41 protein-coding genes, 3 tRNA genes and 3 pseudogenes are annotated in these 45,859 nt (G+C 36.4%); 26 read left to right on the top strand and 21 right to left on the bottom strand.

Annotation, left to right across the window (positions count from 1 at the left end):
* The 4 genes and pseudogenes from ACFIKO_RS07385 to ACFIKO_RS07370 form a co-directional block, all read right to left on the bottom strand.
* Nucleotides 1-302: major capsid protein (locus tag ACFIKO_RS07385; RefSeq protein WP_375673627.1), on the bottom strand; the 302-nt coding region annotated here is incomplete at its 3' end.
* A gap of 64 nt (nucleotides 303-366) precedes the next feature.
* Nucleotides 367-609, bottom strand: coding sequence for a hypothetical protein (locus ACFIKO_RS07380; protein WP_375620210.1), 243 nt, complete (start codon nucleotides 607-609; stop codon nucleotides 367-369).
* A gap of 32 nt (nucleotides 610-641) precedes the next feature.
* Nucleotides 642-1,374, bottom strand: a pseudogene (locus ACFIKO_RS07375) (antA/AntB antirepressor family protein).
* Nucleotides 1,375-1,953: 579 nt separating this feature from the next.
* Nucleotides 1,954-2,321 (bottom strand): annotated as a pseudogene (locus ACFIKO_RS07370) (hypothetical protein); the annotation flags it as partial.
* On the opposite strand from ACFIKO_RS07370, the gene ACFIKO_RS07365 reads away from it, so the two are divergent.
* The 4 genes from ACFIKO_RS07365 to ACFIKO_RS07350 all read left to right on the top strand — a co-directional run bounded on the left by ACFIKO_RS07365 (nucleotide 2,271) and on the right by ACFIKO_RS07350 (nucleotide 4,114).
* The gene (locus ACFIKO_RS07365; protein ID WP_375620215.1) at nucleotides 2,271-2,498 is read left to right on the top strand and encodes a hypothetical protein; all 228 of its coding nucleotides are present in this window, start codon (nucleotides 2,271-2,273) and stop codon (nucleotides 2,496-2,498) included. The pseudogene ACFIKO_RS07370 and the gene ACFIKO_RS07365 overlap by 51 nt on opposite strands.
* 116 nt (nucleotides 2,499-2,614) lie before the next feature.
* A complete protein-coding gene (locus tag ACFIKO_RS07360) occupies nucleotides 2,615-2,845 on the top strand; it encodes a hypothetical protein (RefSeq protein ID WP_375620209.1) in 231 nt (76 codons plus the stop codon).
* A 25-nt stretch (nucleotides 2,846-2,870) separates the two neighbouring features.
* A complete protein-coding gene (locus ACFIKO_RS07355) occupies nucleotides 2,871-3,653 on the top strand; it encodes a DNA adenine methylase (protein ID WP_375673624.1) in 783 nt (260 codons plus the stop codon).
* 182 nt (nucleotides 3,654-3,835) lie between these two features.
* A complete protein-coding gene (locus tag ACFIKO_RS07350) occupies nucleotides 3,836-4,114 on the top strand; it encodes an XRE family transcriptional regulator (RefSeq protein WP_375673630.1) in 279 nt (92 codons plus the stop codon).
* A gap of 89 nt (nucleotides 4,115-4,203) precedes the next feature.
* Here the strand turns inward: ACFIKO_RS07350 and ACFIKO_RS07345 are convergent.
* From ACFIKO_RS07345 to ACFIKO_RS07335, 3 genes are all read right to left on the bottom strand, one after another.
* Nucleotides 4,204-4,278: transfer RNA gene (locus tag ACFIKO_RS07345), tRNA-Val, on the bottom strand.
* Between the two features lie 97 nt (nucleotides 4,279-4,375).
* On the bottom strand, nucleotides 4,376-4,738 hold the full coding sequence (gene cpdR / locus ACFIKO_RS07340) for a cell cycle two-component system response regulator CpdR (protein ID WP_005773448.1): 363 nt from the start codon (nucleotides 4,736-4,738) through the stop codon (nucleotides 4,376-4,378).
* A gap of 850 nt (nucleotides 4,739-5,588) precedes the next feature.
* Nucleotides 5,589-6,506 (bottom strand): alpha/beta hydrolase, encoded by a 918-nt coding sequence (locus tag ACFIKO_RS07335; protein WP_375673622.1) that lies wholly within the window; start codon nucleotides 6,504-6,506, stop codon nucleotides 5,589-5,591.
* 279 nt (nucleotides 6,507-6,785) lie between these two features.
* On the opposite strand from ACFIKO_RS07335, the gene ACFIKO_RS07330 reads away from it, so the two are divergent.
* Entirely contained in the window at nucleotides 6,786-7,253 is a 468-nt protein-coding gene (locus tag ACFIKO_RS07330; protein ID WP_273788169.1) for an Hsp20 family protein, read from the top strand.
* Between the two features lie 259 nt (nucleotides 7,254-7,512).
* Here ACFIKO_RS07330 and ACFIKO_RS07325 read toward each other — a convergent pair.
* Nucleotides 7,513-7,589, bottom strand: a tRNA-Pro gene (locus ACFIKO_RS07325).
* A gap of 568 nt (nucleotides 7,590-8,157) precedes the next feature.
* Between ACFIKO_RS07325 and ACFIKO_RS07320 the strand changes: the two genes are divergently transcribed.
* Nucleotides 8,158-8,523, top strand: a complete 366-nt coding sequence (locus ACFIKO_RS07320) for an iron-sulfur cluster assembly accessory protein (protein WP_015856470.1) — start codon at nucleotides 8,158-8,160, stop codon at nucleotides 8,521-8,523.
* Between the two features lie 69 nt (nucleotides 8,524-8,592).
* Here the strand turns inward: ACFIKO_RS07320 and mazG are convergent, their stop codons facing one another.
* The 8 genes from mazG to ACFIKO_RS07280 form a co-directional block, all read right to left on the bottom strand.
* Nucleotides 8,593-9,345, bottom strand: coding sequence for a nucleoside triphosphate pyrophosphohydrolase (gene mazG, locus ACFIKO_RS07315; protein ID WP_375673620.1), 753 nt, complete (start codon nucleotides 9,343-9,345; stop codon nucleotides 8,593-8,595).
* 33 nt (nucleotides 9,346-9,378) lie between these two features.
* Nucleotides 9,379-10,308, bottom strand: coding sequence for a lipid A biosynthesis lauroyl acyltransferase (locus ACFIKO_RS07310; protein ID WP_375620213.1), 930 nt, complete (start codon nucleotides 10,306-10,308; stop codon nucleotides 9,379-9,381).
* 6 nt (nucleotides 10,309-10,314) lie between these two features.
* On the bottom strand, nucleotides 10,315-11,343 hold the full coding sequence (locus ACFIKO_RS07305) for a zinc-binding dehydrogenase (RefSeq protein ID WP_375673619.1): 1,029 nt from the start codon (nucleotides 11,341-11,343) through the stop codon (nucleotides 10,315-10,317).
* A gap of 58 nt (nucleotides 11,344-11,401) precedes the next feature.
* Entirely contained in the window at nucleotides 11,402-12,676 is a 1,275-nt protein-coding gene (locus ACFIKO_RS07300; protein ID WP_375673617.1) for a beta-ketoacyl-ACP synthase, read from the bottom strand.
* A 15-nt stretch (nucleotides 12,677-12,691) separates the two neighbouring features.
* A complete protein-coding gene (locus tag ACFIKO_RS07295) occupies nucleotides 12,692-13,867 on the bottom strand; it encodes a beta-ketoacyl-ACP synthase (protein WP_375620203.1) in 1,176 nt (391 codons plus the stop codon).
* Nucleotides 13,868-13,877: 10 nt separating this feature from the next.
* On the bottom strand, nucleotides 13,878-14,162 hold the full coding sequence (locus ACFIKO_RS07290) for an acyl carrier protein (protein WP_375620202.1): 285 nt from the start codon (nucleotides 14,160-14,162) through the stop codon (nucleotides 13,878-13,880).
* A 189-nt stretch (nucleotides 14,163-14,351) separates the two neighbouring features.
* Entirely contained in the window at nucleotides 14,352-16,670 is a 2,319-nt protein-coding gene (locus ACFIKO_RS07285; protein ID WP_375620201.1) for an NADP-dependent malic enzyme, read from the bottom strand.
* Nucleotides 16,671-17,693: 1,023 nt separating this feature from the next.
* Nucleotides 17,694-22,253, bottom strand: a complete 4,560-nt coding sequence (locus tag ACFIKO_RS07280; protein WP_375673614.1) for a hypothetical protein — start codon at nucleotides 22,251-22,253, stop codon at nucleotides 17,694-17,696.
* A gap of 654 nt (nucleotides 22,254-22,907) precedes the next feature.
* Here ACFIKO_RS07280 and hfq point away from each other — a divergent pair.
* From hfq to ACFIKO_RS07260, 4 genes are all read left to right on the top strand, one after another.
* Entirely contained in the window at nucleotides 22,908-23,147 is a 240-nt protein-coding gene (gene hfq / locus ACFIKO_RS07275; RefSeq protein WP_005773461.1) for an RNA chaperone Hfq, read from the top strand.
* Between the two features lie 54 nt (nucleotides 23,148-23,201).
* Nucleotides 23,202-24,545 carry a GTPase HflX gene (hflX, locus tag ACFIKO_RS07270; protein WP_375673612.1) on the top strand — a complete coding sequence of 448 codons (1,344 nt, stop codon included), beginning with the start codon at nucleotides 23,202-23,204 and terminating at the stop codon, nucleotides 24,543-24,545.
* Nucleotides 24,546-24,689: 144 nt separating this feature from the next.
* Nucleotides 24,690-26,516 (top strand): hypothetical protein, encoded by a 1,827-nt coding sequence (locus tag ACFIKO_RS07265; RefSeq protein WP_375673611.1) that lies wholly within the window; start codon nucleotides 24,690-24,692, stop codon nucleotides 26,514-26,516.
* Between the two features lie 146 nt (nucleotides 26,517-26,662).
* Nucleotides 26,663-27,739, top strand: a complete 1,077-nt coding sequence (locus ACFIKO_RS07260; RefSeq protein WP_375673609.1) for a COX15/CtaA family protein — start codon at nucleotides 26,663-26,665, stop codon at nucleotides 27,737-27,739.
* A gap of 20 nt (nucleotides 27,740-27,759) precedes the next feature.
* Here ACFIKO_RS07260 and argC read toward each other — a convergent pair whose 3' ends face one another.
* Nucleotides 27,760-28,692, bottom strand: coding sequence for an N-acetyl-gamma-glutamyl-phosphate reductase (gene argC / locus ACFIKO_RS07255; protein ID WP_375673607.1), 933 nt, complete (start codon nucleotides 28,690-28,692; stop codon nucleotides 27,760-27,762).
* Nucleotides 28,693-29,013: 321 nt separating this feature from the next.
* Here argC and glyA point away from each other — a divergent pair, with 321 nt between their 5' ends.
* From glyA to nusB, 6 genes are all read left to right on the top strand, one after another.
* Complete coding sequence (gene glyA, locus ACFIKO_RS07250) at nucleotides 29,014-30,327, top strand: serine hydroxymethyltransferase (protein ID WP_375620195.1); 1,314 nt, start codon at nucleotides 29,014-29,016, stop codon at nucleotides 30,325-30,327.
* Between the two features lie 11 nt (nucleotides 30,328-30,338).
* A complete protein-coding gene (nrdR, locus tag ACFIKO_RS07245) occupies nucleotides 30,339-30,821 on the top strand; it encodes a transcriptional regulator NrdR (RefSeq protein WP_375620194.1) in 483 nt (160 codons plus the stop codon).
* Entirely contained in the window at nucleotides 30,814-31,941 is a 1,128-nt protein-coding gene (ribD, locus tag ACFIKO_RS07240) for a bifunctional diaminohydroxyphosphoribosylaminopyrimidine deaminase/5-amino-6-(5-phosphoribosylamino)uracil reductase RibD (RefSeq protein WP_375673605.1), read from the top strand. Before nrdR ends, ribD begins: the two co-directional genes overlap by 8 nt.
* Nucleotides 31,923-32,540, top strand: coding sequence for a riboflavin synthase (locus tag ACFIKO_RS07235; protein WP_375620192.1), 618 nt, complete (start codon nucleotides 31,923-31,925; stop codon nucleotides 32,538-32,540). Before ribD ends, ACFIKO_RS07235 begins: the two co-directional genes overlap by 19 nt.
* An 81-nt stretch (nucleotides 32,541-32,621) precedes the next feature.
* Complete coding sequence (locus ACFIKO_RS07230) at nucleotides 32,622-33,077, top strand: 6,7-dimethyl-8-ribityllumazine synthase (protein ID WP_375673603.1); 456 nt, start codon at nucleotides 32,622-32,624, stop codon at nucleotides 33,075-33,077.
* A 2-nt stretch (nucleotides 33,078-33,079) separates the two neighbouring features.
* Nucleotides 33,080-33,550 carry a transcription antitermination factor NusB gene (gene nusB, locus ACFIKO_RS07225; protein ID WP_375620190.1) on the top strand — a complete coding sequence of 157 codons (471 nt, stop codon included), beginning with the start codon at nucleotides 33,080-33,082 and terminating at the stop codon, nucleotides 33,548-33,550.
* Between the two features lie 77 nt (nucleotides 33,551-33,627).
* Here the strand turns inward: nusB and ACFIKO_RS07220 are convergent, their stop codons facing one another.
* The gene (locus ACFIKO_RS07220; RefSeq protein ID WP_375673628.1) at nucleotides 33,628-34,107 is read right to left on the bottom strand and encodes an outer membrane protein assembly factor BamE; all 480 of its coding nucleotides are present in this window, start codon (nucleotides 34,105-34,107) and stop codon (nucleotides 33,628-33,630) included.
* 221 nt (nucleotides 34,108-34,328) lie between these two features.
* On the opposite strand from ACFIKO_RS07220, the gene ACFIKO_RS07215 reads away from it, so the two are divergent.
* The 5 genes from ACFIKO_RS07215 to ACFIKO_RS07195 all read left to right on the top strand — a co-directional run bounded on the left by ACFIKO_RS07215 (nucleotide 34,329) and on the right by ACFIKO_RS07195 (nucleotide 38,219).
* Entirely contained in the window at nucleotides 34,329-34,886 is a 558-nt protein-coding gene (locus ACFIKO_RS07215; protein WP_375620189.1) for a DUF177 domain-containing protein, read from the top strand.
* Between the two features lie 147 nt (nucleotides 34,887-35,033).
* Nucleotides 35,034-36,104: a phosphate acyltransferase PlsX gene (gene plsX, locus ACFIKO_RS07210; RefSeq protein ID WP_375620188.1), complete on the top strand. Its 1,071-nt coding sequence runs from the start codon at nucleotides 35,034-35,036 to the stop codon at nucleotides 36,102-36,104.
* 49 nt (nucleotides 36,105-36,153) lie between these two features.
* Nucleotides 36,154-37,128: a beta-ketoacyl-ACP synthase III gene (locus ACFIKO_RS07205; protein ID WP_375620187.1), complete on the top strand. Its 975-nt coding sequence runs from the start codon at nucleotides 36,154-36,156 to the stop codon at nucleotides 37,126-37,128.
* A 77-nt stretch (nucleotides 37,129-37,205) separates the two neighbouring features.
* Nucleotides 37,206-37,520: an integration host factor subunit alpha gene (locus tag ACFIKO_RS07200; RefSeq protein ID WP_375673600.1), complete on the top strand. Its 315-nt coding sequence runs from the start codon at nucleotides 37,206-37,208 to the stop codon at nucleotides 37,518-37,520.
* A gap of 195 nt (nucleotides 37,521-37,715) precedes the next feature.
* Complete coding sequence (locus tag ACFIKO_RS07195) at nucleotides 37,716-38,219, top strand: MerR family transcriptional regulator (RefSeq protein WP_375620186.1); 504 nt, start codon at nucleotides 37,716-37,718, stop codon at nucleotides 38,217-38,219.
* 1,122 nt (nucleotides 38,220-39,341) lie between these two features.
* Here the strand turns inward: ACFIKO_RS07195 and thrS are convergent.
* The 3 genes from thrS to ACFIKO_RS07180 form a co-directional block, all read right to left on the bottom strand.
* Nucleotides 39,342-41,318 carry a threonine--tRNA ligase gene (gene thrS / locus ACFIKO_RS07190; protein ID WP_375620185.1) on the bottom strand — a complete coding sequence of 659 codons (1,977 nt, stop codon included), beginning with the start codon at nucleotides 41,316-41,318 and terminating at the stop codon, nucleotides 39,342-39,344.
* A gap of 111 nt (nucleotides 41,319-41,429) precedes the next feature.
* Entirely contained in the window at nucleotides 41,430-41,780 is a 351-nt protein-coding gene (yidD, locus tag ACFIKO_RS07185; protein ID WP_375620184.1) for a membrane protein insertion efficiency factor YidD, read from the bottom strand.
* Nucleotides 41,781-42,209 (bottom strand): iron-sulfur cluster assembly scaffold protein, encoded by a 429-nt coding sequence (locus ACFIKO_RS07180; RefSeq protein ID WP_375620183.1) that lies wholly within the window; start codon nucleotides 42,207-42,209, stop codon nucleotides 41,781-41,783.
* A gap of 125 nt (nucleotides 42,210-42,334) precedes the next feature.
* On the opposite strand from ACFIKO_RS07180, the gene folE reads away from it, so the two are divergent.
* The 5 genes and pseudogenes from folE to ACFIKO_RS07155 all read left to right on the top strand — a co-directional run.
* Nucleotides 42,335-42,955 carry a GTP cyclohydrolase I FolE gene (gene folE, locus ACFIKO_RS07175; protein ID WP_375620182.1) on the top strand — a complete coding sequence of 207 codons (621 nt, stop codon included), beginning with the start codon at nucleotides 42,335-42,337 and terminating at the stop codon, nucleotides 42,953-42,955.
* A gap of 138 nt (nucleotides 42,956-43,093) precedes the next feature.
* Nucleotides 43,094-43,178: transfer RNA gene (locus ACFIKO_RS07170), tRNA-Leu, on the top strand.
* Nucleotides 43,179-43,369: 191 nt separating this feature from the next.
* Nucleotides 43,370-44,542, top strand: a complete 1,173-nt coding sequence (locus ACFIKO_RS07165; protein WP_375673597.1) for an alpha/beta hydrolase — start codon at nucleotides 43,370-43,372, stop codon at nucleotides 44,540-44,542.
* A 135-nt stretch (nucleotides 44,543-44,677) separates the two neighbouring features.
* Nucleotides 44,678-45,184 (top strand): hypothetical protein, encoded by a 507-nt coding sequence (locus ACFIKO_RS07160; RefSeq protein ID WP_375673596.1) that lies wholly within the window; start codon nucleotides 44,678-44,680, stop codon nucleotides 45,182-45,184.
* 604 nt (nucleotides 45,185-45,788) lie between these two features.
* Nucleotides 45,789-45,859 (top strand): annotated as a pseudogene (locus tag ACFIKO_RS07155) (DUF4102 domain-containing protein); the annotation flags it as partial.

The following is a 45,859-nucleotide window of genomic DNA, read 5'->3' as shown; positions in this document are numbered from 1 at the left end:
CTGGCAATATATTTCATTGCTGTTTCTAACTGATCTTCTGCGCCAAATTCACGCCGGTTTTGGATTTCTTCTGATTTCACCGTATCACTTTTGGCAATCCGTGTTGTTTTGAAAAACCGAAGATTACGACCCTCTCTATCACCTTCTGCCAAATGTGCGCCACGTTCACTGGTTTGAATAAGCGAAAATGTATTATCACGCCGTTCAATCCCAACCACTGTGGTACTCGTTTCAACTTCCTCAAAAAGATTAAGAGAGTTTATAAGACCAGGTTGAAACTCATAGTTTTCAATGGCTCCCATTCAAAACTTGATCTTTAAACTACCTCCCCATTTTTGAGAATGGAGAGGGGAGTTATGTTTTTAGCTAAGCAGCTTCCATAACAGGGCTCTCCAAAGTAGGAGCATAAGCTTGCAATAACGAATTCATGCTATGCGGGAGTTCTGAAGTTCCAAAGCCTTTAAGAACTGCTAGAATCTTTGTAATATTCGGTACCTCATCTTGAGGTTTTAAAATCAAAGCTTTTTCTACCACACCCATAATGTCAACCAGAGTACTACAATTTTTGTTATCTACATATTCACAATTGACAAACTGAAACAAAGCCATTCACACATTACATAAAAAGTTGGTATCTACCTTCATTGCACCCCCCCAAAGATTTGTTCTCTCAAACATGCCAATCCTTTTGGTGTAATTTTTGTTGAAGGCAGTATCTTTTCTGTAGCATCAGGTCCTTGAATAGTGATAGCAGGATAATCCATAAATCCTTTCTTGATTTTATCCTGATAGGGTAATAATGGACCACTTGGAACACGGCGATACACCCAATCATGTTTATGCAAGTAATCTGTTAAGTCCTTTGGTCGTACTTCAAGAGTTTTTTCCGCTTCAATAGGACCGAACAAACCATCAGAAGGCTTTAAATCCTCAAGCGCGTCTGCTTTGGCTGCTATTCTGCAATGATGCTATCTTTCTGTTCGATTTGATTTTGTAGATGATTCAAGACGCCAAGTAATGCTTCGGGCTTGGAGTAATCGATTTGCGGTGTCGCTACTTGTTTTGCAAGCTTTTCACATTCGATAAAATACTCTTTTGCTTGATGACCTTTATCATTACGCTCGATCATTGAAAGGTGTTTTTCCATGTCTAAGGTGAGGTGATATTCCATGCTTGGACGCTCCCCTTTTTCTAAATTTTTAGAAAAAACTATAAGTCTATATTTTCTCGAAATTTGCATTCTTTTATACGATTTTTAATCCAGTTTGCAAATTTTGATGTAATTTCCAAAAATGCATGCAAATAACGAGCATTGATGGTTTGAACAGCTTCTCTATCAATAACCCGTTCTTTAATTTCTATAAGAGTGTTCATAGTGAACTCCTATCGATTAGAGGTTTCTTATTGATATTCCAGAAGAATGCTGGGCGCTAAGAAAGACGGTCGATAGTCCGTCGTTACGCTTTCCCCATAAAGAGTATTGTATAGCGTAACTACACCCGACAAACCCATTATATGCATGCAGCATATAATGAGTCAAAGTCTCTAATGTGCGGAGAAGAGATTGTGTCGGTAATTTATCCGCTATCGATTTAAGGTGTTTCTTAGGCACCTGATTCGAAAATATACATTGACGCAATAATGTCGAGAATAAAAATAATTTCCATCTCAAAATAATTATATACTGTACAGTGTACATATTGAAATCATTATTTATCAATGAGTTAAGTGTACAATGTACAGTTAATTTGAAAATTCTGTCGCTAGCGATAGTTTGCGCAGCCTGCCCCGTAACGAAGCTAACTCGCTGGGAAGTATCTTTTATATTGATTTTATTGACTTTTTTATAAAAAAAACAAAGCATAAGTGATAATTCGTTTTTAAAATTGCAATCAAAGTGTGTAATGCATAAACTTATAAGGATATGGGATAGGTAGATAAAGCTTGAGAACATTATTTAGCTTTCTTATTAGCAGCGTATTCTTGACGTTCAAGTTGTCTCTGTATGTTTTTAGTTAATCTTTTACTGGCATATTGTGCGATAGAATTTGTGATTTCTGGCTTGGACATTACTCCAGCAATTGATGATCCTTCTTGTTTTGCAATGGGGAATTTACTTCCGTCTACCCTTTGAAAAACATTATTCTTCATCTTTTTAAAATCAACACGCTTTGGAAAACTTCTACCCTTGATAAAACCATGAGGCAAGATTTCTTTTTTCCAAACATTGTGTAAGTTACGCCGCGTTTTGTTTTTTTTTGCTTGAAAAAATTAAGAGGTATCGGTGTTCCAGAACCAATGATATCTGTCTTGAGAAGTTTTGTTTTATAGCGGCTTTAGCCAAGGCGTTTCACCTTGGCAAGCAAAGCGAACGGCAAAAGCAAACAGAGAATGCTTTAAAGACAGCAACAATACGTCTTGAGGTAGAAAATGAAGTTAATCAAAAAAGTGATGCTGGTGTGCGTTCTGAACTTTCTCGTTTGGTGCGCGGCAAATAGGTCTGTTTCTTGTGGTGGCTGCTTGCCCATTTATTTGGATAATCAGTATGTTGCGGTCATCATTTCAAACCTTGCAAGAGATATTTTGAAGCATAACAAGCAGGGAGCCCATTTATGTGGTTGGAAAGATGGTCAAGAAACAAAGCACCAAAGATAAAGGTCTTACAGAAAAAGAACAACAGCTCCTTCACGAGATGATAGAGACCTACCAAGGCTTAAAGATGATGTCACGCATCATGAAATTGATTGCCTTCATCCTCTTTATATTTGTAATAGATTTTTCCCGTTTCGTGGACGCCGTAGAGAATAGCTTCTCACACCTCAAAAAGTGGATAACAAAAAGTTAGAACGTCCAATCTCTCCTTTAAAGATATGATGAAACAAGAATTTACACAAACATTGTTTGCGTGGATGGGGGGTAAACACTATCTGCGTAAGAAAATTATACCGATTTTAAATAGTATTGATCATGAAACCTATGTTGAACCGTTTTTAGGCTCTGGTGTTATTTTCCTAAACAAAAGACCAGCAAAATATTCCGTGATTAATGATTTGAATGGTGAGATCACGAATCTGTTTCAATGTGTTCAAAATGACTTTGATGATTTGGCTAAACAACTAGGGTGGTTTGTTTGTTCAAGACAGTTGTTTTTTGAACTTGCGGCGATTGATCCAGAAAGCCTTTCCAAAGTTGAAAGAGCCGCACGTTTTTTGTTTCTCCAACGTTGTGTCATGTATGGGAAAAAAGAATATGTCTCTTTTGGTTTTGGAAGGAAAAAGCCTACAGTATTTAATCCCGATAAGCTGTTAGCAAGGATGCGGCGTGTTAGACAGAAGCTTCTTGATACGACGATCTTAAATTTATCGTGGGAGCGGGTTGTCGAACTTTTTGATGCATCCGACAGTTTATTTTACTTAGACCCGCCTTATCTTGTAGAGAGGAGGTATTACAGCTCTGGGAATTTTGTTGAAGATGATTTTGTGAGTATGGCAAAAGTTCTCAAAAGCATCCAAGGAAAATTTGTCTTGAGTCTGAATGATAGTGATGAGGTTCGAGAGATCTTTAGGGATTTTGACTTTTTAGAATTAGAGACCCTTTGGACCTCTGGTTTTGCTAAAAAAAACTCTTCGAAAAGAACTCTTGATTCGCAATAATTGAGGAAAATCATAAAAAGATTTGTTAGAATCAGAAGAAATATTTTTTCTCTAACAGGACGTTTTTGATGCTTACATCCTTTGGTAAAATTTTACGGAAACTTTCTCTTGATCACTCAGAACGCCTTTTAGATATGGCTAAGAAATTAGACATATCTGTAGCATTTTTCTCTTTTGTATAGATCAGCAAAAAATCTGTTCCTGTAGGACTGGAGGAAAAGATAATTGAACTCTATGCTTTAGATCAAGGGGTAGCAGAAATTTTGAGAAGAGAATCGGATGCTTGTCGCACAAGTTTTACAATCAAGACTTCTGATCCGTTGAGGCGTGAAATTGTTGGCATGTTTTCTAGATTTATAGATATTTTTACACAAGAGGATTTAGAAAAATTCAAACAAATACCAGAAGTAATTCGCGAATCAAAAAGAGAGAAAAATGCTACCTTTGTAGAGAAATGTTAAAAAATCCTATTCCTCTAACTTTATTCAGACATCCCTAACAGTAAAAAAGATGTATAAATACAGCAAGTTATAGAATAAGAAAAAGAATCTGGTGGGCGTGACAGGGATTGAACCTGTGACCCCTACGATGTCAACGTAGTGCTCTCCCGCTGAGCTACACGCCCATTCATTGATGTTGCATACACCATATAGAATGACAAACGTCAATGCCTAATTTCGTTTTCTCTTTCAACAGATGCAAATAACTTAAAAAAATACTTTTTAAGCAGCGATAAGGATCTTTTCAACCTCATTGACGAGTTCACGTAAGTGAAATGGCTTAGAGAGAACCTTTGCATCAGGAGGGGCATCACTATTTGAATTGAGTGCTACCGCTGCAAAACCTGTAATGAACATTACTCGTAAATCGGGGTCAATCTCAGTAGCACGTCGTGCGAGTTCGATTCCATCCATCTCTGGCATCACAATATCAGTCAGGAGAAGGGAAAATGGCTCTTCTTGTAAACGTTCATACGCGCTAATACCATTATCGAAATCGGCGACTTCGTAGCCTGCACGTTCTAAGGCTTTTACGAGAAAGCGACGCATATCGTTATCATCTTCTGCGAGCAGGATTCGTTTCATGATTATGTTCCAATGGCTCCATTTGTCAGAGTTTTGCCGCATCAATTATACAATATAGAGTATTTATAAAAAAGACGGTAAAATGCTCATAATTGAAATGAATGGCAAAATGGTTAATTCTTACATTCTTATTCAGAATACAGCATATTCGTTGTGAGTTGGTTAAATTCAAAATATATGTGATTTTGAAAAAAGAAGGGGTTCTCTAAAACTTTTAAGATGATTCATTGCTATCTTTTCTTTTAAATTCGCTGATTATTATCAGAATTTCATTAAAAAAACTTATGAAAACCGTTACTGTAGGGACTTGCTATATAGAGAAATTAGAAGAATATTATGTTAATTTATTGTTTTTTAAAAGTTCTCTTAAGAAATAGAAATTTCATAGTTATTTGTTTTTATAGAGATTTGTAATAAATATTATAAGTGCGCTTTATTTTCAGTTTTTTCCTTAAATAGATGAAAACTATTATTTTTCTAGATATAATATTAAATTAACACTTAATAATAGATCAAAAATAGTATTTTGATGTTTTATTTATAAATATCTATCATGTTATATTAAGTAGATTTATTATATTCATTTTTATTAATTATACAAAATATTTTTTTATTAAGTTATTTTTTATGATGTAAAATAATTTTGTTTAATGTAACGATATACTTTGTATATTAGTTTTTTATTAGAATGCGTGGTAAATATTTAGGTCATGGCTTGCCTGTAGAGGCTAGAAAACGAATCATATGAGTGGTTGGAAAGTAAAATCCATTATATTAAAAAGTGTTTGTAGATCCAACGCTCGTAGAAATTTTCTTTTTTTATGGGCGGTGCGGAAATTAAGATTTAGTGTTATTTTACAAATACATTATCGGGAATAAATGCATCAAATGCAGCCCAAAATTGCTTTTTATAATTTTCGTTAACCATAATTGTATCCAGTTTAGCGCCTGTAATAGTAATACTTTCTGTCAGGCGTGTGTGTTGGCATAATTGCCGCACTTCAATGTTGTTTGCAATATTGTTTTGATTGGCAAGAATAAAGAGTGTTGGAATTCGTAAATCTCCGTGGAGTACATTTCTCTTCATAGAATCGATCGCATTAAATACCGATGCCATCCATTGGGATGTTGGGGGCTTAATGGAATGGAACGGCACTTTATGCATGTGTCCCAATTGTATTTTGTTTTGTTTTGTTTTGTTTAATTTTTTCCCATCTTTCGCTGGTATAAAGCCAAGACCTATATCAGAAAGAAATTGTGTTAACTTATGTTGAAAACCATTCGTTTTATTACCGAATGGAGCAAAAAGAGGAGAAACACAGAGCAATTTATTAAACCGATGATTAATGAGATCTAATCCGCTAAGTGCTATCAATCCACCTATACCATAGGCGAGCATAGAGTAAGGAGGCGGACAATTAGGATAAACAATATTTTTAAGAAATTTATATAAGTCATTAATATCATTATTTATATCAAAACAATTATGTCGGCTTTGTTTTCTTATCTTGAAGGATTTTTTTTCTTGATCAAACCAGTCAAATATTGCTGTATGAAAACCGCGTTTAGAAATTTCATTTATTAATAAAAAATATTTTTCTAAAGTACTTGCGTAGCTTTTGAGAATAACAATTGTTCCCTTAGATTTTTCCACCTCAGGATATGTTATCGCAAAACGAATTTCGTGATCTATTGCTATTTTAAGAGTACCATGATGGATATTAGGAGGAGTGGAAGCCCAGTCTATGGGATAAATAGGTGTTTCCAATTGAAATCCTTTACAGTGTATTTGCCGCTTAGTGCAACGTGAGATAATGAGAGGACTTTGACATTTATGTAATGAAGAAAAAGGATTTAAAAAGGGGTATATTGCTTTTTAGATAGTTTTTATCAATTTAGATTCCAAAGAGTTGAAATAAAGAAAAACAATTACCAGATAATATAGTGTGGTTGCCATGATGGGGCCGCAGGTTCACAAGTAAGTTTGCCATTTGGGAACTTTGTGAATTAATTATAAATTATAGTCGCTCTAGAGGAGGGCAATATTATGCGTCAAGTAGATTTTTCACCATTTTATCGTTCCACAGTAGGTTTTGATCATCTTTTTAACTGGTTTGATTCTAGAAGACAACCAGATGAAGTTTCTTCTTATCCCCCTTATAATATCGAGCGTTTAACTGAAGATTCTTATAGAATTTCTATGGCTGTTGCTGGTTTTTCTCAAGATGAAATTGATATTGAAACGCATTGTAACCAGCTGATCGTTAAGGGAAACAGAAAGTCTGAAAATGATGATGAAGAGCGAGAATTCCTTTATCGAGGCATTGCTTCGCGTGCTTTTGAACGGCGTTTTCATTTGGCTGATCATGTTAAGGTTATTGGAGCAGAACTTGGAGATGGGCTTCTTCATATTCAGCTTAAAAGGGAAATGCCAGCTGAATTAAAACCCAAAAAGATAACCGTACAGATGTCACCATCCATTACAAAAAATGATAATAGCGACATTGTCGTGTAGGAAAATTTAGAAAATATGAGATCGAATAATTATAAATTTTTCTGAAGAATAAAAAACGCGAGGCAAAAGGTCTCGCGTTTCGTGTGTGTTCTCCTAAGAACGAAGCTTATTTTAATAAAACAGCTTATTTCGAGTTTATGATAAAATGTTATTGCACATTATTCTACGTTGAAGAAAAAATTCATGTATGTCCTAATTGAAATGCATAATAATTCACTTTTTAAGTAAGCTTATTTTTTATTTTATAGCATTTTAAAAATGGTCGGAGCGGCGGGATTTGAACCCACGACCCCTTGACCCCCAGTCAAGTGCGCTACCAAGCTGCGCTACGCTCCGAGTTTGTGTAAAACGATTAAATGACTGTTTCTTTAAAGGCAAGAGAAAAAATAAACAGAATAAAATCTAAAATGCTTTTGCACTTAGAGCTTTTGAAAGTAAAAATTTTGGACATCAATATCTTGTTATCAATTCAAGATACGTAACAAATCTGTAAAATTCTTTGTAATCATTTTGTGAAGGGGTAAGATTGGTGGCTTTAGGGGTATGAATTGGAGAAGGAGGGGAGAAAATGAGTACGGGGGGTATATTTTTTCCTTATCTAATCGTTACTTTTCTAAAAAGATAAAGATTTTCAAAAGGAGAGGAGTGAATGTATGGTATTGAAACGTTTTCCTTTGTTTAGAGTTTTTATAGACGAAGTATTTTGTGTTTTATGTGGACAAAAAATTGTAAGTTCTGGATTGTATAATCATAAATCTCATTTTATGGGTACGCGTTTTTATCCAAATAAACAAGGTTAGAATACTTTAATTTAGGTTTTGTTGTTTTTTTTCTAAAATACCAGATACAATATTATAGAGAAAAAACTTTCAAAGTGTTTATTGAACTAAGAAAAGAGTAAACCATGAGCCGTTTTTCGGTAATAAATTTGACGGAAGCAGCAGTGGATCGTGTTAAAGCGATTATGGACGCAAAAGATGCACAGGGTATTCTTGTTGGTATCAAAAAAGGTGGTTGTGCAGGGATGGAGTATACAATTACTCTTGTCAAAGAAAAGGGGATAGATGCGGATGTTGTTGAAGTGAATGGTGCCCGTGTTTTCGTAGCACATGATGCGGTATTATTTTTATTAGGGACGCAGATGGATTATGAAGTGACAACGCTTCGTTCTGGTTTTGTCTTTAAAAATCCTAATCAAGTTTCAGCATGTGGGTGTGGCGAATCGGTGGAACTTCGTCCTGCTACGCAGGATCAATATAAAACAAATTGAGTTGAGCTGAATTATAATTCAGTAATTTTAGAGGGACTTGTTCTTTGAGGTAGAAAAAATCTAATATTTTTATTGTTCATTTTTAGCTTGTTTCCAAAGTGCTTCCATTTCATTCAAGGATGCGTCAGTGAGTGTTTTAGATTGAGTGGATAGCTTTTCTTCAATATAGGCAAAACGGTTTCGAAATTTTATATTCGTTTTTTTTAATGCTTTTTGTGAATCAATCGCTAAGTGGCGTGCGAGATTAAGGAGAATAAAGTAGAGATCTCCAAACTCTGCTTCTATCTCTGAATTTTGTTTATTTTTGATGGCTTCTTTGAGCTCTTCGAGTTCTTCTTCTATTTTTTCAAAAACTTTATCACTTTTTTTCCAATCAAAACCTACTTTAGCTGCTGCTTCTTGTAAAGCAAGTGCCTCTTGGTTTGCTGGCTGGATTTGTTTTACTTGTGCGAGTATGCTTGTGGAGGAATTGTTGTTTTTTTCTTCGCGCAATTTTTTTTGCTCGGCATTTCCAAAAACGTGAGGATGGCGTCGAATCATTTTTGCCGTGATTGCATAAACAACATCTTCAAAAGTAAAGCTGCCTTCTTCTTGTGCAATGGTAGCATGATAGATAACTTGTAAAAGAAGATCTCCAAGTTCTTCACAGAGATCCTTTCGGTTTTTTCGTTCAATGGCATCGATGACTTCGTAAATTTCTTCGAGCATATAGGGTATGAGGGATTCAAAAGTTTGTTTTTTATGCCAGATACAACCGCTATCAGAATTTCGTAATGCAGTGATAATTGCAATGAGATCTTTGATGTCTTTTGAGGCTAACATTTGCACTTCCTTTGTAAGCAATAGAGCTTTATGTTAGATGTCCCAACGTCTATGTAACCACATCCATTGTCCAGGGTATTCACGGACCCAAGATTCAACAATATCATTTAATTTTTGCGTAGAAGCAGCTATATCAATATCATTTTTTTCATCACGTGGAAGTTCTATATGTTCATATAACTCTAAACGATGGCGTCCATTAGGCAAACGAATACAACGTGCTGGATAAATATCACAGTCATATTGTCGAGCGAGTTTTATAATTAAGGGATTTGTTTTAAGAGGTCTATTAAAAAATGTTCCCATGATACCGCGGCGAAATTTTTGATCAACGAGCATACCAACATTTTCACCTTTTTCTAATTTGGCTGCTAATGCCCATGCTGCACCGGCCTTGGAGGGAATAAGATGCCCCATAGAAGTTTGTCGTGCTTTAAGGACTCGTTTGGCAACATAGGGATTATTGGGTGGTCTAAATAATACCGTAACGTTAAGATCAAAACTTTGTGCACAAATAGGTAGAAGTTCAAAATTTCCAGTATGTGCGGTGAAAAAAATATGTGGTTTTTTTTCATTTTTTAATCGCTCAAATATTTCAACGCCTTTAACCTCAATGAAACCTGGCTCGTCCGCATGAGGATCAAAATCAAAAATTTTATCAAGAAAAATATATTCGGCTAGGAAACATCCTATATTTTCCCACATTTCTATTGCAATTGCATGGAGTTCTTGCTCTGTTTTTTCTGGATATGCACCTCTAAGATTTGTAAGTGTGATTTGATGACGATGTAAAAGGGGACCAATTTTTTTTACCAACCAAGAAAAAAAAGAGACTCCCATTTTGGCAGGAAAGCATTTTAGAATAAATAAAGAACCAAAGAGCAGATATGCCCATAACAAGTAGGATATTTTTTTAGCTATAATTTTAATAAGATATATGATCTTTTTAAGAGAAAGCTTCATCATGATTTAATCGATTTTAAGGATAATTTTACCAAAAACATTACGGCTCTCCATTCGTTTTAAAGCTGTATTAATTTCATCAAGCCCAACAATTGTATCAATGACAGGGTGTATAGTTTTTTCTGCCATTTTTTGCATAGCATTTTTCATATTTTCTATACGGCAGCCAAATGAACCGAATATCTTAAGTTGTTGTTGGAATAATTGCATGAGATTTATTGGTGCTGAAACACCAGAGGTAGAACCGCAAGTCACTAAGCGTGCTCCTTTTTTCATACATAACAAAGAACCGTTCCATGTATCTACACCAACATGCTCAAAAACAACGTCAACACCTTTTTTTTGGGTTAATTTACGCACTACACCTTCAAAACGATCTTTACGATAATTAATCACATGATCTGCTCCAAGAGAGTGTGCTTTTGCAATTTTTTCATCTGAGCCTACAGTTGTGATAACTGTACAGCCCATGTGTTTTGCAAGTTGAATGGCTGCAGAGCCAATACCTGAACCACCAGCCTGTATCAGGATTGTTTCTCCTGCTTGTAGTTTTGCGTTATCGAAAAGCATATGTTCTACGGTACCAAAAGTAATTGGAGCAACCGCTGCCTGCAATTCATCACATTGGGGAGGTGATGGAACTAATAAACGTGCTGGCAAATTGACAAGCTCACACGCAAATCCATCAAGGTGAAAACCATAGACTCCCTTTACATGACTGCAAAGATTATCCCGTCCTTCATGACAAGCTTGGCATACTCCGCAGGTTTGTGCACCATAAATTGAGACAATCTGTCCAAGTTTAAGATGTTCAACGCCATCTCCTATTTGTATAACCTCACCAGAGGCTTCTGCACCAATGATGAGTGGCATTTTTCTTTTCGCAAAAGCCATGCCACGCCATCCCCATACATCAATATGATTAAGAGCAACAGCTTTTATCCGCACAGTTACTTCACCTAGACTAGGTGAAGATGGCGGGGAAATATTAGTGATTTCAAGCCGACGATCATCGAAGAGTTGCAGTGCACGCATTACCATTCCCCTTAAATATGTTATTAGGTTAGCGTTATAAAATTTTATTATTAAAGGATTATCCTTTATATGCAGTGATGACAAGACTCATATTTTGACCACCAAATCCAAATGAGTTGGACAAAACCGCATTGACACAGGCTTTACGGCTATGATGAGGAACAACATCTAAAGGGATAGCAGGGTCAGGATTATCATAATTTATTGTAGGTGGAAGTATCCCCGATTGAATGGTTAAAAGCGAAAAAACCGCTTCTATTGCACCAGCAGCAGTTAATGTATGCCCAATCATTGATTTATTAGAAGAGACAGGAATATGCTCTAAAAGATCACCGAATACTGTTGATAATGCAAGATACTCCATTTTCTCATTTTCAGGTGTTGAAGTTCCATGTGCATTAATATAATCAATTTCATTGATGGTTATTTTTGCATCGTCTAAAGCTTTGCGAACGGATTCAATTGCTGGTGATGCATCGGGTTTTGAACGTGTACGGTGAAAATCATCGGCTGTTTCTCCACAGCCAGCTAAAATTCCTAAAACTGTAGCATTACGGTTTAATGCGCTTTGAAGAGATTCAAGAACAAAAGCACCTGAGCCTTCTGCCATAACAAATCCATCCCGATCACGGCTAAAGGGTTTTGCTGCTTTTTCTGGAGGCTCATTCTGAGTTGAAAGAGCAGATAGTAGCGAAAAACGAATAAGAGATTCTGCTGAAACTGATCCATCTGTCGCAATTATGAGAGCTCTATTTGTCTCTTTCCGTCTAATAGACTCAACACCTAATTGAATTGCTGTTGCACCAGATGCACAGGCAGTGGAAAGTGTAACAGGAAGTCCTTTTGTGCCAAATGTTTTTTGAAGTTTTTCTGCAATTGCACCAAATTGTGTGGATTCAAAAAGCGTCTCATGGAGTTTATCTTTACAGACTTTAAGAAGATGTGCATAAGAAGGCTCATTATTGAATTCTTCCTCTTGATCAAGACTAAAACGTGCTTTCCATTCAAGTTCAACAGGAGGAGAAGCTAGAAAGAGTGGTCCATTAAAATTTTTTTTATCAACAGCAGCTTGTTCCAAAGCTTCTTCAGCAGAAAGAAGTGCAAGCTTCTCAGAAAGAGCTGAAGCACCAAGTGTACTTTCTTTGAGAAAATCAATTGTTCCAGCAATATATGTATTTAATCCCTCAACGGGAAAACGTGTTATTTTGTGGATACCGCTTACACCGCTTGTTAATTTTTGCCAATTTTCATGTTTGCCTTGTCCCAGTGATGTGACAATGCCTGCCCCAGTTATTGCTACAAGTGGACGCCCAAAATGATCATGATATTTCACTATAGAAATTCCCCTTCAAACAGCTGTAAGACGTACGACACCTTCAGCTCTTTTTATACCAATAGTTGTAACAAATATTTCACGTACTTCTTTAGAAAAAGGTTTTTCATGAGGACTTAACGCTGGAAAACAGTGTTTTTTTTCAATTGAAAGTGCTGCAAGAGCTAGAGCTAGAGGAAATTGCGCTTCCCGCATATAACCAAATAATGTTGCAATGCCACGGTAAGATAGATCAGCGTTATCAAGAGCATTTTGTTCTGCTTTTGTTGCTTCGTGAGCTCCCGAGGCAGCTGAAATGGCTAGGGCAGATTTAGCGCCCGCAGTTTTTAACATTGTTGCAATTGATTCTCTAAGTGGAATTTTGGTTCTATCTGTTTGGTCTGTAATAATTTGGCTAATTTCAGCATAAGCACGTGCGTTGCGCTTTTTTGCATGTTCTCCACTTTCAAGAACTATGAAGATACCACCAGAACCGGCTATAATACCGCCGCCGGGGTGGATTTCACGATCCCACACTGAACTCCATCCATTATGGGTTAAAAGACCACCAAGTTCATGCGCCAACAACATATCATAACTTTGTGCATTATAGGAACCTCCTACAAGAGCATGGGTACTTTGACCTGATTTAATACGAGCTACAGCAATTTTAAGTGCAGAAAGTCCACTGCCTTCTTCTCCCATAAATGTACGAGATGATCCAGTGACTTTATGAACAATTGAAATGTTTCCTGCCAAAAGGTTTGAAAGTTGTGCTAAAAATAATGTTGGACGAAGTTCGGTTGAAAGAGCAACATTTAACATAGAGGCATGATCGGCAACTGTGCGCGCTTTAGAAAGAATCTGTGTATCAACAGTAATATCACGCTCTCCTCCACTTGCTGCTACGATCATATCCATTGTCGAAGTGAGTTGTACATTATTTTTCATGCCAGCATCATCAAGAGCAAGACCAGCCGCATAGGTACCAAGACGCTGCCATGTTCCCATTTGCCGTTGATCACTTTTTTTAGGAATTTGTAAACTCCAATCAATTTCGGGCAATTTATGAACCGTGTAGGGTGAAAAAGTTGTACAATCTAGGTTTGGTGTACGGATTGGATCATTTAAGAGATTCCAATGTTGATCAGTTCCTTCCCCTAGAGAGCTTATGAGGCCTATACCAGTGATGAATACAGATTGATCATGCATGGTGAAAAAACTACTCCGCCTGTTTTAAGGCAACGAGATTATCAATTTTTGCACAAAGGTTTTTAAGAACAAAGTATTCTTCTGTTGCAACGGTACCTTCGTTGACTTCTTGTGTCCATTGTTCTAGAGGTACTTTTATTCCGAAAGCTTTATCAATAGCGAAAACAATATCAAGAAAATCAAGACTGTCGATTCCTAGATCGTCAATTGTATGACTTTCAGGTGTAATCGTATTGCGATCAATTTCACTGATTTCTGCAATGATATCAGCAACTTTATCAAACGTGGAAGGCAATGTACGGATTCCTTATTATAGAGTTAGTAAATTCAAAATACATTTAATATTGTTCTTCTAGCCTTTTTTTTCTTTAAAAAAAAGACTTAATCCAGAATATAGCTGTCTTTATCTATAGAGAAAAGAGGTTTACAGTACATGAAATACTGTATCTCAATATTTAAAAAACTTTGAAATTTTATTGCGCATTTATTTTACGAGACTATTTTTTCTATTGGCTGCAAGGACAGCAAGGGCTGTTATATTAACAACTCCCCGTGAAGTTACTGAAGGCGTTAATATATGGGCGGGACGTGCTGCCCCGATTAGAATAGGACCAACATGGAGTGCATTTGTGAGGCTTTTAACAGTGTTGAGCGTGATATTGGCTGCATCAAGTGTTGGAAAGACGAGCAAATTAGCTTCACTTTTAAGACGAGAATCAGGAAAGACACGATCACGAAAAACTTTGGAAAGGGCAGCATCACCATGCATTTCACCATCTGCTTCTAAATCAGGGTGTAATTTGGCAAGAATTTCTGTTGCACGTCGCATTTTACGCGCACTTTCTGTGTTTTTAGAACCAAAGTTTGAGTGTGATAATAAGGCTGCTTTTGGTGTTATTCCAAATGCTTCAACTTCTTGAGCTGCCAATACAGTCATTTCAGCGATTTCTTCTGCAGAAGGATTTTCATTGACGTAAGTATCTGTGAGGAAAAGAGTACGTTGTTGAGAGATAAGCAAACTCATAGCAGAAAAACGGTGAACATTAGGATCAAGTCCTATAATTTGTTCAATCAATTCAAGTTGACGTTCAAAACGTCCTTCTAATCCGCAAATCATTGCATCTGCTTCTTCACGCATGACAGCAAGGGCAGCAATAGCAGTTGTTGATGTTCTCACTACTGTTTTTGCCATTTCAGGCGTAACACCACGCCTTCCTGTATAATGAAAAAATAAATTAACATAATCACGAAAACGTGGATCATCTTCAGGGTTTGTTAATTCAAAATCTATACCAGGACGAATTTTTAAACCAAAGCGTTTTAATCTCGCTTCTACGACATGTGGACGGCCGATAAGGAGAGGCGTTGCTGTTTGTTCTTCAATGACAACTTGTGCTGCACGAAGGACGCGTTCATCTTCACCATTGGCATAGATGACCCGTTTACGTTTTGCTGTTTTTGCTGCAGCAAAAACAGGTTTCATTGTTAAACCAGAAAGAAAGACAAATCGATTGAGGGTATCATAGTAGGCTTCCATATCTTCAATGGGACGAATGGCGACACCAGTTGCCATTGCTGCTTTAGCAACAGCGGGAGCAATACGTAGTATTAAACGCGGATCAAAAGGAGAGGGGATCAGATAGTCTGGTCCAAAATTGGGTGGTTCTTTTGAGTATGCACGTGCTACAACATCTGAAGTTTCTTCTCGTGCAAGGGCAGCAATCGCATGAACAGCGGCCATTTTCATTTCTTCATTAATTGCACTAGCACCTACGTCTAATGCACCACGGAAGATATAGGGAAAACAAAGGACATTATTAACTTGATTGGGATAATCAGAGCGTCCTGTACAGATCATTGCATCTGGTCGTATAGAGCGTGCTTCTTCAGGCATAATTTCTGGTACTGGATTAGCTAGCGCTAAAATAAGTGGATTTTGAGCCATTCTTTTAAGATATTCAGGCTTTAAAACACCACCCGCAGATAGGCCTAGAAAGATATCCGCATCATCAATAATATCAGATAAAGTTCGTGCGTCCGTTTTTTGTGCGTAATTGATTTTCCAACGATCCATAAGGGTCTTGCGACCTTCATAAACAACACCCTCTAAGTCGCTAAGCCAAATATTTTCAACTTTCGCCCCAAGACGAACCAAAAGATTAAGACAAGCTAGGGCAGCAGCACCTGCACCTGAGGTAACTATTTTTGCATTTTCAATTTTTTTTCTTGAAAGATTTAAGGCATTTAATACAGCCGCAGAAACAATAATGGCAGTTCCATGTTGGTCATCATGAAAAACTGGAATATTCATTTTAGCACGAAGCTTTTCTTCGATGTCAAAACATTCCGGCGCCTTAATGTCTTCAAGATTAATACCACCGAATGTAGGTTCTAAGGTCGATATTGTTTGTACCATTTGTTCTATATCGGATGCATCAATTTCAATATCAAAAACATCAATATTCGCAAATTTTTTAAATAAAACGGCTTTGCCTTCCATAACTGGCTTTGAAGCGAGTGGACCAATGTTTCCTAAACCAAGAACAGCAGTTCCATTGGATATAACAGCAACTAAATTAGCACGGGAGGTATATTGAGCAGCAAGATTGGGATCTTCATGAATCGCAAGACATGGCGCTGCAACGCCTGGAGAATAAGCAAGAGCTAAATCACGTTGATTATCAAGAGGTTTTGTTGCTTGTATTTCCAATTTTCCAGGTTTTGGGTGTTGGTGATAAAAAAGTGCGGCACTGTCAAGTTCAGCTTTTGGTGAACTGAAATCACTATTTCGTTCTCTAGACATTTTTATGATATCCAAGTTAGCGTATGTGTATATGAGATGTTCCATCTACGATAAGGTTTTGTCCACTAATAGATCCTCATTTCTCTGAATATCAAAATGCATGAGCATGAGAAAATTCTTCTGGATCGTAAAACCAGTTTGATGATTCTTTTTGTTTGTCTGCATGAATAATTTCATTGATAGCAGCACATTTGTTTTTCTCTCCTTAATAAAACTCGTAAAATTGATTAGTTTACAAAAAAATAAAATATTTTCTAACGATTACATTATCAAGCCATTATTTTTGGCAATGTTTACAAAATAAGGAAAGAACAGAAGAACGGTTCCTATCAATTTCATCCATTTTTTATAAAATATATATTTTATTGCAAGTTTTATACGGAGGTAGAAGAAATTTTAAATAACAATTTGTAATTTATAAATTGTTTATTCAGCTATTTTAAAGGAGACTGGAACGTTGAGAATGGAAGTTGTGTTGTTCATTATTCAATTGGATTCTTAATAGTGAACGCTGTATTTTTTATATACTGATAATCATGTGTTTTAATAAACAAAGATGTTCCTGAAATGGCTGTAATTGCGGGTTTTATACATGAAAATCATATATTTCGCATAACGCTTTTCTTTATAATTTATAATGCATCATTTTGTATATTGAATGAGAAATTTGAATACAATAAGATTCTTTTATTTAAAATTCACCTAATATCATAAAAAATATTTACTTATATAATTCAAACGAGAGTAATATGTGGATAAAAAACATTTAAAAAATAAAGGAGTTAAGAAAAAGATAAGGAAATAGAAAATATGCTTTATCATTTTTAGAATGATATGTTGTTTGCTAAGTCATTACGCTTCTTTAGGGTTATTGCTTAGGATCTCAAAGAAAATCGCATGCCAATTATCCCAGTCTTTGAAGTACAAAGCTGTAGTTGAAAGCAAAGTACTTTACGATGAGCCATTAAAACAACTGGAGAGAGAAAAAGTGGAAAAAATATCTTTTTCCACTTTTCTTATTTTTTATTGGATTCGACCACTTGCATGAGCAAGCATAGTATAAACTTTTCCGGTATCTGATATCAGGTATTTGCGAACTGAGTTTGAAGAACCAGAACTGCGCGATATATCACGTAAGAGCTTTTCGAAATCTGTAACATATTGATTCACTGAACGTTTAAACTCAAAATCGCTCGTATATTTTCTCTTAATCATTTCAAATATTTTTTGTCCATTTAAGGTATAAAGGCGTTCTGTTGCGATGTTTTTCTGTCCACGTTGATAATGATCCCATAGCTCAATAATGGCATTGTGATTAATAGCTTGCACTATACCAGAAGCTAATGAATTAAGAGAGCAGTTTGCAGGAGATGGTTTTGTTTGCACTGAAGTTAAAACATCATCACTAGGGGGAGCATCATAAAATGTTTCTTCACGTGAAGCTCTTTCTAAGAGATTTGATACCCATTTATTTGGTCTTTTTTTGCTTTGATCTTGTTGTAAAATAGGCTTAGGTGGTACGATCTTTTTAACGGACTCAGTGGAATTGTCACTTCTTTGATTAAACATTGATGATGCAGGAAATTCTGATATCAGCTGTTTTTTTGCGTCCTTTTGATCATTTTGTATAACTCTGACTAGATCTTGTAACGCTGTAATCTGTTCATTCAAAGCTGTGCGAATTGTTTGCGTTGTTTCTTTTGTCTTTTCTGGAAGTTTTTTAACATTCTCATTGATATCATTATTAATCTTTGAAAGTTCTAAACGAACCTCATCAGCGGAGCGACGTATGTCTTCTGCTGCTTCTGAAAAACGCGTCGATGCTTCACTAACAAGCTTATTAAGTGATTGTTGGAATGAATTTGTGGAGTTACGTGCATTCTTATCGGAGCGTTCAAGTGCTAAGTTGAAGATTTTTTCATAATGCCCAATCATTTGATTAATTTCATGAGACTTTGAAACAAGAGCATCGCTTAATACAGAAAGCGTATTATGTTTTTCTTCAAGTGTTGCACTAAGTGAATTTTCAGACTGTTCAAGAACATGAATAGTTTGGGAAAGTGTCTTTGCATGTTCACCAAAACTGCTCGTTATATGATTAATTTGTTCAAAGGTATTCTTTGAAAGTCCTTGCAGAATTTCAACACTATTATTGAGCACTTGATTTGAGGCTGACAAACGCTCTGCTACTTGGTCCGTGTTGCGGAAAAAATTATTCGCGCTCTCATTAAACTGACCATCAATATTTTGAACAGCTGATAATAAAACATTACTATTTTCGTGAAAATTGTAAATTGATTGATTCAACTGTGTTAAGACGGATGAGACATTATTAACAAGTTCTTCCTTCATAACCGTTATTGTTTGAAGTGTTTCAGAGTTAGCTTTGGTTAAGCTATTCACTAAAAATTCATTATGTGCATAAATTCTTTGTTCAGCTTCTTGTGTGGAGAGAGAGAGTTGTTCTCCTATATGCTGTGTTAAAGAATCAATTGATTCTGTCGTATTTTGCGCTGCTTGATTTAAGTGATTTGTCAGCTCTGTTATTTTTCCAACATGTTTTGAAATTTGTGTTGCTGTTTGATTTTCTGCATCTTCTAGACGGCTCGTTACATCAGAGAGCTGATACCCTAAATTATTTTTAAAATTTTGCATAGAGTGATGAAGAACATCACAGCGTTCATTAAGAACTTGCTCTATTGCTGTTGTTGATGTGTGAATGGTTTCATTCAATAATGCTTGTGCATTATGACTGGCTGTTGTGAAAGCTTCGACAGTATGCGCTGTTTGTTCAGACAGAACGGACAGAACTTTTTCACTGGTATCATAAACAGTTTTTTTGACATTTGATACAATGCGATTGCCTGATTCTGAGAGAATATTTTCTGCTTGTGTAGTAACATTTGTAACAGATGAAAGAATTTGTTCACTCGTAGAAGAAAGAATATCAGAAGCTTTTATAATCTTATTATGCAGGTTATCTGTAACTATATTAACAGAGTCTTCTAAGGTTACACGCATATTGTCAACACTATTTTCCAGCGCTTGTTGAATTATCTGACTTTGCTCATTATTAAGCATGAGAGACGTTTTTAACGTGTCAGAACGTTCTTCAATAACAGATGTTTGCATATCAATGGCTTCACAGATTTGGCTAAATTTTTCAGATAATGTTTCCTCTAGCGTTGTTGTTCGTTCAAAAATTTTGTGTGCACGATCTTCTAGATCTGTATCGAATGATTCCATACGTGTTTCAAGGGTTTCGAAGAAAACACCACTCGATTGAGAAAGAGTATTCTTTAAAATTTCAGCATGGCTTTCAAGGTTTTTGATATGATCTTGAACCGTTTCAGTAATGTTCTTATTATTGGCTGCAATTGCACTCTCAACTAAATCTATTTGTTGTTTCAACGCAACATCGACACGTATATCACTTTTTGCAATGAGGTTATGGATTGTTTCCATGCGTTGCTCAAGTGTGCGTGCTTGATCGGCAAGAACTTCATTGAGAGAAAAACTATTAATCGCTAAAGAATCACGCAGAGCATCGGCACGGATATCAATATTTCTCGCTTGTGCTTCTAAAGCATCTTGGGTTGTATTGCAGCTTTGTACAATGACATCTTGTAGTTTTTCAGTGCATTGAATGATGTTTGTGATATGATTTTCAGCTTGTTTATCAACGACTTGAATATTGTCAGCCAAAACTTTTTCAATATGAGAAGTATTTTGGGACAAGACATCAATTTGATTTCTTAATGTATCCGCAATTTTATTCTTCTCGTTATCGAGCATGTCTGCCATAAGAGCTCGTTGATCAGAAAGTTGTACTTTAAAATCTTGTGAACGTTCTTGTATGATATCAACAATGGCATTGTCGACATACTGAATTTCTTCTCTCAGACTTTCTTTACTTTTATCAATTGCAGAAAGAATAGCTTCACGTCCATTTGTAAATGCATGGGTAATGTCTGCTGTTTTTTCTTGGAGGTTTTCATTTATTTTCAAGACATGAGATTCCAAGAAGTTACCAAGTTTTTCAGCATTATCCTCTAAAGCCTGACTGCGTTCTATAAAGGAATCAATGATGGAATCACTATGTTCTTTAAGAGAAAGATCAACAGTTGCTAAACGTTGTTCAAATGCTCCAATTGCTTGAGAGGTGACGTTATCAAATTTAGAAGAGAGTTTATGTGCTTGGTCGTCGAGCTTTAAGATCTTCTCATCAAAATTCTGTAGAGATTGATTATTACGATCAATAAGAGCTTTATCCAAGGCTTTAAACTTTTCATCGACAGCGTGCAAAGTTTGATCTGTTACTGCTTGTATATGTGTTGCAATTTTAGCAACATGTACTTCCGCTTTTTCAGCTGTTTCATTAAAGGTTTTTTCTATTTGCTTTTCATTATGATCAAATCGTTTTGCAAAACCATCGAAGTTTTTTCCTAATTCATGAAAAAATTCTGTGTTTTTCTGCTGAATTTGTATTGTTGTTTCGTTAAATTTTTCAACAAGCTGATTTGTTACGCCATCACCGGCATAGGAAAGTTTTTCAACAAGGTCTTCACCTTGTTTTTGTAAAGTTTGAGAGAGGGTTTGTGCAAGCTTTTCAACATTAGTTACAATTTTAGAGGTAACTAAACCAAATTCATCACTCAGTTGTTCTTGGGTTCCTTTAATTGTTGATTTTACGCGATCTGCGTGATTCAAAATGGCGATGCGTTCATTACTCAATTCTTTGATTAATGTGTGAATGCGTGATTCATTTTCAGCATAGGCTTGTTCTAGATTGTGAACTTCACCTTGTATGATTGCTTCAAGTTCAACAGCACGTCCGAGGGTACGTTCAATACCTTCGTTCATTGCTGCTACTTCTTCACGAATGGTTTGCCCTATAGCAATAGCTTGTTTTTCAGATAAATGTTGTGGTTCACTAAGGCGCTGTGCAGCATTTGTCATAAGAAGAGCAATATTATGCAAGTCGTTTGAACGTTTTGTTAATTGAGCAACGCCCCAAGATATAAGGATAGGAATTGCTGTTCCGGCTGCTACAGCGAGTCCTGTTGGGGATGTAACAAAAGTGCTGATATTGGATAAGGAGCTGAGCCCGATAGGTGCGAGCTTATGCGCAACAAAAGCTCCTCCCGTTGCCCATAAAGCACTAAGCGCTGTTGTATACCAGTAGACTCGAGAGGAAGAACGCTGCTTTAATAGTCCAAAATTTACAGGGGTTGTTATATCATCATTTGCAGGAAGAAGTTTTGTAGACAACAACGTATTATGAACAGTTCCACCTGAAATATCAGGTGAAGGTTTGGGAGCAAAAAGCTGTTCAACAACGGATTTATCAACAACAGCTTCATCATGAATATTAGAAACAAAAGTTGACGTACCGTTTTCAGCAAAGAATTCTTCTTCGGCCATTGCAATTTTTTGAATCAGATCATCGACATTAACAATATTTTCAGAATTATTGGATGATATTGTTTCAAATCCTGTGTCATTGAAATCAAAGTTCATAGCTTTTGTGAGGGCTTCTTCAACTTCAACTTCAAATGTTTGCAATTTGGTTCTGCGTGCCATACTCGCCTCGTACTCTTACAGACGGAAAAGGGATACGTCCTCTTCCACATAATTTCTACATACTAGCTGTTAATTATTTAGAAAGGAATATGCTTAGGGAAAAATTTTAAAAACTTATCAAGATAAAGTTAACGCGGTTTCTTATACCCTGTTTAAAAATGTTATAAAATATAGTAAAAACAATTTATTATTTGAATCTAACAAAAACAAAAATACTGTTTACAACTTGTGTTTATAAAAAACTTTATAAGCTGTTAGTCTTTGAAATAAGGATAATTTAATAGCAGTTATATATACAGTTAGGTGCGAATACCCCTCTTTAATACCGATGATCGTTAATAAATATTGTTGTCCGTTTACTTTTATTGATTCTAAACGAAGCAGATTCTTCATCACATATAGTCTGTAATAGCTTAGGATGTATAAAAGTATGCCTTTGAATTATAAGATTATAAAAGAGTAAACGTGGAAAAATTTTTAATTTAATATAGCTTTTCGTAAGTTGCGCTTTATTATTGCCTTAAAGAGCCGTTTTTTCTCTAATTTCAGTTGTTTGTTGCTAAATTTTGAAGCTTCTACGTTGACAATTGGATATTTTTCAGTCGATATGCATGCACGAATATTTTATGCAATCGAGATGAAGGTGTAAGAATAATGGCAGAGCGATCACAACACCTGCAAGATGTGTTTTTAAATACGGTGCGTAAGCAAAAAATTTCCCTTACAATTTTTCTTGTCAATGGCGTTAAACTCACGGGTATTGTAACTTCATTTGATAATTTTTGTGTTCTTTTACGCCGAGATGGACATGCGCAATTGGTTTATAAGCATGCTATTTCTACGATTATGCCTGGACAGCCTGTACAGATGTTTGAGGGTGAAAGTCCTGAGTAAACATATCATTTTAAGATAGACCTCTTATCCCATTTTAAAAGTACTTAGATTGCTATGATAAATGAAAATGAGAGATTAGGAGGGGTATTTTCGCAGAATACAGGGCAGGTGCGCGCACTTGTTTTGATACCGATTTTTCAAGAAAATAGAAGTGAAAGCTCTTTGAGAGAGTGTTCTATATCTTCTCGTGTTAAAGAGTCATTAGGTTTAGCGCGTGCTATAAGGTTAGAAGTTGTTAATTATGAAACGATTAATATTGAAACGCCTCGCTCTGCGACTCTCTTTGGAAAAGGTAAAGTAGATTCGTTAACCTGTTATATAGATGAATATTCTATTGAGCTTACGATTGTAGATCACTTTTTAACGCCAGTACAGCAGCGTAATTTAGAAAAGTTATGGAATTGCAAAGTTATCGATAGAACGGCTTTGATTCTTGAAATTTTTGGGGATCGTGCACGAACAAAAGAAGGAGTTTTGCAAGTAGAGTTAGCGCATTTGTCCTATCAAAAAGGGCGACTTGTGCGTAGTTGGACGCACTTGGAAAGGCAACGGGGGGGGCGTGGCTTCCTAGGTGGACCTGGTGAAACGCAAATTGAAGCAGACAGGCGTCTTTTACAAGAGAAAATTATTCGTATTCGACGCGAATTGGAAACGGTTATTAAAACACGTGCACTTCATAGAGCAAAAAGGAAAAAAACATCTTATCCTGTTGTGGCACTGGTAGGATATACGAATACAGGAAAATCAACTCTCTTTAACCGTTTAAGTGGTGCAGATGTTTTAGCAAAGAATATGTTATTTGCAACGCTTGATCCGACTTTGCGCAAAGTTGTTCTTCCCCATGGAAAAACTATTCTTTTGTCTGATACTGTAGGGTTTATTTCTAACTTGCCAACAAATTTGATTGCAGCTTTTAGTGCAACGCTTGAAGAAGTGGTTGAAGCGGATCTCATTCTTCATGTAAGAGATATGTCAGATCTTGATCATCGTGCACATGCCCAAGATGTTTTAGAAGTGCTTTCAAGTCTTGATATCGATATTGATGATATGGAGCATATCATAGAAGTTTGGAATAAGATTGATATGTTGGATGAGCAGGCATTGAATGTTTTACAAACAAGCGCAAAAACACGATTAAATCCTGCTCTCATGGTATCTGCGCTTAAGGGGGATGGACTCGATCAATTATTAAGAGCCATTGAAAAGCGAATTTTTGGAGAGGTGCAAAGCATTGAATATCTTTTAAAACCTCATGAAATGTCGCTTATCGATTGGTTTTATGAAAACTCTGCGGAAATAGTGCAAGAAGGACATGATGATGGGTCTGTTACCATTAAAGCCGTTATTACTTCTGAAGCAAAAAAACAATTAGAGAACATCAAAAAAAATATGAATTAAGTTGTTTAAAGCTATTGCTGAACATTTGTGCTTAAATTTTATGTTTTTATTATCTGAAAATAATATGACAGCAAGTTAAGAGGATAGTTACTACTTTCTCTTAATAAAACAATATGAAGAAGTATTTTGCTGGTTAAAATAAAGATGAGTCTTAAGTGTAATAAAAGACTATTCGTACGTACCGTATGGCGAAGCATTTTGATTGTTTTGCTATTACAAATTCTATGTATATCTTTGATTTGGTTGTATTATTTTGTCCAGCCTCGTGGTTACCAAGCAACTTTAATATTTTCATTATCTGATTCTGTAGGAAAACCGTTACCAATCAAAAAGCAAGACAATGTTATCGCCTTTTTGTTTTCGCAGCCTATGTTCTTCAATGATTCGCAATTTTCTTTAAGTGCTTTTAATAAGAAAAAAAATCATGAAAATATCCGTTTATCGCGTCGTGGTGATTTTATCGATCTGACTTTTGAAGCTGAGACACTTGAAGCAGCTCAACGTGGGTTGGAAACTTGGTTTTCCGCATTTTCACAAGCAATCATAAAACAGAAACAATTCTTGTTAAATGATAAATTAGAAGACAAACAATATGATAGTACTGCAATCGTTAATATCGTGCAGGGGTTTCGTACATCTGTTGAGTCTTTTATTCAGCATGGTATAAAACAAACAGAGCTTCATGATCTTTCTATGCAATTAACGGAAGCAACTTTAAAGCGTATTCATTTAACAAGTTTGAATTCAACAATTAATATGATGCGTGAAAAGGGGCAGTCTTTATTGTCTTTATCGTTTATTGCAGGTAATTCAGCAATTTTTGCTCTGGAATCTAAACGTGATCTTTTGGAAACGCAAAGAGCACATATGGCGGTGCAATTGGGGTGGACACATCCTCAAATTAAAGCAATGACTGCGGAATTAGAGACAGTTTCTCATCAATTAAAAAATAAAATTTTACAAATCGTTGATCAAGTTCATTCAGATGAGGTTATTGCAAGGGAATTAGAAAAACAGCTCAAAAAAAGAATGAACTTTTTTGTAAAAGATCAACCCCAATCTTTGAGTGAAATATTTAACGAGTTTGAAAATAAAATAAAAGCAGCAGTTGATGCACAAAATAAAGCGATGAGTAAGTCTGCTCAACGAAGAGAAAAAATTATTGGTTCATATCGGAGATTTAGTGATGATCCTCTTCTCTTACAAAATACAAATATCCACGTGGTTATGCCAACAACGCTAGCACCAATTTCTTTTATGGCTCTTTATGGAAAAAATATTCTTGTGAGTGCATTGGCGAGCTTCCTTACTCTTTTACTAGGAATATTGTTATTTTATCCGTGCTTTAAAAGCAAAAAAGATCAACCCTCAGAAGAGGATTTGAGATCAAAAGAAAATACTCTTAAGAAGAACGAGAGTATTTTAGTTTCTCAAGAAATGAAAAATCTTGAAGCTTTTATTACGATAGAGGGATTATCTGATGTTTTGAAATGGCGTGCTTCAACCATTATTTCAATCATTGGAGTAGAGGCTGCACGGACAGCGGCAAAGCTTTCACTTCATCTCACAAAAGAGAACAAAACAATTTTGTTGGTCGATATTTCTGGTCAACAAATAGAAAAAGTCATTGGTCCACATCGCGGATTGAGTGATATTTTAACGGGCAATGCCCAGTTGCATGATGTTATTTACCGTGATTATGATACGGGGGTTGATATTCTTCCTCAGGGGTTAACAAGTGCTATTTCTGCACAAGATTTTTCAAATGATATTTCTCATATATTACAAGAATTTAAAAAAGAATATGATTTTATCATCCTAGAGATGGCAAGTGAACCCAAATATGGATTTGAGCAATTTGCAGAGCTAACAGACTATTATATTTGTAATACTGTTCTTAATGAACAAGAATGGATGATGCGGATGGTAAGCAGTTTTCCAAAAACTGTTTATCGCGTTGTTGCATCATAAACTTCGTAAAAAAGAAATATGTATCGCATGTTATAGTGGTATGCTTGTTTTTTACTAAAGTTATAGTACAAACTAAAATACACAAAGATTTGATGTTTAAATTTTAAAATGCATTGTAGTTGGAGAGAAGCGTGGGGCAATCAGAGATGGCAGTAAAGAGATTAAACAATAGCATTTTAACGCCCGTGCAAAAGAAAAATAGAAAACAAATACAGGTGTGGCTTTACTCTATTTTATTGCTTTGTTTAGCAATTGTCTTAGTAGGTGGCGCTACTCGTTTGACGGGATCAGGATTATCTATAACGGAATGGAAGCCAATACACGGCGTTATTCCACCGATTGGTATGGATCAATGGCAAGAGGAATTTTTAAAATATCAACAGATAGCACAATATAAGCTACTTAATCCTGATATGACCTTAAGTGCTTTTAAGATAATTTTTTGGTGGGAATGGGCGCATCGTGTTCTTGGGCGTCTTGTTGGTCTTGTTGCTTTATTGGGGCTCATTTGGTTTTGGGCGACTAAGCGTGTTGAAAAAAATATCTTACTCCCGCTTATTGTCGTACCTATTCTTATCGCCTTTCAAGGCTTTATTGGTTGGTGGATGGTTGCTTCAGGGATTGGGCAAAGTAATTTAACAAGTGTGAGCCAATATCGTTTGGCATTTCATCTTATAACGGCATGTTTTGTTATTGTTTTTGTTACTTATTTATCTCGAGGACTTGCAGAATACTCAGAAAAGCCAGCAAATCAAAAGGTGCAATATTTTGCGGCTTGGCTTGTTGTTCTCATCTTGATAGAGATTTATTTCGGAGCTTTGGTTGCAGGGCTTCATGCTGGAAAAGTCTATAATACATGGCCTCTTATGGATGGGCAGATTATTCCTGATGGGTTGTTGCAGCTTCGTCCTGTTTGGCTCAATTTATTCGAAAATTCCTTAATGGTTCAGTTTATTCATCGGTTTTTTGCTTATTTTTTATTTATTGTCTCAGTTATTCATGCGTTCTATGTACAAAAAAACATTCCACATTCAACCCATTCTCGTCGTGCATTTCTTATCTGTGTTATGATTATTATCCAAGCACTCTTGGGTATCTTAACACTGTTACATGAGGTTCCGATAAGTTTAGGGCTCATTCACCAAAGTATGGCACTAGCAGTGTTATGTTTTGCGGTTGCGCACTGGCGAGCAACGAAAGGGGCATATCGCGTTGTTGAATAAAAGCTTGTATTTAGGAAGTTTTAGTCGCTTGAAAGCATTAAATCGAGGTTCTGGATAGCCGCAGCTGATGCGCCTTTTCCTAAATTATCGAATATGGCGCTGAGATTAAAAATACCTTCACGATCATTTCCAAATACGAACAGTTTCATATCATCTTTATTGGCTAAACACTCTGGATTAAGTCTTTGAAGTGAAGCAGTTTCTTCTTGTGATGCAACTAAAATGGTATTTTGCCCATCGTAATGGTTTGCGAGAATTTCGCGCAAATCAGAACAGTTTGCTGATTTTGTGAATAAATGGCGATGCAGAGGGAGATTCACAATCATTCCCTGGGGAAAACGACCAACACTTGGTATAAAAATTGGGGTTTGGTTGATTTGTCCATAGATTTTAATTTCTGGCACATGTTTATGTTCAAGATTAAGACCATAGATAAAATAATTTTCCTGAATATTTTGTTGAGATTGATTTTCCATTTGTAAAATCAACTGTTTTCCACCACCGGTATAGCCGGAGATTGCATTAATCGAGATGGGATAATAGGCGTCTAGTAGTCCTGCTTCACGGAGTGGGCGAATCAAACTAATGGCACCGGTAGGATAGCATCCTGGATTAGTTACATAATGTGCTGCTTGGATGCGCTTTCTTTGTCCTGCTGTCATTTCAGGAAAACCGTAAACCCAGTCTGGTGCAACACGGTGGGCTGTCGAGCTATCAATAATCCTAATGTTTTTATTTTTTTTAAGCCAATGAACTGTTTCGCGTGCAGCATCATCTGGAAGACACAAAATAGCAATATCGGCTTGATTAAGATAGTCTTGTCGCAGATGAACATTATGGCGGTCTTTATGAGCAAGAGAGAGTAGTTTTAAATCTGTACGCTTCTCTAAGCGTTTTTGTATTTGTAGTCCGGTTGTGCCATGTTCACCATCAATAAAAACTTTGGTTAGCATTCTTATTTGCCTTGTATTAACTTTGCCTATTATATTCAGCATTTCACATTATAAACTATTTTTAATCATTAAATTATTGAATTTCTTTAGATTATAGATACCTTTTGTAAAAGGTGTAAACAAATAAGAGTGTAAAAAAAGAAATGTAATCTCATTTTTTGCTATTCTTGAGAGGGAAGTTTTTCGCTATTTTTATAACAAAGAGTAAGATAAATATTTGCATCATTATTTTTGAGTGTAAGTGGTTTAAAATGTTTGGTTTGCATGGTTTGCTGTGTTATCGTTCAGTAACTTTATTTTTTTATGTTAGGAACGTGTTTTATGACTCAGCAAGGAAATGACGCACAAAAGCGCTTTTTTAATGATAATTTACAAACTGTTGATGGTGCAATCTTTGATGCAATTAGAGGGGAGTTTGAGCGTCAACAACATGAAATTGAGTTGATTGCTTCAGAGAATATTGTTTCAAGAGCGGTTCTTGAAGCGCAGGGGTCTGTTTTAACTAATAAGTATGCAGAAGGTTATCCAAGAAAGCGCTACTATGGTGGGTGTCAATTTGTTGATGTCGTTGAAGATTTAGCCATTGAAAGGGCAAAACAGCTTTTTGGTGCTGCTTTTGCGAATGTACAGCCTAATTCTGGTAGCCAAATGAATCAAGCTGTCTTTTTAGCTTTACTTCAGCCTGGTGACACATTTATGGGATTAGATTTAAATGCTGGTGGTCACCTTACCCATGGTTCATCTGTTAATATGTCAGGAAAATGGTTTGATGTTGTTTCCTATGGTGTGCGTCAAGAAGATCAGATTATTGATATGGATGAGGTTGAGCAGCTTGCAAAAGAACGTAAGCCCAAACTTATTATAGCGGGTGGCTCATCTTATCCACGGCTATGGGATTGGAAACGATTCCGTGAAATTGCAGATGAGATTGGTGCTCATCTACTCGTTGATATGTCTCATATTGCCGGTCTTGTTGCTGGTGGTGTGCATCCTTCACCTGTTCCACACGCGCATATTGTAACAACAACAACACATAAGTCGCTTCGAGGTCCTCGTGGTGGTTTAATATTGACAAATGATGAGTCTTTATCCAGAAAAATTAATTCTGCAATTTTTCCTGGTCTTCAAGGTGGTCCTTTAATGCATGTAATTGCCGCAAAGGCTGTTGCATTTGAGGAGGCTTTGCGTCCCTCTTTCAAGAGTTACAGTGCCAATGTGGTTGCTAATGCGAAAACTTTAGCAAAAATATTACAGAGTAATGGTTTTAATATTGTTTCTGGTGGCACAGATAATCATTTGTTGTTGGTTGATTTACGTTCCAAAAATCTAACAGGTAAACGTGCTGAATTGGCTTTGGGGCGCGCTCATATTACCTGCAATAAAAATGGTATTCCTTTTGATTCTGAAACGCCATCTATAACATCGGGAATTCGCTTGGGATCACCTGCTGCCACAACGCGTGGTTTTTTAGAAAAAGAGTTTATTCAAGTTGGTCATCTGGTTTCAGAAGTTCTTGATGGTCTTCGGAGCGCAAAAAGCGATGAAGATAATTATGCCGTTGAAATGGCTGTTGAGAAAAAGGTAAAAGATATAACGAGTCAATTTCCTCTTTACTCTTATCTTAGTACTCGTTAAGGGAACAAAAGATGCGCTGTCCTTACTGCCAATATGAGGATACACAGGTTAAAGATTCACGTCCAGCAGAAGAGGGGGCAGTGATTCGCCGCCGTCGTGTGTGTTCCGTTTGTGGTGGTCGTTTTACAACTTTTGAACGTGTTCAGTTGCGTGAGCTCTTGGTTGCTAAAAAAAGTGGGCGATGTGAACCATTCGATCGTGATAAGTTAATGCGATCAGTTGATGTGGCTGTACGTAAGCGCAATATTGATCCTGATCATATTGAACGAGCAATTTCTGGCATTGTGCGCCAGCTTGAAAGTTTCGGAGAACCAGAGATTGCTTCAGAAAAAATTGGACATCTTGTGATGGAAGCATTGAAAAGAATTGATGATATTGCTTATATTCGTTTTGCTTCTGTGTATCGAGACTTTCGTAATGCAAGCGATTTTCACAATGTTATAGATGAATTGTCAAAGGGTATCGCGGATACAGAATCTTGTTTTGATGAATAAAAAAGTGCAAGATGAACGGTTTATGGCTGCAGCTATTCGTTTAGCAGAACGTCATGTCGGTCTTACAGGTGAGAATCCTTCCGTTGGTACGTTAATTGTGCGAAACGATAATAGTGCGGGGGCATTTATTGTTGGATATGGCGTAACAGCTATTCATGGGAGCCCTCATGCGGAAGTGCAAGCTTTACATATGGCTGGTTCTTTGGCTCAAGGAGCGACTGCTTATGTTACTTTAGAACCTTGTGCGCATTATGGAAAAACTTCGCCGTGTGTGAATGCACTTATTGATTCAGGTATTTCACGGGTTGTTGTTGCGCTGACTGATTGTGACAAGCGTGTTGATGGCCATGGTATTGCTCTTTTGCGAGCGGCGGGTATTGAAGTGGTTGAGGGCATTTTAGCTGAAGAGGCTTTTGAATCTTTATGGACGCATTGGTGCATAAGAAAGATACAACGCTGTGCGGTCACTTTTAAAATGGCAATTTCTGCCGATAATGGTGTTGGAAAAAGAGAAAAGGGCAGCGTAAAAATTAGTGGAATACTTTCTCATGCCCATACGCATATTCTACGTGCTCAAAATAATGCTATACTCGTTGGTATTGGTACTATATTAGCAGATGATCCACAACTCAATTGCCGCTTGCCAGGGATGGAGATGCGCTCACCAATTCGTATTATTTTGGATGTAGATTTATCTATCCCCCTTGATGCAAAAGTTGTCCAAACAGCCATGAAAATTCCTACATGGGTTATTTGTAATGGGGATCTTTCAAAGAAAAGCAAAAAAAATGCATTGGAGCAATATGGTGTGTCTGTTTATTCGGTAGAGATGAACAATGGTTGTGTAGAACCCTTTGCTCTTTTACAGATGCTTTATAAACATGGGATTAATAGTGTTTTATTGGAAGGGGGCGTAAAGACAGGGGAAAAGTTTTTGAATGCTGGTTGTGTTGATCATTTGATATGTTTTCATACTCCCATGGTGTTAGGAAAAAATCGTATTGAAGCCCCTCATTTTGGAAATTATCTCTCGCAGTTTCATGAGATTGAGACAAGAATGTTTGGAAATGACCGTTTTTATAAATGGAGACGTAAGACATTATGTTCACAGGAATTATAACGGATGTTGGTTGTATTGAAGATATTCAACCTTTAAAGCAGGGGATGCGTTTAAAGATTTCTACACGCTATGCTATAGAAAGCTTAACAATAGGCGCGTCAATTGCTTGTTCAGGAATTTGTCTGACAATTGTAGAGCGAGGATTAAAACAAGACGATTCCAATTGGTTTGTTGTCGAGGCGTGGGAAGAAACATTACGTTTAACGAATCTTGCACAATGGACAAAAGGAACCTTTGTTAATTTGGAACGTTCGCTTCGATTGGGTGATGAAATGGGAGGACATTTGGTTTCTGGTCATATTGATGGTTTGGCTGAAATTATTGATCAAAAAAATGAAGGGGATGCAATTCGTTTTTATTTAAAAGTTGCAAGACAATTTATGCCTTTCATTGTCAATAAGGGATCTATTGCACTTAATGGGACATCTTTGACTGTTAATGGTGTTGAGGATTGTGTTTTTGATGTTCTTATTATTCGCCATACGCTCGAAATGACAACGTGGGGACAAGCTGGAATTGGAGATCGGGTCAATTTGGAAATTGATCAACTTGCTCGTTATGCTGTGAAGATTTTTGCTTTAAAAAGAGAAGATGAATAAGCCAAAACTCTATTGATCGTTTTCAGAACTTTATGCTTTATAACCTTGATTTTTTTGATTCGTTTTTTGTGGAATTCCATTATGGTGAAAGAGATACGTAAAGAGCCTCACGTATTGATTGTTGAAGCACGTTTTTATGAGGGGATTTCTGATGCGCTTTTGAGAGGTGCAGTGAATACTTTGCAAAAAGCTGAAGCAAGTTATGATGTTGTAACGGTTCCTGGAGCATTAGAAATACCAAGTGCAATAGCTTTTGCTGAACAAAATAAGATATCTTATGATGGCTATGTTGCTCTTGGTTGTGTTATTCGGGGGGAAACATATCACTTTGAAATTGTTGCTAATGATTCTTGTCGTGCATTGATGGATTTAACTGTTCATCAGCACTTGGCTATTGGAAATGGTATTTTGACTGTTGAAAACGAAGAACAAGCATGGGTGCGTGCAAAACTAGATGACAAAAATAAAGGTGGTTTTGCGGCTGAAGCTGCTTTATGTATGATCGCTCTAAAAAAGAGATTTGGAGATAATCGTTAAATATGGCTGATATAAAAAGCAGACATTTTCCGCGTTCAGCCAATAAACGTGGAGCAGCAAGACTTGCTGCAGTTCAAGCCCTCTATCAAATGGATATCGTGGGTTTGGGGGTGATGGAAACGGCAGCTGAGTATGAAGCTTATCGTTTGGGAAAAGATATCGATGGAGACCAGTATCTTGAAGCTGATTTTCAATGGTTTTTGGCTATTATAACGGGTGTTGTAAAAGATCAAAAGCAGCTTGATCCTCTACTTCATCAACAGCTTTCTGCAGAGTGGTCTCTTTCACGTCTTGATTCTATATTGCGAGCAATTTTACGAGCAGGTTTATGGGAGTTGATCAACCGTAAAGATGTTCCTGTTGCGGTTGTCATGAATGAATATGTTGATATAGCGAAGGCGTTTTTTGAAGGTGATGAGCCAAAACTTGTTAATGCAGTTCTCGACAGTATGGCAAAAAAAGTCCGCCTCTAAGAGCTACAAATCCCCCTATTATTAGGTCTGATAATATCAGACCTAATAATATTGAGACGGTATGTAGACTATATAATTTAGTTATGGGGTGGCAAATTCGCAGGGCCTTTTATAATTTGAATTAAGAAAGGATGTTCTTTTGTTACAGTTGGTGTTGTTTGTGTAATGAAATCAAATACTTGACCGTCTTGTAATCCGTAATTAGCAACTTTTGAAACCTGATTATTTTTATTGAAGTAAACGGCTAAAACTTTGCGATCAATGATCTTTGTTTTCATAAACTGCATCCCACGATAGCGTGTCTGTGAGATGTAATAAAAAACTTCATTATCATATTTTGTTTTTAATGAAGGAGTTCCTAAAGTTAAAAGAACTTGCTCTTGACTTGAGCCAATAGCAATAGAACTTAGAGCATTTTTATCAAGAACATAGCCCTCTCTATAAATTTGGCTCGAACCTGAAGAATCGAGAAGACTACACCCCGCAAGCATTCCTATGCTTGCTATTGATAGACCAATCAATAATTTACGTCTGATTAAGGCTATTATGTGAGGCATTTGAAACAATGATATCTCCTTTTTATACTGAGATGTAGGACAAGAAGGCAACCTCAAGTTTTTTCTAATTTTAGCTTAATCTACCGTAGCTTACACTGAGTTTCCCTGTTATAAAGCAAATTATGCCATATAGAATTTCTTTAGAAAAGAAAAAAATGCATGAATACTTGAGATAAATAAAAACACAGTGTTTTATGCGTTTTTATGTTTGGGAGTTGTCAATGAATGTTCAAAATGTTCCTCAAATGACATTTGCTTTGGCTTATCCAATATCCGTACGTTCTCTACCTGCTAAAGGTATAAGGGTTCAATTTTGTGCAAACAAAAAAGAATGTACACATTTAGCTCAGAACCATGATTTAATTGAAGTAAAATCTTGTGAGGGAAATTTCCATATTTTCCCGTGGAAAAAACGCGGAGTGCGTATAAAAGGTCTGTTGCAAGCGCGTATACTACAGTTATGTGTTGTTACATTAGAACCATTAGAAAATATCCTTTGTGAAAATATTGAGGTTGTTTTTGTTCCTGAAGATTCAAATTTGATGAAGCCAAAAATATCAGAGGATACAGGAGAATTGTTTTTAGATGTGGAGGGGCTTGATACTCCTGAAGTGTTTTATGGTGATAAAATTGATATTGGTGCAATCATGGAAGAGTTTTTTGAGTTGTCTATTAATCATTATCCACGTAAAGAGGGGATAAAGATGGATATGGTTGAAAATTTAGAAGAAGCAGAACAAAAATTCTCGCCATTTTTTGTTTTGAAAAATTGGAAGTGATTGTAAAAACATAAAAAATATCTATTGTATGCTAAACGGTATTTTCTGCGGAGCGATTTTTGCAAGATTTGCTTTGTGAGTGTTCAGGAGCCAAAAATCATAATATATGTTTAAAGATGTAAATGAAAAGATGTGGGATATGCAAGCGTGATTAGAATTTCTGTGGATGTTATGGGCGGTGATTACGGTCCAGAAGCAGTTATTGCAGGAGCAGCAATTGTACAAAAATATTTATCAAATATTTATTTTCTGTTTTATGGAATAGAGGAGGCTGTTCGTCCGGTTTTAAAAAAATACCCTTGTTTGGATTCTGTATCGCGCTTTTGCCCTACAGAAAGTTATACACGTATGGATGAAAAGCCAAGCCAAGCACTTCGTAATGGACGTGGTAAATCATCAATGTGGTACGCCATTGAAGCGGTAAAAAATGGTGAAGCTGATGCTTGCATTTCTGCTGGTAATACGGGTGCACTCATGGCCATGTCTTATTTTTGTTTGAAAATGCTAGCAGAGGCTGAACGTCCAGGTATTGCGGGTATCTGGCCAACACTTCGCAGTGAGAGTATCGTTTTGGATATTGGGGCAACAATTGGTGCCTCTGCTAGTCAGTTGGTTGATTTGGCGGTTATGGGAGCGGGTATGTTTCGCGCTTTATATCACACTGAAAGACCAAGTGTTGGGCTTTTAAATGTGGGGGTGGAAGAGGTTAAAGGACTTTATGAAATAAAAAAAGCAGGAATGATATTGCGTGAAGTACAATTAGAAGGATTGGAATATAAAGGATTTGTTGAGGGCAATGACATTGGAAAAGGAACAGTCGATGTTGTTGTAACAGAGGGGTTTTCTGGTAATATTGCTTTAAAAACCGCAGAAGGAACCGCGCGACAGATAGGAGAGATTTTAAACTCTGCACTGCGCAGTTCTTTTTTAACATCTCTTGGGTATTTTTTATCGCGGGGTGCTTTTCGTACGCTGAAACACAAAATGGATCCCGAGAGGGTGAATGGAGGAGTGCTTTTGGGGTTGAATGGTGTTGTGATCAAAAGCCATGGGAGTGCTAATGCTAACGGTTTTGCTTCTGCTATCCGCGTTGGTTATGAGATGGTTAATAATGGACTTTTGAAAAAAATAACAGCTGATTTGCGACGGTTTCATGAGAATAAAGAAACACTTTTTGATCAAGAAGGTGAAGAGACAGTGAATGGAGAGTCCTTATGATAAGCTCTTATAATAGAAATGAAAAATTTGAAGAAAAGGTAAGAGCTGAATGATTCGGTCAATTATACGTGGTGTAGGAAGTGCTTTGCCGAAGAGAAGTTTATCAAATGATGAGATTGCAAAGTTTGTTGAAACGTCAGATTCATGGATTGTTCAGCGTACAGGAATACGCCAACGTTATATTGCCAGTGAAAATGAAACAACTGTTTCTTTAGGAGTTGAGGCTGCGCAAGCAGCACTTACAAATGCTGGTTTAACAATAAAAGACATTGATTGTATTATTTTAGCAACGTCCACCCCGAATCGTACTTTTCCTGCTTCTGCTGTTGAAATTCAGCGTGCTTTGGGAATGAGCCATGGATTTGCTTTTGATATTCAAGCTGTTTGCTCTGGTTTTATTTTTGCTTTAACGACAGGAGATTCTTATTTACGGTGTGGAGCGGCTAAAAGAATTTTAGTTATTGGATCCGATACATTTTCTCGAATTTTAGATTGGGAAGATCGTACGACATGTGTTTTGTTTGGTGATGGTGCGGGTGCTGCTATTTTGGAAGCACAAGAAATTGAGGGGGGGATTGCTTTTGAGCGTGGTATATTGTCTGCGAAATTGCGCTCTAATGGTGCTTATATAGATAAGCTATATGTTGATGGTGGACCTTCAACAACACAAACGACAGGTTATTTGCGTATGGAAGGACGAGAAGTTTTTAAATATGCTGTTGGTATGATAACGGATGTGGTTGATGATTGTTTTGCAGCTGCAGGTATGGATTCTTCACAACTAGATTGGTTTATACCTCATCAGGCTAATAAGCGCATTATTGAAGCATCTGCTAAAAAACTGGGAATTTCACTAGATAAAGTTGTGATTACCGTTGATCAACATGGTAATACGTCTGCGGCATCAGTTCCGTTGGCTTTAACAACAGCTGTTTGTGATGGAAAAATAAAAGAAGGAGATCTGATCATGTTAGAGGCCATGGGAGGTGGATTTACATGGGGAGCAATTCTTATTCGTTGGTAAATTATGGCTACTTGACCATATTTCAAGAAAACGTATAAGTCATTTTGTAATTTTTAATATTTTAATAGGTGGTTATAATGACAAGTAAGACAGTAACGCGTGCAGATTTAGCGAGCGTAGTTTGTAAAAGAGTGGGCTTGTCACATACTGAATCAGCAGCTTTAGTCGAATTGGTTTTGGATGAGATTTGCAACTCACTTGTAAGAGGTGAAGCGGTTAAATTATCCTCTTTTGCAACTTTTCAGGTTCGCAGTAAAAATGAACGTGTTGGACGCAATCCAAAAACAGGTGTTGAAGCATCTATTCCGCCGCGACGTGTTGTGACGTTTAAGGCTGCCAATGTCCTTAAACAGAGAATTTTAGATTCGCATCGTGCAAGACAGAAAAAATGATATTTCATAAATGAATGTCATGGTATGTTTGGTATTTGTTAAAAAAATGATAGAATAAAAGCCTTTGGTTTTTAGAAAAAGACAGTTGCGTAAGTCGTCAATGATGGTCTTATTTTTGACTAATCTTGTTGAGAAATTGAGAGAGAATGAGTCATTGTAAAGTAATTTATTTTGTTTTAAATAAGGTGTTGCAAAATGGATAAAAGCTCTGATGCTTTTCGCACAATTAGCGAAGTAGCCGAGTTATTGGAGCTTCCGCAGCATGTTTTAAGATTCTGGGAAACACGTTTTAGGCAGATTAAACCAATGAAACGTGGGGGAGGAAGACGCTATTATCGTCCGGTCGATGTTGATTTGCTCAATGGTATTAAGCAGTTATTATATGATCAGGGTTATACGATAAAAGGTGTGCAACGTCTTTTGAAAGAAAATGGTGTTGCTTTTGTGACTGCATTGGGTAATGGTGATCTTGATGCTATGAATGTGGTCATAGAGAAGAAACATGCAGGACAAACTTCTGAAAATGCTAGCAATAAGCTTAAGAAATCTTCTTTTGGGCTTTTGAGTTTCATGAGGAATGAGGGAGAAACATCTGTCGGTTCTGTGAATCTTTATAAAGATAAAACTGATAAAGCATTGTTGCAAGAAATCTTATTTGAACTCATTGAATGTAAGCGTGTCCTTGATAGGGCACGATAACAATAATATTTTGTGTTTTATATGTGTTGCTTTTTTAGCAAAACATGTGTTTTGAAATTGTTTTACAAATCAATATCTTGCGTCTAGCGTAGCAATGTGTTTCGTAGATATTTAGACGTTTTATGGGTGTGCCCAGAGTTTTATACGTTCAACGAGTAGTAATGTATCATATGTGTATATTTAACGCGTTTTTTATAAGAGTTTTTAATTTGGTAAAATATGAAGAGGGGAAAGAATAGACGCTGAGTTTTGCCATTTTTCTCTGATTTGACTTTATAAAAGTTAAGGCAATATCTCATCAGTGTAGATTGCGAGATATAGAATGTTATTAGTTTACCAATTTATGTGCTTGTTTTAAAGAGATGTTTCTTAAGGCTCCTTAAGCTTATTTTATCATGATTCCTCGTGAATCATATAATGCTAAACCCGTTAAGTACCGCTATTTTTACACTTATGAAAGAGCAAGTCGGCATCATCATTATAGTTTAGCTTGCCCTCAATGATTGCAACAATCTTAGCACTTGAGGCGGTTTATTGTGAGCATTTTAAAGTCCTTTCTCAATAATTTTTATCCACACACTCATTCCGCTTATTTCGTGCAAGCGAATGATTTTGATAGATTCAACATAAACATATTTAAAATGAAAGAATTCTATGATATTTTAAACCTTATTTAATATGAATAACGATATATTATCATTATAAATCAATATCTTGTCTTTTCTATAAGGGCTTATCTTACGAATAAGACATATCATTGTTCAGCTAATTTTACATATTTTTTATTAATAAATATGATCTTGTTTTCAGTCTTCTTGCTTGATGTTGCTATAATTATCGTAATGATCTATCCATGATAATAGCGCTATCTTTTCATTATAAAGGTAAAAGATTAATGTTATTATTAATATTCAATTATCTATGATTTTTTCATTTAAATAGCTCATAGCTTACATTTAACTTTTTCACCAATCCATCTTGTAGAGAGTGATCACGTGATTCTTTCCGGTGATAGGTAATTGTGCATGAAACAAAAACGCACTATAATATCAAATTATTTCATTTTGTACAAAAATTGAAGATTTATAGTAAAAAATTAACGTATTACCATCTTCTGTAATGTTATGCATTTATTACACGCTGCAAATCCGGAGGTGTTGCTTCATTTGAGAGTTGCTTAAGCACATCTTCTACAGATAAAAGGGTTTTATTTGTACTTCCTAAGCGACGCATATTTACGCTGTTTGTTTCAGCTTCACGTTTACCACATACCAAAATTATGGGGACTTTTTGTAAAGAATGTTCTCGTATTTTATAGTTAATTTTTTCATTGCGGAGATCTATTGTTGCGGAAAGCCCCATAGCTCTAAGTTTTGCCGTTATTTTTTGGGCATATTCATTTGCTTCGGACGTAATTGTTGCAACAACAACTTGTTCAGGAGCAAGCCAAAGTGGCATATGTCCAGCAAAATTTTCGATTAATATACCAAGAAAACGCTCCATTGATCCAAAGATAGCACGGTGGATCATAACAGGTTGACGTTTTTCTGAATCTTTATCAATATAGAATGCACCAAAACGTTCGGGGAGATTAAAGTCTATTTGTGTTGTTCCACATTGCCATTCACGACCGATAGCATCCTTTAATGTATATTCAAATTTTGGACCATAAAATGCTCCTTCACCTGGAAGGATGCTTGTTTTGATTTGTCCTGCAAATTTTGTTTCAATCGTTTTAAGGACAGATTCCATGATACTTTCTGCATGATCCCATAATGCATCAGAGCCAACTCGTTTTTCTGGACGTGTTGAAAGCTTAAGACTAATTTCTTTAAAACCAAAGTCAGCATAAGTTGATAAAATAAGATCATTAATACTGAGACATTCATCGGCTAATTGTTCATCAGTACAAAAAATATGCGCATCGTCTTGCGTAAAACCACGCACACGCATAAGACCATGTAAAGAGCCCGAAGGCTCATAACGATGAACAAGTCCAAATTCAGCAAGTCTAATAGGCAAATCACGATAAGATTTTAAACCATGTTTAAAAATTTGCACATGACCAGGGCAATTCATTGGTTTAAGGGCATAAACATTCCCATGATCTGAATCTTCTGCGGCTGGAATTACTTTGAACATATTCTCCTTATACCAGCCCCAATGGCCAGATATTTCCCAGAGTGACCTATCGAGAACTTGTGGTGCATTAACTTCAGCATATTGATGATCATCAAGGCGTCTACGCATATAGTTGATCAAATTTTGGAACATTTTCCAACCTTTTTTGTGCCAAAAAATCATTCCTGGCCCTTCTTCTTGAAAATGAAATAAGTCCATTTCACGTCCCAAGCGGCGATGATCACGTTTTTCAGCTTCTTCTAGCATATGGAGATAGGCTTTTAAGTCATTTTCATTTGCAAATGCTGTTCCATAAATTCTTGTGAGCATAGGATTATTGGCATCGCCACGCCAATAAGCTCCTGCGACTTTCATTAATTTGAAAGCATTTCCAATTTGCCCTGTAGATTGCATGTGCGGTCCGCGGCAAAGATCAAACCATTTTCCTTGATAATAAATTTTTAAATCTTGATTTTCAGGAATGCTATCAATAAGTTCAACTTTATAAAATTCCTTTTTCTCAGAAAAAATTTTTCTGGCTTTTTCACGAGACCAAATTTCTTTTCTAAAAGGCTTATTGCGTTGGATAATTTCACGCATTTTCTTTTCAATGACGGTGAGATCATCTAATGTAAAAGGTTGTTGGCGTGCAAAATCATAATAGAATCCATTTTCAATGACAGGACCTATTGTTACTTGCGTTTCAGGAAAGAGTTCTTGCACTGCTTCAGCAAGGACATGGGCGCAATCATGCCTTATGAGCTCAAGAGCGCGTGAATCTTCTCGGGTAATAATCTCTACTTGACCAGATTGTTCCAATGGATCCGATAAGTCTCGCGTGATACCATCAAGACTATAGGCGACTGCTTTTTTTGCGAGTGATTTAGAAATGGATTCTGCTAATTCCAAACCAGTCATTTCGGGGGGGTAATTACGTTTTGAACCATCAGGAAAAGAAAGAGAAACAGAGCAAGACATAAAAACACCCTTTTAATCCAATTCCGCTAACGATTGCGGATGGTTTCGTGAAAATTGAGTAAAAAGCTTATAGACTGATTTTTTATCAATACATACGAAAAAAGAAAAGGATTATTTGTTGTGTTTGTCAGAAATTTTCCAGTAACGCCAAGGTTTATAAAAACAGCAAGAATTTCCAAGCGAAATAGGTACTGGATCAAAGCCATATGTTCCAAAGGGCCCACAACGTATGATACGAAAGAGTCCCATCCATGCACCAGCCCAAAGCCCATGGCGTGCAATCGCTTCATATGTATATTCTGAACAAGTCGGGGCATGGCGACATTGATTGCCTATAAGACTTGAAAGTGTTATTTGATAGAAACGTATTAAGAAAATACCCAATAATCGTCCAGGTGTTTTTTGCCAAGTGCCTGTGTAATTTCGAGTCAATTTTTTTTGTCGAGATTGTGATTTGAACATTTATTTTTCTTCAATTTTTTGAATGCAGTCTATCGTTGCATCAAAGGGTAATAGTGTTGCTGCATGGCGCACTTTATAGTCTTTAATGGGCTGTAAGCAAGAAAAATCCTCAAATGGAGTTTGAGGAGAGGGACCATTTTGCGTTAGCATTTGATAAATAACTTCACGCAATATTTTAAGATCTTGTGTTGTTTGTCCGATGATATGAGATGCTAAAAGTGAAGCCGATGCTTGCCCTAGCACACATGCGTGTATTTCATGGGCAAAATCCGTAATAATACCATTTTCCACTTTTAAATCTACAATGATTGTCGAACCACAAAGGTGTGCATGTTTTCTTGATGTTGCATCAGGATTATTAAGACGCCCAATTTTGCTTATATGTGCAGCATATTTAAGTATTTTATCATTATAAATATTATCAATCATGCGCTATTGCCTGAAATTTTGAGAGTCGTGATTGTTTAAACTTTTAATTCGCTTATATAGAGATTATACAAAATGAAATAGGTATGGAGCAAATGCTTTGTATAGAGTAAGCTTGGAGTTTTTGAATGCGTAATGTTGTTAAAGAAGACGCGAAGGATTCTTTTTTATCTGAAGAAAAGCGTCCGAGTATTGAAGAGGTGGAAGAAGCGATTCGTACATTACTCTTATGGATAGGGGAAAATCCAAATAGAGAGGGGCTTTTAGATACTCCAAGACGTATAGCCAAGGCATATCGCGAGCTTTTTAGTGGTTATAGTCAATCGGTTAAAGAAACCTTAGGTACAGTTTTTGAAGAGGTTTCAGGATACAATGAAGCCGTGATCGTAAAAAATATACCTTTTTATTCACACTGTGAGCATCATATGATCCCAATTATTGGGAAAGCACATATAGCATATCTTCCTAATGAAAAAATTGTTGGCCTTTCAAAAATTGTACGTGTTGTAGATATTTTTTCTCGTCGTTTACAAACACAAGAAGCTATGACAGCGCAAGTGGCTCACGCGTTAAAAACGTATCTGAAGCCTCATGGTGTAGCAGTATTGATTGAGGCTGAGCACATGTGTATGGCTATGAGAGGAATCCAAAAACAGGGCTCTACAACAATTACAAAAAACTTTCATGGTTATTATGAAAAAGATCAAGCTGCACAAGCACACTTTATGATGATGATTCAAAGATCGTAGGAAGTCCATATTTTTAGTAATCTCTATTAAGTTATAAATCGTCCGGATAAAAATAAATTATGAGAAAGAGAAAATTGGCTTGTACCTTTCTTTATGATTTGTTAAAGGCTAAAAACCAAAATGTTTTTCTTCTCACGTGCGGTCGTGGCGGAATTGGTAGACGCGCAGCGTTGAGGTCGCTGTGGGGCAACCCGTGGAAGTTCGAGTCTTCTCGACCGCACCAGTTAGCAGTGAGTCTCTCTGTAATGAGATGAATTTATGTAGAGAGGGGATTTATGCGTATTATAGAAAAATCTTTTTTGTATGTTATTTGTTGATGTGTTGCTAATAATGTTTCATTTTTTATTACTTTATCTGTACATTTGAAATGTTATATTTTTATAGGGTGGGGGTGAAGTTGCAGTGAGAAGTATAATGATTTTGAGATATTTAACACTTCTTATTTGTATCTCTTTATTGTCAGCATGTAGTGATTCACGCGCTGTGCTTTGGCATGGAGTGCATGCGACTCCTTCTATGACTGCAGTAGAAAGGGAAGTTGAAGGGAAACCGGTTTCTCCAAAAGCCATCATTCCAGTATATGTTGCAACAAGTCGTATGATACAAAATAATTACGCTCAACCTTATGGTGCAGAGCGATCAAATAAAGTACATTACAATCGCGTTGACGTAGGAATTCCTCAGCAACATGTAAAGGGAGTTGTTGAAATAAATGCGTATAAACCTACGCATGATAAGTATTTTGCAGCAGTAGCATTGCAAAAATACGATAATAAAGAACAGTTTAAACAGCAATTAAATGCTGCTTTAGAAAAAAAACCAAAAGGAAAAAGAGAAATTTTTCTTTTTATCCATGGGTATAATAATAATTTTGCAGATGGTACATTTCGTACAGCACAGTTTACACACGATTATTCTTTAAATGTTGTAGCTGTGCATTATTCTTGGCCTTCTGCCGGATCTGTTCCTCTTTATATTTATGATCGTGACAGTGCTAATTTTGCCCGTGACGGATTGATAGAGCTTTTAACACTTATTAGTGAAACCAATGCTGATCAGATTTCGGTTATTGCGCATTCTATGGGCAATTTTGTTATAATGGAAGCATTTAGAACTTTAGCCTTACAGAAAAAATATAAGCCTATTCGTCGTATTACAAGTTTATTAATGGCGGCACCAGACATTGATGTTGATGTATTTGAGCGTCAACTTAATGATATAAAAAAACTCCCGCAGCCAACAGCGATTTTAGTATCCAGAGCGGATAAAGCTCTCGCGGTTTCAGGACGTCTTACGGGTGGACATCATCGTGTGGGTGATGGCTCAGATATTGAAATGTTGCGTAAAAATGGAATAGCTGTTCTTGATTTCTCTCATGTGGATGGGGGAGCACACAATGTCTTTGCATCTTCGCCAACGTTGATGGCTCTTTCTCGAGAAGGTTCTTTGGCTTCCACAATTATGCAAGGTACAGAGTTGTCACCTAGTCAAGCCCTTCTTGCTGATGGTAGTAGTGTGTTGGAGAAAACAACACATCTTATCCTTTATACACCTGTACGTTTTCTCTCTCCACGGATTCCACGTTGATAGTGAAAAGAGAGAAGGGGACATCGAATAATACATTGGAGGTAATATTTTTTAGCACTTTCTTTAGAATGGCTTTGTAAAATGGAAAATAAATAGCGGGATGAATGTAAAAAACAGTCATTAGGTGAGTTTGTGATGATTGCACGGAAACGCTATGTTAATACGCCTACAGTTGTTGATTATTTATCTCATTCCGCAATTAAGTTGTTAGATATTCATGCTATGCTTGTGAAGGTGAGAAAAGGTGATATGGGGGAAAAACCAAATTTATTGCGTCAAATTGATTCTACAAAAAAACAGTTAGATGAGATAAGCCATGCTCTTATTTTAGAATATCGTAAACGCCAAGAAAATGAGCGTTTTTTAAAACAAATTCTGCTATCCATTTCCGATCAACTTTTTGCACTTAACAATGGTTTTAAGGAAACAGGACGTCTTTTTTTTCAAGAAGTTAGAATACTTCAATCTCAGATACAATGTTTATATGAGGGAAAGGAGAGGCTGCATTTGTTGAATAACCAAGAATCTTTTTGTTCTCCATCAAAGATTGATGAAGTCATTAAACAGTTACAGAAAGCACGAGAAAAGCTTATTCTTGAAAGCCCACATCTCTTTGAAAAAAGCACAAAAGCTAAACAATAAAAGTTCTTTTAGTTGAGCAGATAGATAACTTGAATTTTACAGTAAAAAACGCTGTTAGATAGAAGGCTATAATCTTTAAAAGACTTTGGTTATATCTTTGGTAGAGTTAAGATTGATGCATTAGGTGGCTTTATTGAAGAAAATATTTGTGGAAAGAAACTTTACAAAAAACTTTCTGATTCTTTTAATAACGGCTCACCGGATAATTTTGCCAATGTTATGGAGTTGTTAGTATATTCATTAGAAACTTAAACTCTAATATTTTCCTTGGTAGGAATTGGCTGAATTTAAAGCATTAAAAAAGAAATTTTATAAAAATAATACGTTTTTTATATTCACGCCCAGCTCTACCTTCTCCTGAATTTAAAAAGGATCGGAAAATGAATAAGCTACACGTAATTAAAAAATCATATGGTGCCCCCAGAGAGCAAATCAGGCTTTAGCAACAAGATTCAAAGTATATAAAGATGTGTAAGGGCGTATTGATGTCTATAGCTTTTTATGATTCAATAAAAAAAGTAAGTATTAAAGAAAAAATCTCAAATCAGAAATTAAAGGTGGTCTAAAAGGTGGACCCAAAAAGGTGGACGAGAGGGGACGTTAAGTGAGGGCGATTCATCGGTTATCAGCATCATTCGTAAAGACGTCTCCGCAGGGTAAATATTGTGACGGGGC

Source organism: Bartonella sp. TS82HLJMH, from assembly GCF_042193495.1.
GTDB classification, from domain to species: domain Bacteria; phylum Pseudomonadota; class Alphaproteobacteria; order Rhizobiales; family Rhizobiaceae; genus Bartonella; species Bartonella grahamii.
The sequence above is the reverse complement of the archived record's forward strand: the minus strand, read 5'-3'. Positions and strand labels throughout refer to the sequence as shown.

What these genes read in the sequence shown, in the direction of transcription:
- ACFIKO_RS07380 (WP_375620210.1), bottom strand. Translation starts at nt 609, where the DNA reads ATGGCTTTGTTTCAGTTTGTCAATTGTGAATATGTAGATAACAAAAAT.
- ACFIKO_RS07355 (WP_375673624.1), top strand. Translation starts at nt 2,871, where the DNA reads ATGATGAAACAAGAATTTACACAAACATTGTTTGCGTGGATGGGGGGT.
- cpdR (WP_005773448.1), bottom strand. Translation starts at nt 4,738, where the DNA reads ATGAAACGAATCCTGCTCGCAGAAGATGATAACGATATGCGTCGCTTT.
- ACFIKO_RS07330 (WP_273788169.1), top strand. Translation starts at nt 6,786, where the DNA reads ATGCGTCAAGTAGATTTTTCACCATTTTATCGTTCCACAGTAGGTTTT.
- ACFIKO_RS07320 (WP_015856470.1), top strand. Translation starts at nt 8,158, where the DNA reads ATGAGCCGTTTTTCGGTAATAAATTTGACGGAAGCAGCAGTGGATCGT.
- mazG (WP_375673620.1), bottom strand. Translation starts at nt 9,345, where the DNA reads ATGTTAGCCTCAAAAGACATCAAAGATCTCATTGCAATTATCACTGCA.
- ACFIKO_RS07310 (WP_375620213.1), bottom strand. Translation starts at nt 10,308, where the DNA reads ATGAAGCTTTCTCTTAAAAAGATCATATATCTTATTAAAATTATAGCT.
- ACFIKO_RS07305 (WP_375673619.1), bottom strand. Translation starts at nt 11,343, where the DNA reads ATGCGTGCACTGCAACTCTTCGATGATCGTCGGCTTGAAATCACTAAT.
- ACFIKO_RS07295 (WP_375620203.1), bottom strand. Translation starts at nt 13,867, where the DNA reads ATGCATGATCAATCTGTATTCATCACTGGTATAGGCCTCATAAGCTCT.
- ACFIKO_RS07285 (WP_375620201.1), bottom strand. Translation starts at nt 16,670, where the DNA reads ATGTCTAGAGAACGAAATAGTGATTTCAGTTCACCAAAAGCTGAACTT.
- ACFIKO_RS07280 (WP_375673614.1), bottom strand. Translation starts at nt 22,253, where the DNA reads ATGGCACGCAGAACCAAATTGCAAACATTTGAAGTTGAAGTTGAAGAA.
- hfq (WP_005773461.1), top strand. Translation starts at nt 22,908, where the DNA reads ATGGCAGAGCGATCACAACACCTGCAAGATGTGTTTTTAAATACGGTG.
- hflX (WP_375673612.1), top strand. Translation starts at nt 23,202, where the DNA reads ATGATAAATGAAAATGAGAGATTAGGAGGGGTATTTTCGCAGAATACA.
- ACFIKO_RS07265 (WP_375673611.1), top strand. Translation starts at nt 24,690, where the DNA reads ATGAGTCTTAAGTGTAATAAAAGACTATTCGTACGTACCGTATGGCGA.
- ACFIKO_RS07260 (WP_375673609.1), top strand. Translation starts at nt 26,663, where the DNA reads ATGGCAGTAAAGAGATTAAACAATAGCATTTTAACGCCCGTGCAAAAG.
- argC (WP_375673607.1), bottom strand. Translation starts at nt 28,692, where the DNA reads ATGCTAACCAAAGTTTTTATTGATGGTGAACATGGCACAACCGGACTA.
- glyA (WP_375620195.1), top strand. Translation starts at nt 29,014, where the DNA reads ATGACTCAGCAAGGAAATGACGCACAAAAGCGCTTTTTTAATGATAAT.
- nrdR (WP_375620194.1), top strand. Translation starts at nt 30,339, where the DNA reads ATGCGCTGTCCTTACTGCCAATATGAGGATACACAGGTTAAAGATTCA.
- ribD (WP_375673605.1), top strand. Translation starts at nt 30,814, where the DNA reads ATGAATAAAAAAGTGCAAGATGAACGGTTTATGGCTGCAGCTATTCGT.
- ACFIKO_RS07235 (WP_375620192.1), top strand. Translation starts at nt 31,923, where the DNA reads ATGTTCACAGGAATTATAACGGATGTTGGTTGTATTGAAGATATTCAA.
- ACFIKO_RS07230 (WP_375673603.1), top strand. Translation starts at nt 32,622, where the DNA reads ATGGTGAAAGAGATACGTAAAGAGCCTCACGTATTGATTGTTGAAGCA.
- nusB (WP_375620190.1), top strand. Translation starts at nt 33,080, where the DNA reads ATGGCTGATATAAAAAGCAGACATTTTCCGCGTTCAGCCAATAAACGT.
- ACFIKO_RS07220 (WP_375673628.1), bottom strand. Translation starts at nt 34,107, where the DNA reads ATGCCTCACATAATAGCCTTAATCAGACGTAAATTATTGATTGGTCTA.
- ACFIKO_RS07215 (WP_375620189.1), top strand. Translation starts at nt 34,329, where the DNA reads ATGAATGTTCAAAATGTTCCTCAAATGACATTTGCTTTGGCTTATCCA.
- ACFIKO_RS07205 (WP_375620187.1), top strand. Translation starts at nt 36,154, where the DNA reads ATGATTCGGTCAATTATACGTGGTGTAGGAAGTGCTTTGCCGAAGAGA.
- ACFIKO_RS07200 (WP_375673600.1), top strand. Translation starts at nt 37,206, where the DNA reads ATGACAAGTAAGACAGTAACGCGTGCAGATTTAGCGAGCGTAGTTTGT.
- ACFIKO_RS07195 (WP_375620186.1), top strand. Translation starts at nt 37,716, where the DNA reads ATGGATAAAAGCTCTGATGCTTTTCGCACAATTAGCGAAGTAGCCGAG.
- thrS (WP_375620185.1), bottom strand. Translation starts at nt 41,318, where the DNA reads ATGTCTTGCTCTGTTTCTCTTTCTTTTCCTGATGGTTCAAAACGTAAT.
- yidD (WP_375620184.1), bottom strand. Translation starts at nt 41,780, where the DNA reads ATGTTCAAATCACAATCTCGACAAAAAAAATTGACTCGAAATTACACA.
- ACFIKO_RS07180 (WP_375620183.1), bottom strand. Translation starts at nt 42,209, where the DNA reads ATGATTGATAATATTTATAATGATAAAATACTTAAATATGCTGCACAT.
- folE (WP_375620182.1), top strand. Translation starts at nt 42,335, where the DNA reads ATGCGTAATGTTGTTAAAGAAGACGCGAAGGATTCTTTTTTATCTGAA.
- ACFIKO_RS07165 (WP_375673597.1), top strand. Translation starts at nt 43,370, where the DNA reads ATGATTTTGAGATATTTAACACTTCTTATTTGTATCTCTTTATTGTCA.
- ACFIKO_RS07160 (WP_375673596.1), top strand. Translation starts at nt 44,678, where the DNA reads ATGATTGCACGGAAACGCTATGTTAATACGCCTACAGTTGTTGATTAT.